The organism is Ectopseudomonas oleovorans (genome assembly GCF_003052605.1).
GTDB lineage: Bacteria > Pseudomonadota > Gammaproteobacteria > Pseudomonadales > Pseudomonadaceae > Aquipseudomonas > Aquipseudomonas oleovorans_A.
This window is the reverse complement of record NZ_QASO01000039.1, coordinates 1-55,034: the sequence shown is the minus strand read 5'-3', so window position 1 is coordinate 55,034 and position 55,034 is coordinate 1. Positions and strand designations below refer to the sequence as shown.

Here is a 55,034-nt window from a genome sequence, read left to right as displayed (position 1 = left end):
CATGCACGTCGGTCTGCAGGCGCGCCTGATGAGCCAGGCGCTGCGTAAGATCACCGGTAACATCAAGAACGCCAACTGCCTAGTGATCTTCATCAACCAGATTCGCATGAAGATCGGTGTGATGTTCGGAAGCCCGGAAACCACCACCGGTGGTAACGCGTTGAAGTTCTATGCCTCGGTTCGATTGGACATCCGTCGTACCGGCGCGGTTAAGGAAGGTGAAGAGGTCGTGGGTAGCGAAACCCGCGTGAAGATCGTCAAGAACAAGGTCGCGCCACCGTTTCGTCAGGCCGAGTTCCAGATTCTCTATGGCAAGGGCATCTACCGTAATGGCGAGATCATCGATCTCGGCGTGCAACAGGGTCTGGTCGAGAAGTCGGGTGCCTGGTACAGCTACAAGGGCAACAAGATCGGTCAAGGCAAGGCCAATGCGGCCAAGTACCTGGAAGACAACCAGGAAGTGGCGCGCGAGATCGAAGGTCTGATTCGCGAGAAGTTGCTGGCCAGCAGTGCTCCGGCCAAGGCTCCGGCTGCCGATCTGGCTGATGCTGAAGTCGACTTCTAAGTCGTCAGAGCATGACCGTCGTACTGGATAACCCGCTCGCCGTCAGGCGGGCGGCCATGGATCTGCTGGCGCGACGTGAGCATGGGCGTGTCGAGCTTACGCGCAAGTTGCGCAAGCGTGGCGCCCCCGAGGACATGATCGACACGGCCTTGCAGCAGCTGTCAGAGGAGGGCTTGCTATCCGAGGCCCGCTATCTGGAAAGCTTCGTCGCTTATCGTGCGCGTGCTGGTTACGGTCCGCTGCGTATTCGTGAGGAGCTCGGCCAGCGTGGGCTCGCGCGTGGTGATATCGATCAAGCTCTGCATGAAAGTGGTATCGACTGGTTCGAGCAGTTGCGTGAAACCTGGCAGCGCAAGTTTGCCGGTCGGCTTCCGGGTGATGCTCGTGAGCGTGCTCAACAAGGCCGGTTCCTGGCCTACCGTGGCTATTCGCTGGATATGATTGGGCGTCTGTTGCGCGGTTGCGACGAATAGCTCGTCAGTCTGCTCAGGCTGGCTGAACGGCCAACTGACGTAGATGGCTCGGCACGTCTTGTGCGCCGGCCAGGCGCAGTCCCTCGCCAAGCGCAGTGGCTTCCTGATGCTCTTTGGGCAGGAGGAGGAACTCTGGGGTGCCGGCTTTCTTCAGTAGTGACAGGCGCGCATAGGGTATGCCGTTGTCCAGTAGCAGTCCCATGAAGCTGGGGTCGCTCCAAGCCGCTTCTGGCATGGCCAGTACGTGATAGCGCTTTTGCAGGTTGTCCAGGCCCGCTTCATTCAAACGATAGCGAACCAGATTGGCTGGCAGCAGCACTTCCAGTTCGCGTCTGCGCGCATAGGCGATTGCTCCAGCGAAGGCTTCGCCTTGCACATCCCCTGACCAGAAGGTGCGTGAGCCGCGCCAGTTGGCCTGACGCAGCTCGATCGGTTCGCCAGCGAGAAAACGCGGCAACGCCAGGCCGATGGTTTTGACGAAATCCTTGTAGCTGATGATGCGCACCTGCTTGCAGTGTTCGCTTGCTGCGTAGTCTTCGAAGCTCACGTAGCCTGGCGCAGGGCAAGGGTAGGCGAAGCCGTCGATCAGGCGCAGATCGAAAGTCTGCAGTTGCTGCATTTGCGCTTCCACTACTTGAGTCAGCGCTGAATGTGCCTGTGCTTTGTCTTCCTGTACCGGGCCGGAGAGTGCGCCGCGAGGCAGGTTGAGCAGAAGCTGCAATTGCGGGCCGTCATGCCAACCAATACTTTCGACCGCTGCAGGCAACGGTTTGAATGGCAGGCGCAGGGCGCTGGCTCTGGCGAATATCTGTCGTGAGTTGCGGCCGAGCAGACCCATGCGCTGGGCCAGGGCTGCCAGGCGGCTACTGAGAGTTGAGGATTCGGACAGGCTCATGGCCGGCAGATCGCTCCTGAAGCGTCTGCTGCAGTGTGGCAGACGCGGATGGCTATTGCCCATATAGCGTAGCGCGGCGCGGGAGTGCCTGTCGCGTTGCGGGTCTGTGGCAAAATAGCCGCATTCATTTGCGAGGGTGCCTCCATGCCCAGCTTGGTGCTGGATATTGCGTTATCGGCCGAACGATTGCAGGCCATCTATCGTGGCCAGGCCAACCGGATTATGGCGCAAAGCCGGGATGGGCGCCGCGTCAGTTTGCCGGCCCACCATCTGCGGCCGTATCTGACTCACGCCGGTATCTTTGGTTCCTTCGTACTGGAATTCAGTAACTCCGGCGAGCTGCTGAGTTTACGCCCTTTGGACTGATCTGGCGCGCCTGCCTCGCGCCGACGACGCCTGCGCGGCTATAATCGCCGGCTGCCAACCCCCTACCTGTCGAGCTGAGCCTGATCATGTACTCCCTGGCCCGCGAGCTGCTGTTCAAACTGTCCCCGGAAACCTCTCATGAGCTGTCCATCGATCTGATCGGTGCAGGTGGCCGGCTGGGGCTCAATGGCTTGCTGACCAAGGCGCCGACCAGCCTGCCAGTAAACGTGATGGGTTTGCAGTTCGCCAATCCGGTCGGTCTGGCGGCAGGGCTGGACAAGAACGGCGATGCTATCGATGGTTTCGCCCAGCTCGGCTTCGGTTTCGTCGAGATCGGCACCGTTACCCCGCGTCCGCAGCCGGGCAACCCCAAGCCGCGACTGTTTCGTCTGCCGGAGGCCGAGGCGGTGATCAACCGCATGGGTTTCAACAACCATGGTGTCGATCGCCTGCTCGAGCGGGTCAAGGCAGCTAAGTTCAAGGGTGTGCTGGGTATCAATATCGGCAAGAACTTCGATACGCCAGTCGAGCGGGCGGTGGACGATTACCTGGTCTGCCTGGACAAGGTGTATGCCCATGCCAGCTACGTTACGGTCAACGTCAGCTCACCTAATACGCCGGGGCTGCGCAGTCTGCAGTTCGGCGATTCGCTGAAGGAGTTGCTCGAGGCGCTGCGTCGTCGTCAGGAGGATCTGGCTCAGGAGCACGGTAAGCGCGTACCGCTGGCGATCAAGATCGCCCCGGACATGAGTGACGAAGAAACCGCGCTGGTGGCATCAGCGCTGCTGGGCGCAGATATGGATGCGGTGATCGCCACCAATACCACGCTCAGTCGCGAAGGTGTCGAAGGTCTGGCCCATGGGGATGAGGCCGGCGGCTTGTCGGGCGCGCCGGTACGCGACAAGAGTACGCATATCGTCAAGGTGCTGGCGGGTGAACTGTCAGGTCGTTTGCCGATCATCGCGGTCGGCGGTATTACCGAGGGCAAGCATGCAGCAGAGAAGATCGCGGCCGGGGCGAGCCTGGTGCAGATTTATTCGGGATTCATCTACAAGGGGCCGGCGCTGATTCGCGAGGCGGTTGATGCGATTGCCGCGCTACGTAAATAAGCCGCTTAAATGAATAGGGCTCCCGAAGGAGCCCCTGGGCTTGCGCCCGCCGCCCGGAGGGGGTCGGCATGGTGAAGTCGGGTGTGATCCTGATCAGCCGACAGCGTGAAGTTCGTTGAGTCGATGAATACCGGCCGTACCGGTCAGCCCATCCCAGTTGTCACCACGGCCCTCACGCCAGCCATTGAGCCAGGCCTGACGAACCGAAGGTAGGGTAAAGGGGCAGAGTTCGCGGGATTTACCATTGATGCCGTACTGATAACCGCGCAAAAAAGCTCTTTCTAACGGATCACGCTTAAGTCTTCTCATAGGGTGTTGCCCTCACTGTTGACTGTTATGTCCCGTTGGCCTTGTGGCAAGGCCGGGCAGACGTTCTATCTGCCAACGAAAGTCCACTGCCGGCGTGGCGAACTTTCTGCGCCTTCGCCGTTGCAGCGAAAGCTCTAGGTAGTGTTCTAACGAATGCACCGAGGCCTGTGAATGATCGATTTGTCATAAGGGCGTAACCTAAATGCAGGTGAGGCCATAAGGGCGCTGGAGATACGTCCAGCACCTTTCAGCCAGACGCCGTCGTATCTGGCTATGCGAGCCGATACCGTCATTTTGATACTGCAAATGAGAGTGCTTACATATTCCGACGAAGGGTCGCGCTGTGACTTTTTGTCACTTATTTTGAGTCGAGGTGCATCGCTGTACCTCCCTGATTGCCATAGGCAGTGGAACATCCATGTCTGAACGTTACGAAATCGTACTGACCTGCCCCAAAGGGCTTGAAGGCCTGTTGCTGGAAGAGGCCAAGGCGCTGGGCCTGGAGGAGGTGCGCGAGCAGACTGCTGCAGTACGTGGCCATGCCGAGATCGAAGTGGCCTATCGCCTGTGCCTGTGGTCGCGCCTGGCCAACCGCGTGCTGCTGGTGCTGTCGCGCTTTGCCATGAACAACGCCGACGAGCTTTATGACGGCGTGCAGGCAGTAGACTGGCGCGACCATCTGGAGTCGTCCGGCAGCCTGGCGGTGGAGTTCAGTGGCAATGGTTCGGGCATCGACAACACCCACTTCGGCGCGCTCAAGGTCAAGGACGCGATTGTCGACCGGTTGCGTACCGCGGGCGGCGAGCGGCCCAGCATCGACAAGCTCAACCCGAACCTGCGCGTGCATCTGCGCCTGGACCGCGGTGAGGCGGTGCTTTCTCTGGACCTTTCCGGTCATAGCCTGCATCAGCGCGGTTATCGCCTGCAGCAGGGTGCTGCGCCGCTGAAGGAGAACCTGGCTGCGGCGGTGTTGATCCGTGCCGGTTGGCCGCGCATTGCCGCTGAGGGTGGCGCCCTGGCTGACCCGATGTGCGGTGTGGGCACCTTCCTGGTGGAGGCGGCGTTGATGGCAGCCGATATCGCCCCCAATCTCAAACGTGAGCGCTGGGGCTTCTCCAACTGGCTCGGCCACGTGCCGGCAATCTGGAAGAAGCTGCACGCCGAAGCCGAGCAGCGCGCGGCAGCGGGTCTGGCCAAGCCGCCGTTGTGGATTCGTGGTTACGAAGCCGATCCGCGGCTTATCCAGCCTGGGCGCAACAACGTCGAGCGCGCCGGATTGTCCGACTGGGTGAAGATCTATCAGGGCGAACTGGGCAGTTTCGAGCCGCGCCCGGATCAGAATCAGAAAGGTCTGGTGATCAGCAATCCGCCCTACGGCGAGCGCCTGGGCGACGAAGCCAGCTTGCTGTACCTCTACCAGAACCTCGGCGAGCGCCTGCGTCAGGCCTGCTTGGGTTGGGAGGCAGCGGTATTCACCGGCGCGCCCGAATTGGGCAAGCGCATGGGCCTGCGCAGTCACAAGCAATATGCCTTCTGGAACGGCGCACTGCCGTGCAAGTTGTTGCTGATCAAGGTGCAGACCGAGCAGTTCGTCACCGCCGAACGGCGTGCGCGCGAGGACGATCAGCCGTCAGCGAACGAGGCGCCGCAACAGGCGCGCCTGTCCGAAGGCGGGCAGATGTTCGCCAACCGCCTGCAGAAGAACCTCAAGCAACTGGGCAAATGGGCGCGTCGTGAGGGGGTCGAATGCTACCGCCTGTACGATGCCGATATGCCCGAGTATGCCGTGGCGGTCGATCTGTACCGCGACTGGGTGCACGTACAGGAATATGCCGCGCCACGTTCGGTCGACCCGGACAAGGCCCAGGCGCGGCTGCTCGATGCCTTGGCCGCAATCCCACAGGCGCTGGGCGTGGCGCAGAGTCGCGTGGTGATCAAGCGCCGTGAGCGCCAGACCGGTACCAAGCAGTATCAGCGTCAGGCCGCGCAGGGCGAGTTCATGGAGGTGAATGAAGGCGGGGTCAAGCTGCTGGTCAACCTCACCGACTATCTGGATACCGGGCTGTTCCTCGATCACCGTCCGTTGCGCCTGCGTCTACAGCGCGAGGCCGCTGGCAAGCGCTTCCTCAACCTGTTCTGTTACACCGCGACGGCTACCGTGCATGCGGCCAAGGGTGGTGCGCGCAGCACCACCAGCGTGGATCTGTCGAAAACTTACCTGGACTGGGCGCGGCGTAATCTCGCGCTCAACGGTTTTTCCGACAAGCACCGTCTGGAGCAGGGCGACGTGATGACCTGGCTGGCAGAGGATCGCGGTGAGTACGAGCTGATCTTCATCGACCCGCCGACTTTCTCCAACTCCAAGCGCATGGAAGGCGTGTTCGATGTGCAGCGTGACCACGTCGAGTTGCTCGACCTGGCCATGGCGCGCCTGGCCCGTGGCGGTGTGCTGTATTTCTCCAACAACTTCCGCAAGTTCCAGTTGGATGAAAGCCTGCTGGCGCGCTACCAGGTCGAAGAGATCAGTGCGCAGACGCTGGACCCGGACTTCGCCCGCAACCCGAAGATCCACCGCGCCTGGCGTTTCACCGCCCGCTGATTACATCGCTAGGATACAATCCGGGGTCTGGTTCATGAAAACCCCCGGATTGTGTCCGGGCTACAAAAATCGTCAGCGCTTGGGCTGCTTGTAGGTTTCCAGCAGCACCTGATCGAGGATCGAGGTGGCGCCCCAGGGTTTTGGGTCGTTGAGGATGGCCACCACAGCCCAGTCCTGGCCGTTGCTGTCGCGGCTGTAGCCGGCAATGGCGCGCACGTTGTTCAGGGTGCCGGTCTTGATGTGCGCCTCACCCACCAGCGGCGTGCGCTGCAGGCGCCGGCGCATGGTGCCGTCCATTGCCACCAGTGGCATCGAGCTGCGGAACTCGGCAGCGTAAGGGCTGCGCCAGGCCGCCTGAAGGATCAGCGCCATTTCCCGTGCGCTGATGCGTTCGGCGCGCGACAGGCCGGAGCCATTCTCCATCACCAGATGCGGCGCCGTGATGCCCTTGCGGGCCAGCCAACTGCGAATGACACGCTGCGCGGCCATAGCGTCATCCTTGTCGGCTTCCGTACGGAACTGTGCGCCGATGCTGAGAAACAGCTGCCGAGCCATGGTGTTGTTGCTGTACTTGTTGATGTCGCGGACGATCTCCACTACGTCCGGGGAGAAGGCGCGCACCAGCATGCGGGCTTTTTCCGGAACAGGGCCCAGACGGTCCTTGCCAAGAATCTTGCCGCCCAGCTCCTGCCAGATACCGCGTACCGCGCCGGCGGCGTAGCTGGGATGGTCGAGCAGCGACAGGTAGGTCTGCGCACTGCAGCCTTCAGCCAGTTGGCCGCTGACGATCAGGGTCGTGCCGTCGTACTGCTCCACCGCGTTGTAGCGAATGTCAGGCCATGCCGGGCAGGTTGCAGCCTTGAGCACGCGAACCTGATTGTCGATACGGACTGTGGCGATTGGCGGGTCCATGGCGATATGCACCTTGCCGCCTTCGGCGCGGGTGATGAAACGCTGCGCCTTGAGGTTGACCAGCAGGGAGTCGGGTTTGACCAGGAAGGGTTTGTTGGCATCGCCACCGTCATCATTGAACGCCGGCAACTGCGGGGCCACGAAGAAGCTGCGATCGAGTACCAGGTCGCCCTGAACCTGGCGCACCCCGTTGATGCGCAGGTCGCGCAGCAGCAGCCAGAGTTTCTCCATGTTCAGTTTCGGGTCGCCGCCACCCTTGAGGTAGAGGTTGCCATGCAGCACACCATCCTTCAGCGGGCCATCGGCATAGAACTCGGTCTTCCATTGATGGTTGGGCCCCAGCAATTCCAGGGCGGCGTAGGTGGTCACCAGCTTCATGGTGGAGGCCGGGTTGACCGAGATATCGGCATTGAACTGCAGGCCGCCAGCCTGCCCGCCCAGAGGCACGGTCATCACCGACAGCGAGTTGTTGGAAATCTTGTTGGCCTTCAGCGCCTGCTCGACCTTGGCAGGGAGTGCGGCGCTGGCAGCGTGGCAGGACAGGGCGAGGGGGAGAAGCAGGGCGCTCAGCGCCAGTTGACGAAACCGCTGAATCATCGACAGGAACCTTCCGCAGTCAGGCGGGAGTGACGTGGGAGACAGACAAACGACAGTCCGACTCGGGGAAAAGTTGCCGGCATTATGCCGCAAGATTCTGCTCGCAGTCGGCCCCGCCGGGTTAAAAACAGTCACTGCAAACAGCTGGCGTTCAACATGTTCGAGGGGCTGCTGGGCGACACAAAGCAGGCGCTATGCCTGCGAAACTGCTAGAGTGCCGCGCGTTATTACCTTTGAGGATTGTTTCATGGCGACCAACCGTTCCCGCCGTCTGCGCAAGAAGCTCTGTGTCGATGAATTCCAGGAGCTGGGCTTCGAGCTGACCCTGAACTTCAAGGCCGACTTGAGCGACCAGACCCTCGACGATTTCGTCGATCAGTTCCTCGATCAGGCCATCGCCGGCAATGGTCTGGATTACGTCGGTGGCGAAGACTTCGGTCTGGTCTGCCTGGCCAAGCGTGGCTCGGTCAACGAGGAGCAGCGTGCTGCCGTCGAGGCCTGGCTGAAAGGCCGTGACGAACTGGAGAAGTTCGAACTCAGCCCGTTGCAGGACGTCTGGTACCCGGAAAACCCGATCAACCAGGCTTGATCGCTACTCGGCGCCGGGTTCCCAGGCGCCGCCTCAGCTTTTGGCTGATCCAGGCCATGGCCTGATACCTGACTGCAGGAGCGGCTCTGCTCTCGAGTCGAAGCGTTGATCAACGTTTCGCGAGCAGAGCTCGCTCCTACAGCACTCCTGCCTTTTCCAAGACCATCTGTTCGTCCACCTGATCGATCTGTTCGGCCTGCATGAAACGCTCGGCGTAGCGCCGGTAGATGCCTGCGCGAATGAACAGAGCGAACAGCTGCGGGTCGATGTGCGCACCCTTGCACATGCCGGCCATGATGTTCAGTGCCTCCGACAGCGTCTTGCCTTTCTTGTAGGGGCGATCCACCGCCGTCAGTGCTTCGAAGATATCGGCGACTGCCATCATGCGTGCCGGCAGGCTCATCTGTTCGCGCGTCAGGCGTTTGGGATAGCCCGTGCCGTCCATCTTCTCGTGGTGCCCGCCGGCGATCTCGGTGACATTCTGCAGATGCTTGGGGAAGGGCAGGCGGTCGAGCATCAGGATGGTCTGCACGATATGGTGGTTGATGATGTAGCGCTCTTCGGCCGTCAGCGTGCCGCGGGCGATGCTCAGGTTGTGCAGTTCGCCACGGTTGAATTTGTATTGCGGCACTTCCAGCTTGAAGCCCCAGCGATTGTCTGGCGCGATCACCTCCTGGTCGGCGCGCTCGATCAGATGGTCGAGGCGGTCAGCGAGCAGCGGCTCCTCCACCGGCAGGCTGCTGGGGGCCGAGTGTTCCAGGCGCCTGGCTTCCTCCCAGGAAACGCCCAGGCGATTGTCCAGTGTGCGTAGCCAGCGTCGCTCGGCGATCTGCTTGAGGCGAGTCTGGTCGTCATCGGCCATGGCCTCGCCACCCAGATTGATGCGCGCGATGAAGGCGAATTCGTCGTCCAGATCGCTCAGCAGCTGGTCGCGCAGAGCCGCCAGTGCGCTTTCTTCAGCACCTTCGGCACGACCACGCCAATAGGCGACCCAGGCATCGCGCTTGAGTACCTCGAAGCGCATGCGTATTTCGTGGATGCGGTCGTACAGGGTTTCCAGCTTGGTCGCCTTGTCCACCACGTACTCGGGGGTGGTGACCTTGCCGCAATCGTGCAGCCAGGCGGCGATATGCAGCGCCTCCCACTCCTCGTCGCTGGGGTTGTAGTCACGAAACTCAGGGGCGTCGCTCTCGGCCGCAGCACGGGCGAGCATCAGGGTGATTTCCGGTACGCGCTGACAGTGGCCGCCGGTATAGGGACTCTTGGCGTCGATGGCGCCGGCGATCAGTTGAATGAAAGCATCGAGCAACTGCTTCTGCCTGGCTAGCAGACGCTGGCTCTCGATGCACAGGGCTGCACTGCCTGAGACGGCGTCGACGAAGGCGACGCGATCCGGGCTGAGCATGCTTTCGTTATCTTCGCCGGTATCGCGTTGCAACAGTACCAGCACGCCAACAGTGTCGCCCTGGCGGTTATGCAGGCCGGCTGCAATCAGGTGCAGGCGTGGACTGTCCATGGCCGACAGCAGCCCTTGAAATTTACCCGCCTGATCGAAGCCGATGGAGGTGGCGACGCTGTCGCCGCCGCTGGCTGGACGTTGCAGCCAGCTGGGTAAGGTCGGATCGTCATGAGCCAGTCCGTGGATGCCCAGATCGGCGAGGCTGCGGATCTGGCCGTCGATGACCAACCCCTGTGGCTCCAGGCGGCCGCTGTCATTGTCCAGCAGATAAAGCAGGCCGCCCTGGGCCGCGCTGATGGAGACGGTAGCGTCCATCACGCGTTTGATCAGTGCTTCGAACTGGGTTTCCGCAGACAGGCTGGCGGCGATGTCGAGGAAGCTCGACAGAGTGTCCTTCATGCTGCTCATCGACACTGCTAGCTGGTCGACTTCGAGAATCGGCGAGCGCCCGCTGGCCGGGTAGGCGAAGTCGAAGCGGCGGATGGCCTGCGCCTCCTGCACCAGGCTACGCAGCGGTTTGACCACCAGACGTGAAGTCAGCCAGCCCAGCGGCAGGCACAGCAGCAGGGTGGTGAGAGTGATCAGCGCGCCCTGCCAGCGGATGCGATAAGCCTCTGCCAGCAGCTCTTGCTCGGGCACCAGCAGGGCCAGATGCAACCCCTGTGGGCCGCCCTCCTGAATGTGCCGGTGAGCCATGGCCCAACGCTGCTTGGCCAGTTCGACGATGCCCTCGTCTCGTTCGTTCAGTTGGCCGGACAGCAATTCGCCCAGGGCCGGATTGAGCTCGCGGACCTTGACCAGCGATACCTTGCCGTCGATCTCCTTGAGCAGGCGGTTGCTCTCGGGGTAGGCCACGGCATTGCCGTCGTTGTCGGCGAGTACTACCTGACTGTTGGGGGTGACGCGGTGGCTGGCCAAGGTGGCCGAGAGATCGTCGAGCGTCAGGTCGGCGCCGATCACGGTGGTCAGGCCGCTGCGCCTGGCCAATGTGGTGCCGATTTCCTGGGTGGAGAAGAACAGATAGGGCGCGGTGGTGATCTGTCCACCATCGCCGCGCGCGCGCTTGAACCAGTCGCGCTGCCTGGGATCGTAAGGCTCGCTGAGTTTCTGCCGGCGGCTGAGCGGGTTCAGTGAGCCGTCATAGAACAGGTAATCGCTGTCGGTCCCGGCGCTGCTGCGGTCGATGGCCCAGACCTGATAAGCCGCTTTGTTCGGCGCGTTGAGGCGCTGCTTGAGCATGTCGCTGCGCAACGGTCTGACCATGAAGAAGTCGCCATCCTCATAGCCAAGATAGATCGAGGCCAGTTTGGGGTTGTCGCGCAGGGCCTGAACGAACAGCGGCAGCATTTCCAGGCGTTCATCGAGCGTGTCGGCCTCGGTGGCCGGGTGCAGCGCCAGCAGGCTGAGCAGGTGGCGTATGGGGCGGTAGGTATTGTCCAGATCTCTCTGTACGTCGTGCTGGATGCGCTCGAAGAGTGTCGAACTGCTGGAGAAGATCAGCCGGCTGGTCTGCTGGTAATTGAACAACCCGAGCACGGCACCGGTGAACAGCAGCAGAAGCGTGAACAGGACACTGATATGAACGTGCAGGGGGAAACGGCGTTCTCTGGGAGCGGCGGTATTGAGCATCGCACTTCACTCCTTGCGGGCGCTGCAGGCTTGAACAGCATAGTGAAGAGTGGGCGAATCTGCCGAAAAGTTATAAAGGCTGCCGAGAATTGTCCGCGGCTTTGCTCGGCTTGTTCAGTCGCAGGCGCAAGCCATGAACCAGAAGCGCCACGGTCAGGCTCAAGGCCACGCCGATCAGCGCGTTGAGCAGGCGCACCTCCGCCAGGTGCCAGTCCTGAGCAAGGCTCTCGGCCAGGAGCACGAAGCACAGGCTGGTCTGCAGCACGAACAAGCCGTAGTGATTGGCCTGCAGCGCACGGCTGAGAATCACCAGCACCAGCAAGGTGATGACCATCGTCGGGGGGCTTTGCAGGCTGTGACCGAAGACGATCAGCAGGCCGGCGGCAGCGAGGCTGGCCAGGCTCGCTTGCAGCGCTCGAACCAGGCTGCCCTGGAATTCCAACTGTAGCGTGGTGATGACGGTCAGCGTCAGCCAGTAACCCCGCGACAGGCCGGCCAGGTTGACGATCAGCCCCGAGGCGGCGAAAGCCAGCATGCAGGCCAGGGCGTGCAGGCGCCACTGTTGGCGCGGTAGGCGCTGCGCGTGACGCTTGAGTACTTTGAGAATGGCGAGAAAGCGCGGCATGTACGGCCACATGCGCAGACCATGCAGGCCGCGCAGGCCGAAGGCCAGCAGCATGACCCAGAGCCCGCCGAGGATGAACAGCGTGGCCACTGCGTAGGGGTTGTGCAGATTGCCGATGCCGAACTGTCCCTGGCCAAGGCACAGGCAGATGCTCAGGCCGATACCCAGCTTGCCGGCTTCGCTACCGAAGCGTTGCAGCCAGGCCAGCAGCAGGCCGAAAGCAGCGAAAATGCCCAGGCTGAGCAGGGGGTGACTAGCCGCCCAGAAACCGAGGCCGGCGCTGCAGGCACCGAGGCCGGTGAGCAGCAGCATGCGCAGCATGCCGAAGCGGTGCAGCGGATTGGCCTGAGCGGCCTGAAAGGCGCCAGCCGAGGCCCAGAGAAAACCACTGTGAGCGGTGAACAGGCCGAGCACCAGCGGCAAGGCACAACCCAGCCCGGCGACCACGGCCGGCCCCCAGGCCGGCGGGCCGGCATGCCAGGTGAAACTGTTGCGAATCAGGTTCTTCATGCGCTGTTTTCGTCAGATCGGGCTCGAACGGCCCGTCATTTCCCTCGCCATTTCCGTAGCGTAGCTGTCCGTCATGCCGGCGATGAAATCGATCACCCGCATGAACGAGCGATACAGGGGCCAGCCGGGTTCAGGCGCGTAGTAGCTGAGCAGGTCGAGGATGCGCCGGTGCTTGAACGAGAGCGCACGCCCACTGTGCAGCTCCAGTGCTGCACCGCAGAAGGCGTTGAGAAGAATTTCCAGCGTGGTGTAGGCGCCGATTTCATGCAGCGTCTTGCGCTTGTCGTGGAAGATCTTCTCGCGTGCCAGTGACTTCGCGCTCTGCACGCAGTGCTTGGCCGCGCCGTGCATGTGCTCGACCAGATCGCCCTGCAGGCCACCACCCAGCAGGGCGTGCTGTTGCTCGACGGAGGCGCCGGCCGCGGCGTTGGTCAGGTGTTCGATGGCCTTGCCGCGCAGGATCGCCAGCTTGCGTCGGCGTGAGTCCTTGGGGCCGAGCTGGCGATAGGTTTCCGGCAGATCATCGCCCACCAGGTCGAGCAGCAATGCCTCCACTTCGGTGTAGTCGAGCAGTTCCATCTCCACGCCGTCTTCCAGGTCGATCAGGCCGTAGCAGATGTCGTCCGCCGCTTCCATCAGGTAGACCAGCGGGTGACGCGCCCAGCGCTGCGTTTCCAGTTGCGGCAGTTCAAGCTTGGCGGCGATCTGTTCGAGTAGCGGCAGCTCGCTCTGGTAGCAGCCGAACTTGTGTTTCTTGTAGCCCTGTGCGTCCGCATGGCGGGCCGTCCAGGGGTACTTGAGGTAGGTGCCGAGGGTGGCGTAGGTCAGCCGTGTACCGCCGTCGAACTGGTGGTACTCCAGCTGGGTGAGCACGCGAAAACCCTGGGCGTTACCTTCGAAATTGAGAAAATCGGCGCGTTCGGCATCGCTCATCGCATCCAGCCAGCCGCGTCCGGCGGCCTGCTGAAACCAGTGGCGAATGGCGTCTTCGCCGGAGTGGCCGAACGGCGGGTTGCCTATGTCGTGGGCCAGGCAGGCGGACTGCACCACCATGCCCAGGTCGCTTGGCGTGCACCAGTGGGGTAGGTCGTCACGCAACATTTCGCCGACGCGCATGGCCAGCGAACGGCCGACGCAGCTGACTTCCAGGGAGTGGGTCAGGCGGGTGTGGATGTGGTCGTTGCTCGACACCGGGTGCACCTGGGTCTTGCGTCCCAGGCGGCGGAAGGCACCGGAGAAGATGATGCGGTCATGGTCCTTGTGGAAAGGACTGCGTCCCAGTTCTGCAGAGCTGGGTGCAGGTTTACCGAGACGTTCGCGGGTGAGCAGGGTGTGCCAATCCAAGGCCTATCCTCGCCAAGTTGATCCAGGCCTCCTAGCTTCGGCGTTCGCGCAACGCAGCGCAACCCGAGGCAAGGATGATGATTAATGGGTAGTCAATAAATTGTCTTTTCTGCATATGCTTAACGATTATATTGGACTTGTTTGTAAGAAAGTGACATGTATTTGACTGTTTGCGATTGGCGAGTTTAAGTGACACCTGTGGTTGCTTGTTATTTGACGGAGTGTGGTGAAGGAGAGGGCTTCGCATACCGGCAGTAGAGGTTGCTGGGGTGAACGTCATGGACAGCTTGCCATTGTGCCGGACCATGCACCCCGTATCAGCGAGGCGCAGCTGCCACGCCTTCATTGTTCATCTACCTATTTCCCGTGCACCGACCTTGCTGGAGCCGAGTCGTCTCGCTCTGGCGTGCTGGCCCTATGGGCTGTCTGGTCGTTGGTAGTTGTCTCGGCCTGGAGGCCTCAGTCGAGTCGACCGTTTTTCAGACGACGTGCGTATATCGTCCGTGTGCGGGTTAACGCATGGGAGCTGTACAGCGTGGATGACGGCTAGGATCACCCCGTCCATATCCATTTCGAGGAGGGCTGTCTGCTGAGCAAGACCACCGATGGCAGGAATGTGGCGATTGCTGCGCATGAGAAGGGACGCAAGGACGTATTCAATATCACTGATCGTACTGTCCTTCGCGTGCTGATACGGTTTCGCGACTACAAGGGCAAGTACGTGATGCACTGCCACAACCTGATCCACGAAGACCACGCCATGATGCTGCGTTTTGACATCGTCTGAGCCAGCCGGTGGTTTGCCATGAATACGCGAAGAAAGGTACTGGCAGAGCTGGGCGTCGCTGTGTTCGGCTGGGCCGCCTGGCGCTCGGGCAGCAGCGTGCAGCAACCGGCTGCGCCGCTGGCCGGGGTGGGCGGTACACGCTTTCCCAATGTCCCGCTGCTGACCCACGAGGGGCGTGAAGTGCGCTTCTACGACGACCTGGTGCGTGGCAAGGTGGTGGCGATCAATATGATGTATGCCCAGTGGAGTAACAGTTGTCCGGCTACCACCGCCAACCTGCGTCTGGTGCAGGAGATGCTCGGCGAGCGCGCCGGGCGCGATGTGCACCTGTATTCGCTGACGCTGCAGCCGGAGCTGGACAGTCCCGAGCGTTTGCGCGAGTACGTCGAGCGTCATCATATCGGTCCCGGCTGGCAGTTTCTCACCGGCGCGCGCGCCGATATCGAACAACTGCGCCGCGCCCTGGGTTTCTATGACGTCGACCCGGTGGTGGCCCTCAACGATCTGAGTCATACCGGCATGCTGCGCATCGGCAACGACGCACTGGACCGCTGGACCATGGCGCCGTCGCTGACTGATGCCGCGCAGATACTGCCCACCATCAATCATGTCGACAGCAAGGTGGTGCACACCGCCTATCGCCCGAGTGACGCACCTGCCGAGCAGTTAGCGCAGGCGTAGACGTTCTACTTGCACACGGCCGCCGGCATCGAGGCGGCCGCGTACCTGCACGTAGGCGCCGGGGTGCGGCGCATCGTCCAGGCGCGTGCGCGCGTCGATCAGTAGCGCCAGACCGTCCAGCCTGCCGGCATCATCCAGGCGGCCATGCAGACGTACTCGGGCGTCCACCGGCACGGTTGCTGGCTGCCCGGCAGCGTGCGCCTTGTTCGATCCAGGCCACGATCAGATCGATTTCCGCATCGGTGAGATAGGGCAGGGCCGTCGTACGGCATGCGCGGTCGCGCCTGGCCGCGAATACGCCGCACCAGCTCGCTGGCTACAGGGTTGCCGGGCACCACGCGGGCGCGCTCGCCGCTGGCCAGCGGTCGCTGCGTAGGATGACAGTAGATAACCCTCGGGAACCGCGCCCATCAAGCCGCTGGCGGAATGGCAGGTAGCTCAGCGGCGCAGCAGGATAGCTTCGACGTGTCGGTAGTCGACCACCTCGTCGAGGCTTGGGACGGCGGCGGCAGGCCGGGTCATGCTTTCGTTGCCTGCTGGCAGGTCGGCGTTTATCCAGCGTTCGACCATGGCGATCTCGGCGGCTTCGAGAAATGGCGGGCCGCTCAGCGGCATGCGCGGTTGGCTGCTGCCCGTCAGGCGGCGCAGCAGCGCGCTGCCGGCAGCATCGCCAGCGTGGACCACCGGCCCGCGCTGGCTGCCGCGCAACAGATTTTCCAGGCTGTCCAGGCGCAGGCCCAGCGGGGCCTGCGCGCCGCTGTGGCAAACCAGGCAGCGGTTGGCCAGTAGCGGAGCGATGTCGTCGTGGTAGGTCGGGGATGCGGCGGCCAGCACACTGGCGCTGAGCAGCAGTAGGGTGAGCAGGCGCAGGGCTAGCCAGAGCATAAGCGCAGCCTCGAAGACTGGGGCAGATCATTCAGCCGTTCGGCGCGAGGCTTCTGTGGGCACGGATGTATCCGAGGTGCGTCTGGCTCGAGGCGCGCCTTGTTCGACTGTGCCGAGAGAAGTCCGATAGCCTGTTGCTAAGCCTAGCTGCGTACTCAGAAACCGGCGGCGTCGATGTCCACCAGCAGTAGGCGACGACCATTGTCGATGAACTGCCCGGCGGTCAGGCAGTACTGGTTGGTGGTGGCGTCGCGGTAGGTGGTGGAGAGCGTCAGGCGCCGCTCTTCCCAGCCTTCGGCCAGCAGTTGATAGAAGTAGGGACGCCATGACCAGTTATGCCCAAGGTAGCGTTCATCGGCCTGCCAGATGTTCTGGCGCCACTGCAGGTTGGGTGTGAGCTGGGTGCCGTGGCGGTCGCACTGATAGATGCGCAACAGCCAGGGATAGTTGTCCGGCGCCTCAAGGCTCGTTGCCGGGGCGCCGCTTTCGGCCCAGAAGCGGAGTTCGGACATCAATTCGGCCAGTTGCTGGCGCAGGCTGACCAGGCGCGCGCGCTCGGCGAGTTTCTGCTGTACATAGCTGTCACGCAGGCGCGCGAAACGGCCGACGAAGGCGTCGCTGGCGAACAGTTCCTCCTCCGGCCTGGCGAACAGGAACCCCTGGACGTAACGGGCGCCGCACTCCAGGGCGAAGTTCAACTCGGCTTCGGTTTCCACCCCTTCGGCGATGATCCAGCAACCGGTCTTTTCGGCCATCTGGGCCAGCGCCTTGACCACTTCGCCGCTAGGGCCGCCGCGAGCGGCTTCCTTGAACAGGCGCATGTCCAGCTTGAGGATGTCCGGTTGCAGTGCCAGCACGCGGTCGAGCTGCGAATAGCCAGCGCCGAAATCGTCGATAGCGATGCGCGCGCCAGCGTCGCGGTAGCGCGCCACCACGTCGGGTAAGCGCTGGCTGGCACCGCCCAGCTCGGTGATCTCGAAGACGATGCGCGCAGGGTCGATACCGCTGCGCTGCAGTTGAATCAGGCTGGGCAGTGGCTGTGCCGGGCGCAGGCGGCTGATCCAGCGTGGTGAAATGTTCAGGCTCAGGAACCAGTCCGCCGGAGCCTGGTGGACGCGCTGCAGGGCATCCTCGCGTACCTGGCGGTCGAGGCGGCGCAGGGCTGCTGGCGGTGTTTTCGGGTCGGCGAACAGCGGCCCGGCCGAGCGCACCTGGCCCTCGGCATCGCGTAGTCGCGCCAAGGCCTCGACGCCTGCGATTCGGCCGGTGGCGGTGTCGATAAAGGGTTGGAAGACGGCAAAAGGCAGTCCGTCGATCACCTGGGATTTCCTTAGCGCTCAGCGGTTGAGCCACCAGATGGTGGCAGAGTGGCTCAACCTAGCAAGATCGCGGCCAGCCCAGGTCTAGATCAATCAGCGTTTCAGTCGATGCCGCTTTGCCGACGCCGAAGTAGTGGCGCAATGATCAATGCCAGGCGCAACCAGCGACGCCAACCGCGTTTACCGCCGAGCAGTCCGGCCAGTGTCAATGCGCCGCCAGTGAGCAAAAAGGGTGCATTGCCCTGGCGCAGCCGCTGCCCGTACTCGCGTACCTGTTGCAGTGGATGAGTGATCTGCAGGATTTCATGCCGCAGTTCCTGGCGATGCATTTCCAGGCGCATGCGCAGCACGGCTTTACGAAGTTCACGGCGCGAGGCGCCTGGAGGCAGGGTCGGCGTCATGGCAGCAGTTGCTCGCGGTCACGTTGCAGTTCTTCAAGGCTGGCGCTGAACGGCGGCTCGGCGTTGCGCAGACTGGTCAGCAGCCAGGCGCCGCAGCCGAGCAGACCGAAGCCGTAGAACAGGCACAGGCCGGTGGCGACTGCCAGGCGGTGCGTATCCCAGTAGACGATCAGCAGCAGAGCGGACAGACCTATCAGCAGGAGCAGGGCGAAGGCCAGGCACAGACCGCCAAGGAGCAGCGCACGCAGTGCCTGGTCGCGTTGGTCTTCGAGTTCATGGGCCAGCAGCGCCACGTGGCCCTGGAGCAGGCCCAGCAGGGCTGCTCCCAGGCGCCGTGGCGAGGGGCCGTTGGACATGGGCGCTGTCAACGGCGGCTGATCAGCAGGCCGAGCACCAGGCCGATAGCGGCCGACAGGCCGAGCGCCTGCCACGGGTGTTTGTGCACGTAATCCTCGGTGGCGTCGACGGCGATCTTGCCCTGTTCGCGCAGGCCGGACTCGGCTTTGTGCAAGGTGTCACGGGCACGGTCAAGACTGCTGCGAATGTCATCGCGCAGCGCTTCGGCCTGTTCACCAGCCAGGCTGGCGGAATGTTGCAGGAGCTTCTCGGTGTCGCTGACCAGAGCCTGGAATTCATCCAGCAGGGCGTCCTTGGTGCTTGGAGTAGCGGCTTTGCGTGGCATGGTGAGGAGTCCTCTGCGTTGGGTATGTACTGTTTACGAGTGCTATGCAGCGTGAGGGTTCCGCAAGAATAGTCGTGAAGTGACCGGTTTGGTGTTTGGTATAGCGATTGCATTTTGCTGGTGCGCGAAGGTCGCGAAATGCCCTGTGATGGGGCCTTCTCGATGCGGCTCAGGATGGTCAATTTCGCGCATAGCCATTTGATTAACAAGAAATAAGCATCGATCAGTCGATCTTTGGTGGCGCCATTTTGGGGCCGCCAAACGGCACTTTTCGAGGGCGCGCTGCATGTGCTGGCTGCATTGTGTTCGTAGCCCGGGCTGTTCTGGCTTGCTCGCCTCTCCCGCTTGCGGGAGAGGGGCCGGGGGGGAGGGCGCTAAGGCTCAGCCGCGCAGCGTCTGCACCGCGATGCCGGGGAAGTCGGTGATGATGCTGTCGACACCGAAGTCGGCCAGGCGGCGCATCAGCGCCGGCTCGTTGACCGTCCATACCGACACGTGCAGTCCTTGCTTCTGCGCCTTGAGCAGGCGCTCCGGGGTGCACAGCGTCCAGTTCAGCGCCAGCAGGTGGCAGTCGTAATGCGCCGCTACTTTCAGTGGGTCGAGCCAGGCGTACTCGGCAACCAGACCGAGCTGCAACTGCGGGGTCAGTTCGCGCGCGGCCTTGAGTACCTCCCGCGAGCTGGAGGTGATGGTGATCTGCTCACGCAGGCCGAAGCGCTCGACCAGCTCCGAGATGGCCAGCACGGTGCGCGCGGCGCGCACTTTCGAGGCGCTTTTCACCTCCAGCTGCCAATGCTCGAACTTGCACTGCTGGAACAATTCTTCCAAGCGCGGAATGGGGCAGGGGCGCACCCAGCCTGGGCCGCCCTTGCGTGCATCGTATTTGATCAGCTCGGCGGCGTCGTGTTCGACCACCTTGCCGCGCAGACCGGTGGTGCGCTTGAGCGTCGGGTCGTGGATCACCATCAGTTCGCCGTCGCGCGACAGATGCAGATCCAGCTCGCAGCGGTCGACGCCGTGTTCCAGGCAGCGCTGGAAACTGGCCAGGGTATTTTCCGGGGCTTCGCCCTTGGCGCCGCGATGGCCGTAGATGAGAGTCACTGTTACTCCTTGGCGGTGTCGAGGTGACGTGGCTGGTGATGGCGCACGCTGTTGATCACGTGATCGTATTCGAAATAGACGCTGAAATCGCGGTAGTCCCAGCGTGTGATCGGCGGCTGGCCGACGGGCTTGTGCTCTTCATCGGGCAGGCCGAAACGCTCCAGTACCGCACGCTTGGACTGGCCTCTATGCGGCAGGTTGCTGGCGTCGAGATCGGCACCCTGGCTGCCCAGGGGAATGGTCAGGGTGTCGGCCAACAGAGCAGTAGGGGCGAGTAGGGTGAGGAGCAGTGCGAGACGATACATGGCGGTTCCTTGGCGAGTGTCATTCGCGGGCTTGGCGACGCTCCAGAGCCTGCTTCTGCAGGATATGCCGAGCCAGTAACTGGCGCTGTGCGTCGGTCAACGCTTCGAACTCGGTGCCGATCTCGAATTGGCCGTCCGCGCGTTGGCTGCAGTGCACCACCTGACCACGCAGCAGGAGGCCGAGTGCTTGTGGCATAAGCACCATCTTGATCGCCAGATGGCTGCCCGGCGCCACGGGCTGGGCGTTATTGAAGCTGATACCGCCTTCGGACAGCGATACCTGGCGCGGTGCACCGATGTCCCGTAGCAGGCTTTGCGCCACAGCCTGGCCGAGCAGGTCGATGCGTTTGTTGATCACCTTCAGGTAGTTGGCCAGGGTACGGTCGCGCTCAGTGATATGGCGCAGCAGATGCTGGGATTCGAAGTCCATCAGGTGCAGGTCGCTGAGCAGGTTGAACAGCGGCGATGGATCGTGGAGCGCGTCGCTGGCATGGGCCTCGGCCCCCGACAGCAGGCTGAATTCCAGTGCGATCGTATCGTCGATACGATAGTATTCGCGGCGATCATCTACATCGTTAGTCGACATGGCGAACCCATGAAAGCGGTGGTGGTCGAAGACCCTGTTGAAAGTCTCGCGAACTGGATGCGTGCCAGGCAAGTGTCGTCGAACAAGCCTCGGTTACGAATGGTAAACGAGCATTGCTCGCTTCGCTCGCCCCTTCGGGGCCACACTGAAGCGCGCTGGTCATAAGCGACTTTCCAAGTGTCTTTAACGCAGCATGCCCGATACGCAGCAGGCTTTGAGTTGCTTCTGAGTGTAAGGCTGCTGACCTGGCCCTGCCACAAGGACGTTTTTTCTTTTCCCGAATCTCTCCGACATGTTCAGACCTCTGTTCGTATTCATCGGTACGCGCTACACGCGGGCCAAGCGTCGCAACCACTTCGTCTCCTTCATTTCCCTGACGTCCATGCTCGGCCTCACCCTCGGGGTGATGGTAATGATCCTGGTGCTGTCGGTGATGAATGGTTTCGACCATGAAATGCGCACTCGGGTGCTGGGGATGATTCCTCACGCCACGGTCGAATCGCCGACCCCGGTCAGCGACTGGCCGGCATTGGCGCGACAGGTCGAGCGCCATCCGCGCGTCGAGGCGCTGGCACCCTTCACTCAGATGCAGGGCCTGCTGACACACGACGGCAAGGTGCAGAAGGTGCTGATCAATGCCATCGATCCTGAGCAGGAACGCAAGGTGTCGATCATCGACGGTTTCTTCCAGCAGGGCAGTCTCGACAGCCTGCAGCCAGGTGATTTCGCCATGGTCATCGGCGACAAGGCGGCGGCCAAGCTGGGCCTGAAGCTGGGTGACAAGGTCACCTTTGTCGCGCCCGAGGTCACCGTGACCCCCGCCGGCATGTTCCCGCGTCTGAAGCGCTTTACCGTGACCGGCATCTTCCACGTCGGTGCTGGCGAGATCGATGGTGCACTGGCTCTGGCCAACATCAGTGACCTGGCGCGCCTGCAGCGCTGGAAGCCGGATCAGGTGCAGGGCCTGCGCCTGAAGTTCGATGACCTGTTCCAGGCGCCGCGCAGCGCCTGGGAGATCGCCCAGACCCTCGACGGCGATTTCTATGCCCGCGACTGGACCCGTACCCACGGCAACCTTTACCAGGCCATTCGCATGGAGAAGACCATGATCGGTCTGCTCCTGCTGCTGATCGTCGCGGTGGCCGCGTTCAATATCATTTCCACCCTGGTGATGGTGGTGACCGACAAGAAGGGCGACATCGCCATCCTGCGCACCCTCGGCGCCACGCCGCGGCAGATCATGGCCATCTTCATGGTACAGGGCACGGTGATCGGTGTGGTCGGCACCTTGATCGGCGCCGTGCTGGGGATTCTCGCAGCGCTCAACGTCAGCAGCCTGATCGCCGGCATCGAGCGTCTGCTGGGCATCAAGTTTCTCAATGCCGATGTCTACTTCATCGATTACCTGCCCTCGCAACTGCAGAGCGCCGACGTGGTGATGGTCTGTACCGCGGCGTTGCTGCTGAGCTTCTTCGCCACCCTGTATCCAGCCTGGCGTGCTGCGCGTACCCAGCCGGCCGAGGCCCTGCGCTATGAGTGAGTCCATGAACCAGAACGCCATGAAACAGCACAATGCCGTGCTCAGTTGTCGCAACCTGAGCAAGCGTTACGACGAGGGTCCCGAGTCGGTGGTGGTGCTCGATGGCCTCGAGCTGGAACTCTTCCCCGGTGAACGTGTGGCCATCGTCGGCAGCTCCGGTTCCGGCAAGAGCACCCTGTTGAACATGCTTGGTGGCCTGGATACGCCCAGCGAAGGCAGCGTGTGGCTGGCCGGCGAGCAACTCTCGGCGCTGAGCGAGACCGCACGAGGTCTGCTGCGCAACCGCGCGCTGGGCTTCGTCTACCAGTTTCACCACCTGCTGGCCGAATTTACCGCGCTGGAAAATGCCTGCATGCCGCTGCTGATCGGCAAGACGTCGATCAGCGAAGCGCGTGACCGTGCCACCAAGCTGCTCGAGCGAGTCGGGCTTGGGCATCGTCTCAATCACAAACCGTCCGAACTGTCCGGTGGTGAGCGTCAGCGCGTGGCCATTGCCCGTGCCCTGGTCAACCGCCCAGGGCTGGTGCTGCTCGATGAGCCCACCGGTAACCTCGACCAGCACACCGCTGAAGGCATTCAGGAGCTGATGCGCGAACTCAGCCGCGACTCCAACACCGCGTTCCTGGTGGTGACCCACGACATGCAGCTGGCCCGCCAGATGGATCGCGTGCTCAGCCTGCAGGACGGCAAGCTGGTGACCCTCTGATGTTTCGTCCGCTGAGTATCTTTATCGGCGCTCGCTACACACGGGCCAAGCGCCGCAACCATTTCATCTCCTTTATTTCGCTGACTTCGATGATCGGCCTGGCGCTTGGTGTGCTGGCGATGATCGTGGTGCTGTCGGTAATGAACGGCTTCCAGAAGGAAATGAGCTCGCGCATTCTCGGCATGGTGCCGCACGCCATGCTCTACGGCGCCGAGCCGGTCGCCGACTGGCGCGCCCTGGCGGACAAGGCCATGGCCAATCCGCAGGTACAGGCCGCGGCGCCTTATGCCGAGCTGGAGGGCATGCTCTCGCATCGCGGGCTGATGCAGCCGATCCAGATCCACGGCATCGACCCAGTGGAGGAGGGCAAGGTATCGATCCTGCCCGAGCACATCCGTCAGGGCAGTCTGAACAATCTGCAGCCGGGTGAGTTCGGCGTGGTGATCGGTGACATCACCGCGCGTCGTTTTGGCCTGCAGGTAGGCGATAAGCTGACGCTGATCATTCCCGAGCTGAGCAATGCGCCCGGCGGCGTCACCCCGCGCATGCAGCGGCTGAATGTGGCAGCGGTATTCAAGGTCGGTGCCGAGCTGGACAGCTCACTGGCGCTGATCAACGTCGCCGATGCGGCAGCGATGCAGCGCCTGCCGGAGGGCACCGTGCCGGGCATCCGCCTGGCGCTGAAGGACCTGTATCAGGCGCCGCAGGTGTCCAAGGCGCTGCTGGCACAGCTGGGCGCCGATTACCGTGCCGACGACTGGACCCACACCCAGGGCAGCCTGTTCAGTGCGATGAAGATGGAAAAGACCATGATCGGGCTGCTGCTGCTGCTGATCGTTGCCGTCGCGGCATTCAACATCATCGCCACCCTGATCATGGTGGTCGCCGACAAGGGCGGCGATATCGCCATCCTGCGTACGCTGGGCGCAACGCCACGGCAGATCATGGCGATTTTCATGGTGCAGGGCTCGGTGATCGGTCTGGTCGGCACGCTGATCGGTACTGTACTCGGCGTCCTGGCGGCGCTCAATGTCAGTGCGCTGGTAGCCTGGCTGGAGTCGTTCGCCGGGCAGCAGGTGATGAGTGCCGATGTGTACTTCATCAGCAGCCTGCCGTCTGACCTGCAATGGCTGGATGTGGTGCTGATCTGTTCGGCGGCATTGATCCTGAGCTTCCTCGCCACGCTCTACCCATCCTGGCGGGCGGCGCAAGTACAGCCAGCCGAAGCGCTACGTTACGAGTAAGCATAAAAAAGCCGTCGATTTCGACGGCTTTTTTTCAGTGACGTTGTTGGTGACGCTTTTCCTGGCGCTTGCGCCAGCTGCGCTGGACCCACCAGCGCCAGTAGAGCATGGTCAGGACGTAGCCCAGTGTCGCTAGGATGATTCCCGCGACGAAGGAGCCCAGGTACAGTGGTTTCCACAGCACTGCCGCCTCGGCCGTGATCCATTCCAGACTCAGGGTTTGCGGCATGCGCACCGGCGGCGTCTGCATGATCCACGCGCCCAGTTTGTAGGTGCAATAGAAAACAGGCGGCATGGTGATGGGGTTGGTCAGCCAGACCAGACCGATGGAGATCGGCAGGTTGGCGCGCAGCGGAATGGCCACGGCGGCGGCGGCCAGCATCTGCATCGGCATTGGGATCATCGCCCAGAACAGTCCGATGGCCATGCCGCGCGCTACCGAGTGGCGATTGAGATGCCACAGGTTGGGATCGTGAATCAGCTTGCCGAGAAAACGCAGGGACTTGTTAGTCTTGATGCTGTCGGGGTCGGGCATGTAGCGTTTGAATAAGCGACGCGGCATGAAGAGTCTCTGAGCAGGCAAAAGCGCCGGTATTATGCATGCTTTGCGCATGAGCGGCGTTTCCATATTGTGACCGGAGGTGAGCGTCGGACGCGCCCGCCGTAGCTCGATGAGCAGGGAGGATGGATGCGAACAGGGATGTTGGCGCTGGCCCTGGGCTTGCTCACGCTGCGTTTTTTGCCGGCTTTGCCGCCAGGCTGGCTGTTATTGATTGCAGCCTGTGCCGGTCTGGCACTGTTGCTATCGCGCCTTTATCCGCTGGGCTTCTTTCTGCTCGGTCTGGCCTGGGCGTGCAGTTCGGCGCAATCGGCACTGGATGACCGCCTCGATCCGCAACTCGATGGTCGTACCCTATGGCTGGAGGGCCGCGTGGTCGGTCTGCCGGAGGTGTCCGATGGCGTGGTGCGCTTCCAGTTCGAAGACGCGCACTCCCGACGTGCCGAGCTGCCGCAAAGGTTACGCCTGGCCTGGTATGGCGGGCCGCCGGTGCAGGGCGGCGAGCGCTGGCGGGTGGCGGTCAACCTGAAGCGCCCACACGGATCGGTCAATCCGCAGCGTTTCGACTACGAGGCCTGGCTGTTGGCGCAGCGTATCGGCGCTACGGGTACGATCAAGTCAGGTGAGCGCCTGTCATTCGCGACAGGGTTGGGCAGTTGGCGTGACAGCCTGCGTCAGCAACTGCTGGTCGTGCCGGCCTTTCAGCGGCAGGGCGCCATTGCGGCGCTGGTTCTGGGTGATGGTTCGGGTCTGAGCACGACAGACTGGCGACTGCTTCAGCACACCGGAACGGTGCATCTGATGGTTATCTCGGGGCAGCACATCGCGCTGCTGGCCGGTTTTCTCTATGGCCTGGTGGCGTTGCTGGCGAAGCTCGGTGCCTGGCCCAGGCGCCTGCCCTGGTTGCCCTGTGCTTGTGCCCTGGCCCTGAGCGGGGCCTTGCTCTACGGTTTTCTGGCCGGCTTCGAGGTGCCGGTGCGCCGAGCCTGCGTGATGGTCGCGCTGGTACTGCTATGGCGTATGCGTTTCCGTCATCTGGGCGCCTGGTGGCCGCTGCTGCTGGCCTTGATCGTGGTTCTGCTGCTGGAACCACTGGCGTCCTTGCAACCGGGGTTCTGGTTGTCGTTTTCGGCAGTGGCGATTCTGGTGCTGATATTCGGTGGTCGTCTCGGTCTCTGGGGGTGGTGGCGTGGTCTGACGCGCGCGCAGTGGACCATGGCCATCGGCCTGTTGCCGATGATGTTGATCCTCGGTCTGCCGGTGAGCAGTAGCGGGCCGCTGGCCAACCTGATTGCTGTGCCCTGGGTGGGCATGGTGGTCGTGCCTCTGGCGTTGTTGGGCACTTTGCTGCTGCCTGTTCCGCTGTTGGGTGAAGGGGTGTTGTGGCTGGCCGGTGGTGCATTGCACCTGTTGTTCGAACTGCTCGGCGCCATGGCAGCCTGGCTACCGGCCTGGCTGCCCAGCAACCTGCCGCTGTGGGCCTGGCTATTGGCTGCGGCTGGCGCGTTGCTGCTTCTGCTGCCGGCTGGTGTGCCCTTGCGCTGGCCCGGCATCGCGCTGCTATTGCCGGCATTGTTTCTGCCGGCGCCGCAGTTGGACGACGGGCGTGCCGACATCTGGGTGCTGGATGTCGGGCAGGGGCTGGCCGTGCTGGTGCGCACCCGGGAGCACGCATTGCTTTACGATGCCGGGCCGCGTTTTGGCGATTTCGATACCGGTGAGCGTATTGTCCTGCCTTCGTTGCGCGCGCTGAACGTGCGACGTCTCGATCTGCTGCTGCTCAGCCATGCCGATAACGATCATGCCGGTGGTGCGGCCGCGATCAAGGCCGGGATGCCGGTATCGAGGGTTGTCAGCGGTGAGCCGCAAAGGCTGGCCGATGCCCTCGGCGCCGAAGCGTGCGCGTCAGGGCAGAGCTGGCAATGGAACGAGGTGACCTTCAGGCTGTGGCAGTGGCAACGGGCCGGCTCCGGTAACCAGTTGTCTTGTGTGCTACAGATAGAGGCGGCGGGCGAACGCCTGCTGTTGACCGGCGATATCGACGTACAGGCCGAGCGGGCGCTGATGCAGGCTGACTTGCCCCTGGCCTCGCAGTGGCTACTGGCTCCCCACCACGGCAGCCGCACGTCATCCAGCCAGGCGTTCATCGATGCCGTCGCAGCGCAGCATGTGCTGATCACCCGCAGTCGCCACAACGCCTTCGGCCATCCTCACCCGCAGGTGCTTGCACGCTATCGCGCTGCGGGTGTCGAGGTGCATGACACGGCGTTGCACGGTGCCCTGCATATTCGCCTGGGGCAACATGGTACGGCGCGAGGGTTGCGAAGCGAGCCACGTTTCTGGCGGGAAAAATGAGAACGGCGGCGCCCTATGCTAGAGTGGCGCCACTTTTTCGAGGGGGATTCTCTACCGTGTGGGAACTGGTCAAAGCTGGCGGCTGGATGATGCTGCCGATCATTCTCTGTTCCATCGCTGCTGCCGGTATCGTTGCCGAGCGCCTGTGGACCCTGCGGCCCGCCCGCGTCACCCCGGCCAATTTGCTGGCTCAGGTGTGGCGCTGGATCAAGGACAAGAAACTCAACAACCAGAAGCTCAAGGAGCTGCGCGAGCATTCGCCGCTGGGGCAGATACTCGCTGCCGGCCTGGCCAACTCCAAGCATGGTCGCGAAATCATGAAGGAGTGCATCGAGGAGGCTGCCGCGCGCGTCATCCACGAGCTGGAGCGTTATCTCAATGCGCTCGGCACCATTGCCGGCATCGCGCCGCTGCTGGGCCTGCTTGGCACCGTGCTGGGCATGATCGAAATCTTCAGCTCCTTCATGGGCTCGGGCATGGCTAACGCTTCCATGCTCGCCAGCGGTATCGCCAAGGCGCTGATCACCACGGCAGCCGGCCTGATGGTGGCGATCCCGGCACTGTTCTTCCACCGCTATCTGCAGCGTCGTGTCGACGAACTGGTAGTCGGCATGGAGCAGGAAGCGATCAAGCTGGTGGAAATGGTGCAGGGTGATCGCGACGTCGACCTGGGTGAGGGCAAGGCGTGAAATTCCGGCGCAAACCGCGGGAGAACGTCGAGATCAACCTGGCCTCGTTGATCGACGTGGTATTTATCCTGCTGCTGTTCTTCGTGGTCACCACCACCTTCACCCGCGAGACCCAGCTCAAGGTCGACCTACCGGAGGCCGCCAGCGGCACGCCGCCCGAGCAGACCGAGCTGAAACAGTTGGAAGTGTTGATCGCTGCCGACGGCGCGTTTTCGCTCAATGGCAAGGCACTGCTGGAAAGCAACCTGAGCAGTCTCATGGCTGCCTTGCAGAAGGAGTCCGACGGCGACAACAGCCTGCCGCTAATCATCAGCGCCGACGGCAAGACCCCGCACCAGGCGGTGATCACCGCCATGGACGCTGCCGGCAAGCTGGGCTTCTCGCACCTGCGCATCACCACGGTGAAAGCACAGGAAGCCCCCTGAAGTGAGCGCTGCTGATCGCTTGCTCGCGGCCTGGTACCGCGGTCACCCGGCGCTGACGCTGCTGCGGCCGCTGGAGTGGCTGTACCGTCGCGTGGTGCAGAGCAAGCGCACGCGTTTCCTGGCCGGTGAGGGTGATATCTATCGCGCCCCAGTGCCGGTGCTGGTGGTGGGCAACATCACCGTAGGCGGTACCGGCAAGACGCCGCTGATCCTCTTTCTCATCGAACATTGCCGCGCCCGTGGCCTCAAGGTCGGTGTGGTCAGCCGTGGCTATGGCGCCACGCCGCCGAGTCTGCCCTGGCGCGTGCGCGGCGAGCAGGCGGCGACGCAGGCCGGTGACGAGCCGCTGCTGATCGTCCAGCGTACAGGCGTGCCCTTGATGATCGACCCGGATCGCAGCCGCGCCGTACGCGCGCTGCTGGCCGAAGAATCGGTTGACCTGATCCTCTGCGACGATGGCCTGCAGCACTACCGGTTGGCGCGTGATCTGGAGCTGGTACTGATCGACGCCGCCCGTGGTCTGGGCAATGGGCGTTGCCTGCCCGCCGGGCCATTGCGCGAGCCAGTCGAGCGTCTGGCCGAGGTGGATGCCGTGTTGTTCAACGGCGCCGAAGCCGATAGTGCCGAGGGCTACGCCTTTCGCCTGCAGCCAACCGCGCTGGTCAACGTTGCCAGCGGTGAGCGTGTCGGCCTCGAGCACTTCCCGCCCGGTCAGGCGGTGCATGCGGTGGCCGGTATCGGTAATCCGCAACGTTTCTTCAATACCCTCGAAGCGCTAAACTGGCAGCCGGTTCCGCATCCCTTCGCCGACCATGCCCAGTACGATGCCACGCTGCTCAGCTTCGAGCCGTCGCTGCCGCTGCTGATGACGGAGAAGGATGCGGTGAAATGCCGGGCCTTCGCCGCCGCCGACTGGTGGTACCTGGCCGTCGATGCCGCGCCCACGCCGGCGTTCGTCGACTGGCTGGATGGAGAGCTGGCCCGCCTCATACCGGGGTCCTGATGACCCCAGCAAGGATTCCGCCATGGACCTTAAACTGCTCGACATTCTCGCCTGCCCGATCTGCAAGGGGCCGCTGCAGCTTTCCAAAGACAAGACTGAACTGATCAGCAAGGGCGCTGGCGTGGCCTACCCGATCCGCGACGGCATTCCGGTGATGCTGGAAAGCGAAGCGCGCACCCTGACCCCCGATGAGCGTCTGGACAAGTAAATGAGCGCAGCCTTCACCGTCGTCATTCCTGCTCGTTACGCCTCCACCCGCCTGCCCGGCAAGCCGCTGCAGGACATCGCCGGCAAGCCCATGGTGCAGCATGTCTGGGAGCAGGCGAAGAAGAGTTCGGCCCAGCGCGTGGTCATCGCCACCGACGATGCGCGTATCGTCGAAGCCTGCCAGGCCTTTGGCGCCGAGGTGCTGCTGACCCGCGAGGATCACAACTCCGGTACCGACCGCCTGGCCGAAGTCGCCACCCAGCTCGGTTTGCCGGCCGACGCCATTGTGGTCAACGTGCAGGGCGACGAGCCGCTGATTCCGCCTGTGATCATTGATCAGGTGGCAGCCAACCTGGCGGCCAATCCGCAGGCCGGTATCGCCACCCTGGCCGAGCCCATCGAGGACGTCACCTCCCTATTCAACCCCAATGTGGTCAAGGTGGTGGCCGACAAGAGTGGCCTGGCGCTGACCTTCAGCCGTGCACCGCTGGCCTGGGCGCGCGATGCCTTTGCCAAGTGCCGCGATGTGCTGCCGCAAGGTGTGCCATACCGTCGCCACATTGGTATCTATGCCTACCGCGCGGGTTTTCTGCATGATTTCGTTGCCTGGGGCCCGTGCTGGCTGGAAGACACCGAGTGCCTGGAGCAGTTGCGCGCGTTGTATAACGGCGTGCGCATCCATGTCGCCGATGCGCTCGAAGCGCCGGCTGCTGGCGTGGATACCGCCGAAGACCTGGAGCGGGTGCGCCACCTGCTGGGGGCCTGATGAAGGTTCTGTTCGTTTGCCTGGGCAATATCTGCCGCTCGCCCACGGCTGAAGGCGTGCTGCGCCACAAGCTGCGTGCGGCAGGGCTGGACGGTCGTGTGCAGGTGGATTCCGCCGGCACTGGTGACTGGCACGTCGGCAAGGCGCCGGACAGTCGCACCCGTCAGGCGGCCCTACGCCGTGGTTATGATCTGTCCGCGCAGCGTGCGCGCCAGGTCGAGGCTGCCGACTTTCAGCGCTTCGACCTGATCCTGGCCATGGATCAGAGCAATCTGCGTAATCTCAAGGCGCTGCGCCCGACTGATGCCCGCGCGGACCTCGACCTTTATCTGCGTCGCTATGAACTGGCGTTGGATGAGGTGCCTGATCCCTACTACGGCGGCGACGATGGCTTCGAGCAGGTGCTGGATCTGATCGAGCAAGCCAGTGATGCGTTGCTGGTGGAAATCAAGGGGCGCCTGTGAGCCTGAATCTGCAGAGTGATGTGTCGCTCAAGGCCTTCAATAGCTTTGGTGTCGAGGTGCGTGCCCGGCATTTCGCCGCAGCCCACAACGATGACGAAGTGCGCGAGGCGCTACGCCTGGCCGGGCAGCAGGGCTTGCCGCTGCTGGTGATCGGCGGTGGCAGCAACCTGCTGCTGACCCGCGATGTCGAGGCGCTGGTACTGCGCATGGCCAGCCGTGGCATTCGTATCCTCGAGGACGACGGCGAGCAGGTGCTGGTGGAGGCCGAAGCCGGCGAGCCCTGGCATCCGTTCGTGCAATGGAGCCTGGCGCAGGGCCTCAATGGCCTGGAAAACCTCAGCCTGATTCCCGGTACCGTGGGCGCTGCGCCGATGCAGAACATTGGCGCCTATGGTGTGGAGATCAAGGATCTGTTTGCCGGCCTGACCGCTCTGGATCGGCACAGCGGCGAGCTGCGCGACTTCGCGCTGGAAGACTGTGCCTTCGCCTACCGCGACAGTCTGTTCAAGCGCGAAGCCGGGCGCTGGTTGATCCTGCGCGTACGTTTCCGCTTGAGCCGTCTGGCTGCACTGCGCCTTGACTACGGCCCGGTGCGCCAGCGCCTTGCGGAGATGGGCGTCGAAGTGCCGACCGCCACCGATGTCAGTCGAGCGATCTGCGCCATCCGCAGCGAAAAGCTGCCAGATCCCACCGAGCTGGGTAATGCCGGCAGCTTCTTCAAGAATCCGCTGGTTTCGTTCGAGCTGGCCGAGCGCATTCGCGCCGAGCGTGCCGATCTGGTCAGCTATCCGGCTGGTGATGGCCTGGTCAAACTGGCGGCTGGCTGGTTGATCGAGCGGGCAGGGTGGAAAGGCTTTCGCGAGGGCGATGCCGGCGTGCATCGTTTGCAGGCGCTGGTGCTGGTCAATTACGGCAAGGCCACGGGCGCGCAACTGCTGCAGCTGGCGCAGCGTATCCAGAGCGATGTATTCGAGCGCTTCGGTGTTGAGCTGGAGATCGAGCCCAACGTGCTCTGATCTGTAGGCAGGGCGTGATCCGCTGCCTGCCGCTCCCGGATTGCATTCGGGCTACGCTTCTGCAGCGCCAGACACGGAAATGAAAAAGGGGATGCCTAGGCATCCCCTTTTTACTTACCGCAGGAGGATCAAGCCTGAGGCTTGACCTCCTCCTTGTCGGCTGGCGTTTCTTCTTCCGGCTGCGCTTGCTCTACCGCATCGCTCACGCGTTGTTCGCTTACGACAGAGGTGGCTTCGGCTTCAGCGACCGGCTCGACTACAGGAGCTGTTTCGACTACAGCGGCTTCGGCTTCTGCCGGGGCGCTTGCTTCAGCGACCGGAGCGGCGTCGACTACTGGGGCAGCTTCTACAGCCGGGGCTGCAGCGGCGGCCTGTGCAGCTTCGCGCGCCAGGCGCTCAGCTTCACGCTGACGACGACGCACTTCACGCGGGTCGTTCGGTGCGCGGCCAGTGGCATTGGTCGGAACCGCTGCGGCAGCAGGTGCTTGCTCGAGCGGTGCCGGAACAGGCTCCTGGGCGACTTCGACAGTCGGCTCAGCTTGAGCGACCGGTTCGGCAACTGGCGCTTCAGCGGCAGCAGGGGGTTCGACTGCGGCCGGTTCTGCCTCAACCGCTTTCTCTGCGACCGGAGCAGCTTCAGCCACTTCACTCACAGCAGCCTCGGCTTGCGCCTCGACCGGTTGAGCAGCAGGGGCTTCTTCAACCTGAACAGACGGGGCTTCGACGGCCGGGGCTTCGCTGACCGGAGCCTCGCTGGCAACGGCTTCGCTGCTGTCGACGCTTTCTGCAACCACGGCAGCGGCAGTAGCCACGGCGACCGGGGTGACGGTCTGAGCGTCGTTACCGGCAGCTTCGCTGTTCTCGGCGCTCTCGATCAGGTTGCCATCGGCATCACGCTGACGTTCGCGACGATTGCTGCGCCGACGCTGACCGCGGGAACGGCGACGTGGGCGCTCGCCATCGTTGCTGTCCTGCTCGTCGTCCTGCAGTTGCTCTTCGTTCGGCAGTGCTTCGTCCTGCAGGGCCTCGGTTTGCTCGGCACGCGGCTGACGCTCTTCACGCGGTTGACGCTGACGCTCCTGACGTTCACCACGCGGCTGGCGCTCGGCACGCTCTTCGCGTTGCTCGTTACCAGCATCGGCATCGGTATCGGCTGCGATAGGTTCACGCAGTTCACGCACGCGCTCTTCACGCGGGGCGCGTTCTTCGCGCGGCTTGCGCTCACGGCGGTTTTCCTGACCTTCGCGCGGCTCACGTGGGGCGCGCTCTTCACGCGGTTGACGCTCTTCGCGAGGTTGGCGTTCTTCACGCGGTTCACGGGCCTGACGTTCTTCACGCGGGGCGCGCTCTTCACGAGGTTTGCGCTCGTCATCGCGGCGACCGCCACGGTTACGGCTCTGCTGACGACCGTTGCGGCGCTCTTCGCGCGGCGGACGCTCGTTGCTCTTCTTCTCGACTGCTGCGGGCTGGGCTTCTTCTTCCTTGCCGGCGAACAGGCTGACCAGAGACTTCACCAGGCCCTTGAACAGGCTCGGTTCAGGCGCCTTGGTCGGAGCCAGTGGTGCTTGAGGCTCGGCAGCGACCGGGGCGCTGCTGCGCGGTGCGGCCTTGATCGCAGCTTCCTGGCGAACCAGAGTGCGCGTGGCGGCGGCCGGCTGGGCGGCGGTTTCTTCGGTTTCCGCAGTGGCGGCGATTTCGTAGCTGGTCTGGCCGCTCAGGGCTTCCGGGCTGTCGTCACGCAGGCGTTGCACTTCGAAATGCGGGGTTTCCAGGTGATCGTTCGGCAGGATCACGATACGCGCACGGGTGCGCAGTTCGATCTTGGTGATCGAGTTGCGCTTCTCGTTGAGCAGGAACGCGGCGACCGGGATCGGTACCTGAGCGCGGACTTCGGCGGTGCGATCCTTCAGCGCTTCTTCTTCGATCAGGCGCAGGATGGCCAGCGACAGGGATTCGACGTCGCGGATGATGCCTTGACCGTTGCAACGCGGGCAGACGATGCCGCTGGTCTCGCCGAGGGATGGACGCAGGCGCTGACGGGACATTTCCAGCAGTCCGAAGCGCGAGATGCGGCCGACCTGTACACGGGCGCGGTCGGCTTCCAGGGCTTCACGCATCTTCTCTTCGACGGCGCGCTGGTTCTTGGCCGGGGTCATGTCGATGAAGTCGATGACGATCAGGCCGCCAATGTCGCGCAGGCGCAGCTGGCGGGCGATTTCCTCGGCCGCTTCCAGGTTGGTCTGCAGCGCGGTTTCCTCGATGTCGCTGCCCTTGGTAGCGCGCGCCGAGTTGATGTCGATGGAAACCAGGGCTTCGGTCGGGTCGATGACGATGGATCCACCGGAGGGTAGTTTCACTTCACGCTGGAAGGCGGTTTCTATCTGGCTTTCGATCTGGAAGCGGTTGAACAGCGGCACGCTGTCTTCGTACAGCTTGATCTTACTGGCATACTGCGGCATCACCTGCTGGATGAAGCTCAGCGCTTCTTCCTGGGCTTCGACGCTGTCGACCAGCACTTCGCCGATGTCCTGGCGCAGGTAGTCGCGGATGGCGCGGATGATAACGTTGGATTCCTGGTAGATCAGGAACGGGGCAGGGCGGCTGGTGGAGGCTTCCTTGATGGCGCTCCACAGTTGCAGCAGGTAGTCGAGGTCCCACTGCATTTCTTCGCTGGAGCGGCCGAGGCCGGCGGTACGCACGATCAGGCCCATGTCGGCCGGCGCGTTGAGGCCGTTCAGTGCTTCGCGTAGTTCGTTGCGCTCTTCGCCTTCGATGCGGCGGGAGATGCCACCGGCACGCGGGTTGTTCGGCATCAGTACCAGGTAGCGACCTGCGAGGCTGATGAAGGTGGTCAGGGCTGCGCCCTTGTTGCCGCGCTCTTCTTTCTCGACCTGGACGATGACTTCCTGGCCTTCCTTGAGCACGTCCTTGATGTTGACGCGGCCGCCTTCAGGAGACTTGGAGAAATATTCGCGGGAGATTTCTTTGAGGGGGAGGAAGCCGTGGCGTTCGGAGCCGAAGTCGACGAAAGCGGCTTCGAGGCTGGGTTCAACGCGGGTGATGCGGCCTTTGTAGATGTTGGCTTTTTTTTGTTCACGGGCGCCGGACTCGATGTCCAGGTCGTAGAGTTTTTGGCCATCTACCAGGGCAACACGCAACTCTTCAGGCTGAGTCGCGTTAATTAGCATTCTTTTCATGTGGTACCAATGGGTTCCGGGGCTAGCGGAAGCCACGTTAGGCACACACGACTCTCAGGGTCGGTGTCAGGCGCGTCAGAAACGGTCGTAAATCGTTCCACTGTCTAGCGACGGTCAGCCATTATCGGGCCGCGGTCGCGACGGACGTCTCCTGCTTGCTGTGGTGACAGAAAGCACTCAGTCAGGAAGAGGAATCAACTGGCGGTAGCGGACGAGATGAGGCGTCTTTGATCAAGCGATATGCTACGCAGTCCGACAGTTGTACATCTCCACCCTACACGTATCGCTGAAAATCGGGTGCCGCGCGCGGATTCCGCAGCGGTTGTCAGTTACCGCGACCGCCCGGTGGGCGAATCGCGCATCATACTCAAGGCTTTATTTCCGAAGTCTTCGTGGCCTTTTGCGGCCTTTCTAACCTGAAGAATCCGTCGGACGGCCTCACGTCCAAATACGTTTGCGCGGGCAGGGGATGGCAAGTTTGGCATTCATCCGCAAGCCAGGCCGCTTTTGGCGGCGTTCGCGACTATAGCAGCAATGATTAAGTGCTTCAATTCCATAAAAAATTGTTATGATTGCGCAATGACTACTCCCGCCTCTCCAGCCTCCGGCGTTCAGCTGATCGAGGTTGCACCGGATCTCGCCGGCCAACGCATCGACAACTTCCTCAGGACACAGCTCAAGGGCGTGCCCAAGACCCTGATTTACCGCATTCTGCGCAAGGGCGAAGTGCGGGTTAACAAGGGGCGGATCAAGCCCGAATACAAACTCCAGGCTGGTGACGTGGTGCGCGTGCCGCCGCTGCGCCTGGCTGAGCGCGATGAGCCCGAGCCGCTGGCGCAGGGGCTGCTGCAGCGCCTCGAAGCCGCCATCGTTTATGAGGACAAGGCGCTGATCGTGCTGAACAAGCCGGCCGGTATCGCCGTGCATGGTGGCAGCGGCTTGAATTACGGTGTGATCGAGGCGTTTCGCCAGTTGCGGCCCGATGCCAAGGATCTGGAGCTGGTGCACCGTCTCGATCGCGATACCTCCGGTCTACTGATGATCGCCAAGAAGCGCAGCATGCTGCGCCACCTGCACGAAGCGCTGCGCGGCGATGGCGTGGACAAGCGCTATATGGCGTTGGTGCGTGGCCACTGGGCGACTGCCAAGAAGCAGATCGCCGCGCCGCTGCTGAAAAGCAACCTGCGCTCCGGCGAGCGTATGGTCGAGGTGAATCCCGAGGGCAAGGAGGCGCTCACGGTATTTCGCGTGCTGCGCCGTTTCGGTGAGTTCGCCACGCTGGTCGAAGCCAGGCCGATCACTGGTCGTACCCATCAGATTCGTGTGCATGCCCAATATGCGGGTCATGGTATCGCCGGCGACAGCAAATACGGCGACGACGACTTCTCCCGCGAGATTCGCGAGCTGGGCGGTAAACGCCTGTTCCTGCATGCCTATGAGTTGCACGTGCCGCTGCCCGATGGTGGTGTGCTGAAGCTCGAGGCTCCGGTGGATGAGATGTGGGCGAAGACCCTGGAGCGTCTGAGTGCCTGATTATCAGCTACTGATTTTCGATTGGGACGGCACGCTGGTGGATTCCATCGGCCGTATCGTCGAGGCCATGCACCGTGCTGCTGATGTGGCGTGCGTGCCGCGCTGCACGGATGTTGCGGTGCGCGGGATCATTGGTCTGGAGCTGGGTGTGGCGATTCGCACGCTTTACCCGGAACTCGATGAGCCGCTGCGAATCGAAACCATCCGGCGTGCCTACAGCGAGCAGTATCTGGCGCTGGAAACCGAGCCGTCGCCACTGTTCGAGGGTGTGCGCGAGTCGCTCGAGGTCTTTCGAGATCAGGGTTATCGTCTTGCCGTGGCCACTGGCAAGGGGCGCAAGGGGTTGCATCGGGTGCTGGCTGACAAGGGTTGGCTGGATTACTTCGATATCACCCGTTGCGCCGACGAGACGGCAAGCAAGCCCGATCCGCTGATGCTGCATGAGATTCTTGCGCATTGCCGGGTGCAGCCCGAGCGCGCGCTGATGGTGGGGGATTCGACCTTCGACCTGCTGATGGCGCGCAATGCCGGGATGGATGCCGTGGCGGTAGGTTTCGGTGCGCAGCCGTTGTCGGTGCTGCGTGAGTGCTCGCCGCGTTTGGTGATCAATGAATTCAATGAGCTGCGTACATGGCTGGAAGGTCATCGTGCGGTGCGTTCTGCAGAGGTGAGTGAGCATGTCGGATGAGTGGAAGTCATCGTCTTCGTCGACCGAGGATGCCAAGAGCTGGAAGCTGCTGGAAAAAGCCCTGCTGTCCAGTGTTCAGGAGCAGCGCCGCTCGCGTCGCTGGGGCATTTTTTTCAAGCTGCTGACCTTTATCTATCTGTTCGGTGCGCTGGCGCTGGTATTGCCGGCTCTCGATCTGAAATCAGCCTCGACTACCACTGCGCATACGGCGCTGATCGAGATTCGCGGCATGATCGCCGACCGTGAGGAGGCCAGTGCCGACAAGGTCGTGGGCAGTCTGCGCGCCGCCTTCGAGGACACCAATACCAAAGGTGTGATCCTGCGCATCAATAGCCCGGGCGGCAGCCCGGTGCAGTCCGGCTACATCTATGACGAGATCCGTCGTTTGCGCGGCGAATATCCGCAGACCAAGGTCTATGCGGTAATCAGTGATCTGGGTGCCTCCGGTGCCTACTACATTGCCAGTGCGGCTGATGAGATCTATGCCGACAAGGCCAGCCTGGTTGGCTCCATTGGTGTGACGGCGGCCAGCTTTGGTTTTGTCGAGGCGATGGAAAAGCTCGGTGTCGAGCGTCGCGTGTACACCTCGGGTGAGCACAAGGCCTTCCTCGATCCGTTCCAGCCGCAGAAGGAAGAAGAAACTCGTTTCTGGAAATCCGTGCTCGATACCACCCATCGCCAGTTCATCGATAGCGTGAAAAAGGGGCGCGGTGATCGTCTCAAAGCGGATGAGCATCCCGAGTTGTTCTCCGGGCTGGTCTGGTCGGGCGAGCAGGCGCTGCAGTTGGGTTTGGTCGATGCGTTGGGTAGTGCCAGCTATGTGGCCCGTGAGGTGATTGGCGAGAAGGAAATGGTCGACTTCACTCAGCGTGATACGCCATTCGATCGCTTCGCCAAGCGCCTGGGTACCAGTGTGGCGGATCGAATCGCGTTGTGGATGGGCTTTCAGGGGCCGACGCTGCGCTGACAGGTAAAAGGAAGGCCCGCTGAGCGGGCCTTCTTCGTTGAGGGCTCAAGGGACTTCGATTCCCTCGTTCAGCAGCATGTCCACCAGGCGAATCAGTGGCAGGCCGATCAGGCTGCTGGTGTCTTCGCCTTCGGTGCTGCGGAACAGGCTGATGCCCAGGCCTTCTGACTTGAAACTGCCGGCGCAATCGAATGGCTGCTCGCGTTGCAGGTAACGCAGAATCTGCGCGTCGCTGAGTGAGCGGAAATGTACGGTGAACGGCACGCAGTCGACCTGGCATTGGCCGGTGCTCGAATTGAGCAGTGCCAGTCCGGTGAGGAAGGTGACGCTGCTGCCGCTGGCTGCGTGCAGTTGTTGCTGGGCTCTCGCCAGATCGTGGGGTTTGCCGAGTATTTGCCCATTGCTGAGTACGGCGACCTGATCCGAGCCGATGATCAGGTGATCGGGGTGGCTGTCGGCGAGGGCACGGGCTTTTTCTTCGGCCAGGCGCTTGACCAGATCGATGGCAGATTCGTCCTCGTGTCGGCTTTCATCGATGCTCGGCGATTGCCAGGAGAAGGGCAGTTGCAGGCGACCGAGCAGCTCGCGGCGGTAGGGTGAGCTCGAGGCGAGCAGCAGCGCGGGCATGTTCTCTTCCTTTATATAGGTGGGCGAGAAATTCTACTGATCGCCGCTACTTGTGGGCGCCTCTAAGAACGTAGGCGACGACTGCAAGGATGCAGGAGGTAGAGTGAAGCAGGAAGCCCGAGCCGAGGCAGTCAGCGCAATACCGATGGCGGCCCCATAAAAGCAGGCGAAAAATGACCGGGGTCGCGCCCGACTTTACGCGCTGTAAATGAGCGCTTGATTCGCTTCGCTCACCCCTTCGGGGTCGCGCTAAAGCGCGTTCAGCCTTCGGCTGTGAGCCTGTTTTTAACGCCGCGATGGCAACGCTGGTAGTTTTTAGAGGTGCCCCTGAAGACAGGCTGAATTTCCTTTGACATGGGCAGGGTGCATCCCTAGAATGCTGCGCCTATGTTGAATGGGCCGATTCCACCTCACGTTGATCCGCGCAAGCTCGCCGACCGCGAAGCTGCCCTCGAAGGGCAGCTCGAACTGGCCAGCCTGCAGCGTCTCTGCGACCCGCTTGCCGAAACGGCTGGCACGGTGCAGGCGAAATTTCATTTCGCGCGTGACGAGCAGAAAACTGTGGTTATCCGCAGTGAGCTTGAGGTTGAGGTCAAAATGGTCTGCCAGCGTTGTCTGGAGCTGGTCGCGCTACCCATCCGCAGCGAATGTGAATACGCCGTGGTTCGGGTTGGAGCGAACACTCAGTCCTTGCCGAAGGGCTACGACGTGCTGGAAGTGGGTGAGGAGCCGCTGGAGCTGCTTGGTCTGGTCGAGGATGAATTACTCCTCGCCCTACCGATCGTTCCTGCTCATGCCCTAGGTGATTGCCAGCAGCCGGACGGTCTCGATGAGCCCGTGCCAGGCGAGGACGAGGTATCGCGGTCCAACCCGTTCAGTGTATTGGCGCAGTTAAAGCGTGACCCAAACGTTTAGGAGTTAATCAATTATGGCTGTTCAGCAGAACAAAAAATCCCGTTCCGCCCGCGACATGCGTCGTTCGCACGACGCCCTCGAGGCCAGCACCCTGTCCGTAGAGAAGAGCACCGGTGAAGTTCACCTGCGCCACCACGTTTCTCCGGAAGGCGTGTACCGCGGTCGCAAAGTGATCGACAAGGGCGCTGACGAGTAATCCTTGTCCGCCTCGATCATCGCGATTGATGCAATGGGTGGGGACTTCGGTCCCCACTGCATTGTTCCGGCCTGCATTTCTGCGCTGGCCGAATTCCCCTCGCTGCACCTGGCCCTCGTCGGCCAAGCTCCCCTTATCGAAGAACAGCTCGCTCGCCAGCCCGGCGTCGATCGCTCGCGTCTGCAGGTTCATCACGCCAGTGAAGTCATCGCCATGGACGAACGTCCGGCGCAGGCCCTGCGTGGCAAGCCGGATGCCTCGATGCGCGTGGCGCTGGAGCTGGTGCGTCAGCGTCAGGCGCATGCCTGCGTCAGTGCCGGCAATACCGGTGCGCTGATGGCGCTGTCGCGTTACGTGCTGAAGACGCTACCGGGGATCGATCGGCCGGCCATGGTCAGCCCGATTCCCACCGAGCGCGGTCACTGCTACCTGCTGGATCTGGGCGCCAACGTCGATTGCAGTGCCGAGCACCTCTATCAGTTCGCGATCATGGGCGCCGTGGCGGCCGAGACGCTGGGCGTTTCTCGGCCGCGAGTCGCCTTGCTCAATGTCGGTACCGAAGACATCAAGGGCAATCAGCAGGTCAAGCTGGCGGCCAATATGCTGCAGCAGGCGCATGGGCTGAACTTCATCGGCTACATAGAGGGCGACGGCATGTATCGCGGCGAAGCCGATGTCGTGGTGTGCGACGGTTTCGTTGGCAATATCCTGCTCAAATCCAGCGAAGGCCTGGCCAAGATGATCACCGGGCGGGTCGAGACGCTGTTCAGCGATGGGTTGTTCGCCCAGGCGATAGGTGCCCTGGCGATGCCGTTGTTGCGTCGCCTCAAGGCCGACCTTGCGCCCGCCAAGCACAATGGTGCGAGTTTCCTCGGGCTGCAGGGCATCGTGGTCAAGAGTCATGGTGCGGCTGGCCAGGAAAGCTTTCAGAGTGCCATTCGCTGTGCGCTGCGCGAGGTGCAGGAGAATTTGCCGCAGCGACTGCATGGTCGCCTCGAGGACTTGTTACTGTAAACTCGTCACGTTTTCAGGGCAGCTCTAAAAACTACCTGCGTTGCCATCGCGGCGTTAAAAACAGGCTCAAAATGCTCATTTACAGCGCGTAAACTGCGCTTTTTCGCCTGTTTTTGCCTTGCGCTGGCTGCCTCGCCTACGTTTTTAGAGGCGCCCTTCAGGGCGTGGCGTGCGGCGGAATGTGACCGCTGCGCGCAGCCTGTCATCCAACTGTCAGTTTGCTGCGCCAGGCTCGCCTGGCGTTGGTTTTTCGACTCAAGGGACTTATTCATGTCTGCATCCCTCGCATTCGTCTTCCCCGGTCAAGGCTCGCAAGCCCTGACCATGCTTGCCGACCACGGTGCCCGGCAGCAGCTGGTGCTCGATACTTTCGGCGAAGCTTCCGAAGCGCTCGGCTACGACCTCTGGGCACTGACCCAGCAAGGGCCGGAAGAGCAACTGAACCAGACCGACAAGACCCAGCCGGCCATTCTCACTGCTTCCATCGCCCTGTGGCGTCTGTGGCAGGCCGAGGGTGGTGCCAAGCCCGCTTTCGTTGCTGGTCACAGCCTGGGTGAATACTCCGCGCTGGTCGCAGCTGGCAGCATCGCCTTTGTCGATGCCGTGAAGCTGGTGGAGCGTCGTGGTCAATTGATGCAGCAGGCCGTTCCGGCCGGGCAGGGCGGTATGGCCGCCATCCTCGGTCTGGAAGATGCCGACGTGCTGGCCGCCTGCGCCGAAGCGGCGCAGGGTGATGTGGTCAGCGCAGTGAACTTCAACGCACCTGGCCAGGTGGTGATCGCCGGTAGCGCCGCTGCCGTCGAGCGCGCCATCGAAGCGTGCAAGGCCCGTGGCGCCAAGCGCGCCATGGCGCTGCCGGTCAGCGTGCCGTCGCATTGTGCGCTGATGAAGCCGGCAGCCGAGCGTTTCGCCGAGTCGGTCGAGGCGCTGAGCTGGCAGGCACCACAAATCCCGCTGGTGCAGAACGTCAGTGCCGCCGTGGTATCCGATCTGGGCACCCTCAAGGCTGATCTGCTGGCGCAGCTATACAGCCCGGTACGCTGGGTCGAGTCGATGGTGCGTCTGTCCGAACAGGGCGTGACCGATCTGATCGAATGCGGCCCTGGCAAGGTGCTGAGCGGCCTGAACAAGCGCTGCGTCAAAGGCATCAATACTCACAACCTGGATACCCCGGATGCTTTTGCTGCCGCTCGCGCAGCCCTGGCTTGAGCAAGGAGAACGAACATGAGTCTGCAAGGTAAAGTCGCACTGGTCACCGGCGCCAGCCGTGGTATCGGTCAGGCAATCGCTCTGGAACTGGGTCGTCAGGGCGCCATCGTCATCGGCACCGCGACCAGTGCCTCGGGTGCTGAGCGTATCGCCGAAACCCTCAAGGCCAATGGCGTCGAAGGCGCCGGTCTGGTGCTCGACGTGAGCAACGACGAATCGGTTGCCACCACCCTCGAACACATCCAGCAACATCTTGGTCAGCCGTTGATCCTGGTCAATAACGCCGGTATCACCCGTGACAATCTAATGCTGCGCATGAAGGACGACGAGTGGCATGACGTCATCAACACCAACTTGAACAGTCTCTACCGTCTGTCCAAGGCCGTGCTGCGTGGCATGACCAAGGCACGTTTCGGGCGCATCATCAACATCGGCTCCGTGGTCGGTGCGATGGGCAATGCCGGTCAGGTCAACTACGCTGCAGCCAAGGCTGGTCTGGAAGGTTTCAGCCGCGCGCTGGCGCGTGAAGTCGGTTCGCGCGGTATCACGGTCAACTCGGTGGCCCCAGGTTTCATCGACACCGATATGACCCGTGAGCTGCCGGAAGGCCAGCGCGACGCGCTGCTGACGCAGATTCCGCTGGGCCGTTTGGGGCAGGCCGAAGAGATCGCCAAGGTAGTCGGTTTCCTGGCTTCCGATGGCGCAGGCTACGTCACTGGGGCTACTATTCCGGTGAACGGCGGTATGTACATGAGTTAAAAAGGGCGCCTCCGAATGCCCGGAGGCTCTCGAATGTGACGCGAGCCATCAGAAAACTGTCATAGTGGCTGTCTAAAATCCGTTATAAAGCTGCAACAGGTTTATAGACAGATCGTTGAAGTGTTCCTGGGGGCTCCCCGGCATTCAGCTTGAAATGCTAAAAACCCTTTCTATACACTTGGCCGCTACCAGCTGCCTGGATTTGTCCAATAGGAGTGAAAACAAGGTATGAGCACCATCGAAGAACGCGTCAAGAAAATCGTTGCTGAGCAACTTGGCGTCAAGGAAGAGGAAGTAACCAACAGCGCTTCCTTCGTTGAAGACCTGGGTGCCGACTCTCTTGACACCGTTGAGCTGGTGATGGCTCTCGAGGAAGAATTCGAGACCGAGATCCCGGACGAGCAAGCTGAGAAAATCACCACCGTTCAAGAAGCTATCGACTACGTGACTGCCCACGCGCAATAAGTCACCGTCAGCTTTCTGATCGAGAAAAGCCGCACTGCCCTAATCAGGCGTGCGGTTTTTCTTTACGTGCAGGGCGCATGTGGCGCCTGAGTAGAACAAGAGGAGATTGCTGTGTCGCGTAGACGCGTCGTGGTTACCGGTATGGGCATGCTGTCGCCACTGGGTAACGATGTGCCGAGCAGCTGGCAGGGCATTTTGGCCGGGCGCAGTGGCATCGGTCTGATCGAGCATATGGACCTGTCGGCCTACTCCACCCGTTTTGGCGGGTCGCTCAAGGGCTTCAATGTCGAGGAATATCTCTCCGCCAAGGAGGCGCGCAAGCTCGACCTGTTCATCCAGTACGGTCTCGCTGCCTGCTTCCAGGCCGTGCGTGATTCCGGGCTGGACATCACTGACGCCAATCGTGAGCGTATCGGTGTGGCCATGGGCTCCGGCATCGGCGGCCTGACCAATATCGAGAACAACTGCAAATCGCTGCACGAGCAAGGGCCGCGGCGCATTTCGCCGTTCTTCGTGCCGGGCTCGATCATCAACATGATTTCCGGCTTCCTGTCGATCCACCTGGGTCTGCAGGGGCCGAACTACGCCATCGCCACGGCGTGCACCACCGGCACGCACTGCATTGGTATGGCCGCGCGCAACATCGCCTATGGCGAAGCCGATGTGATGGTCGCCGGCGGCGCCGAGATGGCAGCCTGCGGCCTGGGCATGGGCGGCTTCGGTGCCGCGCGTGCGCTGTCGACGCGTAACGACGAGCCGACCAAGGCCAGTCGTCCGTGGGACAAGGGCCGTGACGGTTTCGTGCTGTCCGACGGTTCCGGCGCCCTGGTGCTGGAGGAGTTGGAACACGCCAAGGCGCGTGGTGCCACCATCTATGCCGAGCTGATCGGCTTCGGTATGAGCGGCGATGCATTCCACATGACCTCGCCGCCCGAGGACGGTGCCGGCGCGGCGCGCTGCATGGCCGCCGCCCTGCGCGATGCCGGTGTCAATGCCGACCAGGTGCAGTACATCAACGCCCACGGCACTTCGACCCCGGCTGGCGATATCGCCGAAGCTGCGGCAGTCAAGAGCGTGTTCGGTGATCACGCCTACCAGTTGTCGGTCAGCTCGACCAAATCCATGACCGGCCACCTGCTCGGTGCGGCAGGTGCGGTGGAGGCGATCTTCAGCGTGCTGGCGATCCGTGATCAGGTGGCGCCGCCGACCATCAACCTCGACGAGCCGGACGAAGGCTGCGACCTGGACTTCGTGCCGCATCAGGCCAAGGCCATGCCGATCGAAATCGCCCTGTCGAACTCCTTCGGCTTCGGCGGCACCAACGGCTCACTGCTGTTCCGTCGGTACCACGGCTGATGCTGAGCTGGGTCAACGGTGCGCCCGGCGAGCAGTTGTCGGTTCGCGACCGTGGCCTGGCTTATGGCGATGGTCTGTTCGAGACCATCGCCGTGCGCGGCGGGCGCATCCCGCTGCTGGCGCGGCATATGGCGCGCCTGGCCGATGGTTGTCGGCGCCTGTCCATTCCCCTCGATCTGGTTCTCATTGAGCACGAGCTACAGGCGTTCGCCGGGCTGCTGGGTGAGGGCGTCGCCAAACTCATCGTCAGCCGCGGTGAGGGCCAGCGTGGCTACGCGCCGCCGCAACCCTGTCAGCCGCTGCGCATCCTGCAGGCGGCGCCGCTGCCGCAGTATCCCGCTGCGCATGCCGAGCAGGGCGTGCGTCTGTTTCCCTGTGAGACGCGTCTGGCTGAGCAACCGCTGCTGGCCGGGCTCAAGCACCTCAATCGCCTGGAACAGGTACTGGCGCGAGCCGAATGGCAGGACCCCGAGTGTGCCGAGGGCCTGATGCGCGACAGCAGTGGCCGAGTCATCGAGGGCGTGTACAGCAACCTGTTCCTCGTCGTCGGCGGCGGGCTGGTGACGGCTGATTTGTCGCGCTGTGGTGTAGCCGGCGTGATGCGTGCGGAGATCCTGCAGCAGGCGCAGTTGCTCGGGCTGTCTGTCGAGTTACGCGATGTTTCTTACGACGAACTGCTGGATGCCGATGAAGTCTTTCTCTGCAACAGCCTTTACGGCATCTGGCCTGTTCGGGCGCTGCAAGAGCGACACTGGTCGGTCGGGCCGCTCACCCGTAAACTGCAGGCCATCGTCTGCGACCTACTGAGTAACTAACTGGTGCTACGCAAGATCCTGGTGCTGCTTGAATGCGGCGTGTTGTTGGCTGCTCTACTGGTAGTTGGTGCTGCCTGGCAGCAGCAAAGAGCGCTGGAGCAGCCTCTGCATCTGGCTGAAGAAATGCTTCTGGAGGTGCCGTCCGGCGCTACGCCGAGCGGCCTGCTCAATCGTCTGGAAGCAGAAGGTGTCATCGACAATGCCTTCTGGCTGCGCCTTTACTGGCGCTTCAATCTGAATGCGCCTGCCATGCACAGCGGCGAATACCGCCTGCTACCGGAACTCAGCGCCCGCGACATGCTTGGCCTGTGGCAGCGCGGTGAGGTGGTGCAGTACAGCCTGACCCTGGTCGAGGGCTGGAACTTCCGCCAGGTGCGCGCCGCTCTGGCCCGCCAGGAGCGTCTGGAGCAGCGCCTGGCCGATCTCAGCGATGCCCAGCTGATGGAGCGCCTGGGTATGGCCGGGCAGAACCCGGAAGGGCGTTTCTTCCCCGATACCTATCGTTACGTGCGCGGCATGAGCGACGAAGACCTGCTCAAGCAGGCCAACGCCCGTCTGGAGCGTGTTCTGGCTGAAGAGTGGCAGCAGCGCGCCGAGGGTTTGCCCTATCGCGAGCCGTACGACGCGTTGATCATGGCCTCGATGATCGAGAAGGAAACCGGTGTACCCGAAGAGCGCGGCGAGATTGCTGGCGTGTTCGTGCGTCGCCTGCGCATGGGCATGCGCCTGCAGACCGATCCCACCGTCATCTACGGCATGGGCAAGCGCTATAACGGCCGCATCACCCGCGCCGACCTGCGCACGCCAACGCCCTACAACACCTATACCATCGACGGGATGCCGCCAACGCCGATTGCCATGGTCGGCCGTGAGGCGATTCATGCCGCGCTCAACCCGCGCGATGGCACCACCCTGTATTTTGTCGCGCGAGGCGACGGCAGCCATGTGTTCTCCAACACCCTGGCCGAGCACAACCGCGCGGTGCGCGAATACCAGCTCAAGCGTCGCGCCGACTACCGCTCCAGCCCCGCGCCCCGTGCGGCGGCCGAAACCGAATAAGGGCAATCCGTGACCGGTCTGTTTATTACCCTGGAAGGCCCGGAAGGCGCCGGCAAAAGCACCAACCGCGAATACCTGGCTGAGCGCCTGCGCGAGCAGGGCATCGATGTGCTGCTGACCCGCGAGCCCGGCGGTACGCCCCTGGCCGAGCGCATCCGCGAGCTGCTGCTCGACCCGAGCGATGAGCCGATGGCGGCCGATACCGAGTTGCTGCTGGTGTTCGCCGCCCGTGCCCAGCACCTGCAACAGGTGATTCGTCCGGCTCTGGCCAAGGGCAGCGTGGTGCTGTGCGACCGTTTCACTGATGCCACCTACGCCTACCAGGGTGGTGGTCGGGGTCTTTCCATCGAACGCATCGCGCAGCTTGAGCAGTTCGTTCAGGGCGAGCTGCGCCCTGATCTGACGCTGATTTTTGATCTGCCGGTGGAGATCGGTCTGGCTCGCGCCGCGGCTCGCGGTCGCCTGGATCGTTTCGAGCAGGAAGGCCGTGGCTTCTTCGAAGCGGTACGCCAGGCCTATCTGCAGCGCGCCGAGCAGGCGCCACAACGATATCGCGTGCTGGATGCCGGGCAGACCCTGGCTCAGGTGCAGGCCGATATCGATGCCTTGCTGCCGAGCCTGCTGGAGGCTTGCCGTGGCTGATGTCTATCCCTGGCAACAAGCGCTCTGGCAGCAACTCGCCGGGCGTAGCCAGCACGCCCATGCCTACCTGCTGCATGGTCCGGCCGGCATCGGCAAGCGTGCGCTGGCCGAGCGCCTGATGGCGCGCCTGCTATGCCAGAACCCGAATGGGCTGGATGCCTGTGGCAACTGTAAATCCTGTCATCTGTTGGCTGCCGGTACGCACCCGGACAACTACGTGCTGGAGCCCGAAGAGGCGGACAAGCCGATCAAGGTCGATCAGGTGCGTGAGCTGGTCGACTTCGTGGTGCAGACCGCGCAGCTGGGTGGGCGCAAGGTGGTGCTGCTGGAGCCGGCCGAGGCGATGAACCTCAACGCCGCCAACGCGCTGCTCAAGAGCCTGGAAGAACCCTCCGGCAATACCGTGCTGCTGCTTATCAGCCACCAGCCCAGCCGCTTGTTGCCGACCATCAAGAGTCGCTGCGTGCAGCAGGCCTGCCCATTGCCGAGCGAGGCGATGAGCCTGGCCTGGCTGGCCCAGGCACTGCCCGAACTGGGTGACGATGAGCGTGCCGACCTGCTCACGCTCGCGGCGGGTTCGCCGCTGGCGGCCGTGCGCCTGCAGGCTCAGGGCGTACGCGAGCAACGAGCTCAGGCCGTGGAGGGAGTGAAAAAACTGCTCAAGCAGCAGATCTCCCCGAGCCAACTGGCGGAAAGCTGGAGCTCATTGCCGCTGAATCTGCTGTTCGACTGGTTCTGCGACTGGGCGCAACTGATGTTGCGCTACCAACTGACCAAGGACGAGGAAGGCCTGGGCCAGGTCGATATGCGCAAGGTGGTGCAGTACCTGGCGGACAAGAGCGCGCAGGCCAAGGTATTGGCGATTCAGGAATGGCTGCTCGCGCAAAGGCAGAAGGTGATGGGTAAAGCCAACCTCAATCGTGTGCTGCTACTGGAAGCCTTGCTGGTGCAGTGGGCCGCCTTGCCAGGACAGGATCGCGGCTGACTGGCGCGAGAGCCGGATTCGGCAGGGCGTCACATTCTGCTGGCTGCCTGCCGCCCGGTTGTTTGCGCATGAGCATGAACAAGCCCTAGAATCGGCCATTAAGCAATAAATGCCAGGAATGTGCTGATGAGCCTGCCACCCAATCTGGGTCCCCGTAACGGAATTCTGTCCCTGACCATCAAGGACAAGTCCGTGCTGTACGCGGCCTACATGCCTTTCATCAAGAATGGCGGTCTCTTCATTCCCACCAACAAGAGCTACAAGCTCGGTGACGAAGTGTTCATGCTGCTCAACCTGATGGATGAGCCGGAGAAGATTCCGGTGGCCGGCAAGGTGGTGTGGATCACCCCGAAAGGCGCGCAGGGCAACCGTGCTGCCGGTGTCGGTGTTCAGTTCAACGACAGTGATAACACCGCTCGCAACAAGATCGAAACCTACCTCGCTGGCGCGCTGAAGTCCGACCGCCCGACTCACACCATGTAACCCGCTGGCCGCGCGCGTACTGTCCTCGCGGTCGAAGTATCTCCTCCAGAGCGTCCAGGCGCCTGCCACTTTCGATTACAATTCGGGCTTTCCCTTTGCTCGAGTTCTCCCGCTGTGCTGATTGACTCCCATTGCCACCTTGATCGTCTCGACCTCGCTGCTCACGGTGGCTCGCTGGATGCCGCCCTGGATGCGGCGCGCGCCGCCGGCGTCGGGCATTTCCTGTGTATTGGCGTCAGCGCCGACAACGCCGCCACGGTCAAGGGCCTGGCCGAGCGCTATGCCGATGTCGATTGTTCGGTGGGCGTGCATCCGCTGGATCTCGAGCCGGGCGCCGAGCCTGCGCTGGACTGGCTACTGGGCGAGCTGGCACATCCAAAAGTGGTCGCCATTGGTGAGACCGGTCTGGATTACCACTACGAGCCTGAATCCGCTGCGCTGCAGCAGGCCTCCTTCCGTCTGCATCTGGAGGCGGCGCGCATCACTGGCAAGCCGGTAATCGTGCACACCCGCGAGGCCCGCGCCGACACCCTGGCGTTGTTGCGCGAAGCGGCGCTGCCACAGGCTGGCGTGCTGCATTGCTTCACCGAAGACTGGGAGATGGCCAGGGCCGCGCTGGACATCGGTTTTTATATTTCCCTGTCCGGCATCGTCACCTTCCGCAATGCCGAGGCGCTGCGCGATGTGGCGCGCCATGTGCCGGCTGACCGTCTGCTGGTGGAAACCGACTCGCCTTACCTGGCGCCCGTGCCGCATCGCGGCAAGCCCAACCTGCCGCAATACGTACGTGAAGTGGCCGAGTACCTGGCGGTGCTGCGTGGGGTTAGCTACGAGGTGCTGGCTGAGCAGACCTCGAGCAACTTCAAGCGTCTGTTCCCGTTGGCTGGTGTGGCTGACGCATAACAGCCCGTAGGTGGCGCGGCGCGCACCAGGCGACGTGAGGCGTTGCAGCTATGGTGGGTTACGCGGCACCCAGATCCAGCTCAGCAGTCAGATCGTGACAGGCGGCTAACCCACCCTACGGGAACGGCGATCCGCTGAGCAAAAAAAAACCCGGACTCTGGGGGATGAATCCGGGTCAAGACCATTAGGAGTAAATCAAGGTACGCGGTCCACGGTACCTTGGCTGGCGGGGCACTTGGGGGGAGATGCCGCACACCAGTACGTTCCAGTATTGGCCATGATTCGCGAGCGTCCAGACCAAAGCCTGAGTTTTTTAAACGGATTTGGAATACCACGGGCGCTGGTGAGTTCTCACCCTTTTGCCAGCTGGGTTAGCAGGCTCAGCGTTTCCTCGATCACCTGCTCGCTGGTGTAGAAATGCGGCGATAAACGCACTCCTGGGCCGCGTTGCACGCAGATCACCTGCTCCTCGCGCAAGCGCTGATATAGCGCCGGATTGTCCCAGCCCGCCAGGCTGAAACTGAGAATACCGGCACGACGCGCAGGGTCGAGCGGGCTATGGATCACTGCACCAGGCAATTCGCGAATACCATCGTTCAGGCGCTGAACCCGTTTTCCCACCAGCGCGCCGACCCGCTCCATGCCCACTTCCTCGAGCAACGACAGGCTCGCCTCCAGGGCGAAGGCGCCGAGCATGTTCGGGCTGCCGCATTCGAAGCGCCGTGCACTGCGGGCTGGCTGCCAGTCCTGGCGGGTGTAGTCGCCGGCATGTTCGAGCATGTGCCAGCCATACTCGTGCAGTTTCAGCTGATCGCGTACCGCACTGCGGCAATAGAACACCCCCAGGCCCTCCGGGCCGAGCATCCACTTGTGGCCGTCGGCCATGGCGAAGTCGCAGTCGTAGGCTTGAACGTCGAAGGGCAGGGCACCCAGTTGCTGGATGGCATCAATGCAGAACAGCACGCCATGCTGGCGGCAGCCGCGGCCTAGGCGCGGCAGATCGAGACGCAGGCCGCTGGCGAACTGCACGGCGCTGATCGACAACAGGCGTGTACGCGGGGTGAAGGCGGCGAGCAAGGCCGCTTCTGGATCAACACCCTTGAGATTGACCTCGACTACCTCGACGCCCTGAGCCGCCAGGGCCAGCCAGACGATGCGGTTGGAAGGGAATTCCTCGTCGCTGATGATCACCTGGTCGCCAGCTCGCCAGTCCAGGCCGAAGGCCACGAACGAGAGTGCCTCGGAGGTATTCTTGACCAGTGCAATATCACCGGTGCTTGGTGCGTTCATCAGGCGCACAAGGCGTTCGCGTAGGCTACGCTCAAGTTTCAGCCAGTCGGGATAGTCACGCGCACCGCTGCTGACGTTCGCTTCCGAGAACCGTCGAACCGCTTCAGCACTGCGTTTCGGCCAGGGGGCGACAGCCGCATGGTTCAGATAGCGCAGTCCATTTTCCAGAGGGAACTCATCATGAAACACGTACATGGTCGGATGATCCATGCAATTTGGCCGCATTTGGGCATAATAAGTGGCTTCGATTTTTGACCCCGTAGTCCCTTTATGCAGAAAGAACCCCGTAAGGTCCGCGAATTCCGTCGCCGCGAGCAAGAAATTCTCGATACCGCGCTGAAACTCTTCCTCGAACAAGGAGAAGACAGCGTTACCGTCGAGATGATCGCTGATGCGGTCGGTATCGGCAAAGGCACTATCTACAAGCACTTCAAGTCCAAGGCGGAGATCTACCTGCGCCTGATGCTCGACTACGAGCGCGATCTCAACGAACTGCTGCATTCGGCCGATGTGGATCGTGACAAGGAAGCGCTGTCGCGTGCGTACTTCGAATTCCGCATGCGCGATCCGCAACGCTATCGCCTGTTCGATCGCCTCGAAGAGAAGGTGGTCAAGGGCAATCAAGTGCCGGAAATGGTCGAGCAGTTGCACAAGATCCGTGCTTCCAACTTCGAGCGTCTGACCCAGCTGATCAAGGGCCGCATCGCCGAAGGCAAGTTGGAAGACGTACCGCCGTACTTCCACTATTGCGCAGCCTGGGCCCTGGTGCACGGCGCCGTGGCGCTGTATCACTCGCCGTTCTGGAGCAACGTGCTCGAGGATCAGGAAGGCTTCTTCCAGTTCCTCATGGACATCGGCGTGCGCATGGGTAACAAGCGCAAGCGCGACGCCTGATGCCTGGCATGTCGGCCACGGTACTGTGCCGTGGCTAACATAGCGATATACTCCGGTTCTTAACGAACTGGAGCTCCCAATGATCGTCGACCGCCAGGGCAGACGCTTTCGCAACCTCCGCGTCAGCCTGACCGCCGCCTGCAACTACGCCTGCACCTACTGTGTGCCGAACGGCAAGCGTCTGGTCGCCGCTCAGGACGAACTCTCCGCCGACGCCATGGCGCGTGGTGTGGCTTACCTGATCGAAGCAGCCGGCATCGAGCGCCTGCGCATCACCGGTGGTGAGCCGCTGGTCAGCACGCGCCTGGAGCCTTTCCTGCGCCAGGTCAGCCAACTCGGCCTCGACGATATCAGCCTCACCACCAACGGCCAGTTGCTCGAGCGCAAGTTGCCGCTGCTGGTCGAATGCGGTATCCGCCGTCTCAATGTTTCCCTCGATACCCTCGACGCCGACGCCTTCCGCAGCATCGCCCGCGGCGGCGACCTGGCCACCGTGCTGGCTGGCATGGAAGCGGCGCGCGAAGCCGGGATGAAGATCAAGGTCAACATGGTGCCGTTGCGCGGGCAGAACCTCGACCAGGTGCTGCCGCTGCTCGAGTACTGCCTGGAACGCGGTTTCGAGCTGCGCTTCATAGAACTGATGCGCATGGGCCACCTGGCGCGCGACCCCAATGCCTTCAACCAGCAATTCGTCGGCCTGCCGGAGCTGCTCGAGCTGATCGGCAGCCGTCACCAGTACGTTCAGGCCAGCGCTCCGGTGGATGCCACGGCGATGCGTTACGCCATTCCCGGTGCCGGTCATTTCGGCGTGATTGCCAACGAAAGCGTGCCGTTCTGCCGTACCTGCTCGCGTCTGCGCCTGTCGTCTACCGGCTGGTTGCACGGCTGCCTGTCGTCGAGCAACCGCCACTTCGTTGGCGACCTGCTGGACAAACCCCGTCACCAGGCCTTGCCGGCGCTGCAGCGTCTGCTGGTCAAGGCCCTCGGCGACAAGCAGGACCTGGCCTTCTCCGGCGGTGTCACCGTGATGAAGATCATCGGCGGCTGAGCTTCGCGGCTTTGCTGGGAGATTTGGCCAGGTCTAGCATCGCTGGTGGGCTGGAGCTGAGCTCCGCCCGGCCCCGAAGAGTAGTGCTGTAGGGTGGGCTTTAGCCCACGTCCATCATCGTCGATGGGTTGAAACAGAGCGCCGTGCCATCCGGCCTCAGCGCAAACTGAGAGGTGTGCAGAAGCTTTGGCCAAGGCCTAAGTGGCTCGGCAGTCACGCCAGGCCCGGATAAACTGCCGGGGCGCCAACCAACCGAGTGACTGCCTGCATGTCCGCCACCTTTCCCATCGCCTACATCGAACCAGTGTTTCGTCCGCCGAGCGAGGCGCAGTCGCTGATTCTGCCGGTTACCAACGGCTGCTCCTGGAACCAGTGCACCTTCTGCGATTAGTTACCCCGATACGTGGTCCAAAACCTCAACTCAAAAGCCCACATCCAGCATAGATATCCGTGATATTTATTTGGTGAGGGCTTGGTGGTACGAGTTTAAGAGCTAGATTTACCCCAAACGAGTACATAAACCTAAGAAATATCGTAGGGCCGCTCATGCCAACTGTCCTCGAATCGTCTCATCGTGAGTTCAGAACCTTTGTGGCTGATTCGACAGGCATTCAGATTATCCTGCCGGTTATCGTCACCGAGCATGGCGTTCTGGATCAGTTCGCTCGATACATGCACCTGAACCGGATCAAGAGCCGTTCCTGGCAGGAGTCTGCGACTTTCGCGTTGCAGTTGCTGTTGGAATACATGGAGGCCAACCAGGGCTTCTATGACACTCCGAGAGCGCTGTTCACGGCGTTCTCAGACGCGCTTTACACCGGCACGGTGTCCAATAGCTGCGACCCTTCAGGCCTGTGGTGGCAACCAAGGCAACCGGACGATGCCGGTAAGCTGATCGGCCATGTCACGCGATTTAGCGATTGGCTGGCTGTCGTCAACGAAGACGCCAAGCTGCAACTCAATCACTGGCGGCATGCGACTAGGCACGAGGAACGGCTGAATTGGGCTGCCTATTCGCACCGCAGAGATAACGCCTTTCTTACCCACCTCTGGCGTTCCACGTCGCAGACGAAGCAGTCCAGAGCCGTGCGCTCAAGGACGATGCCTGTTGAACGGCAAACGCCCACCAAGGCATTTCCAGAGGAACACTTCGAGCTGCTGGTATGCGAGGGTTTCCGCAGGCGGTCACGAGATTCACGAGGGCCTATAGACCTTCGAAATGTCCTGATTACCTACCTCATGCACTACGGCGGATTGAGGCTGTCCGAAGCGCTCTCGCTTTGGAGTGATGACGTTAGCTTAGAGGCCGGGGAGGTCATCGTACGTATTTATCACCCTGAATACGGGCTGGCACCTGGCGGTAAGGCCAACCGCGCTGTTTACCTTCAAAGCCAATACGGCCTGCAACCCCGCAACCGGCTGGTCAAAGCGATCGACCCGCTGTTCCTCGGGTGGAAGAACGGCCTGATAACCGACCCGCACCGACGCTGTTTCGAGGTCTTCTTCTTCCCCCATGAAGCCGGGCAGATTTTTGCCGAGTTGTGGCGTGACTATCACCTGAAACAGCGGTTAAAGCCGAAGGCCAGCGAAGGTCATCCCTATGCCTTTACCAACCGCGACGGTCAGCCTTACTCACACCGAATGTTCCGCAAGGCTCACAAGTTGGGTATTGAGAGAATCGGGTTAGCGTACGAGAAGATCGAGGGCACAACCCCGCACGGCCACCGTCATGCCTATGGCCAGCGCCTGGCTCGGGGTGGCGCCGCCCCGCTGTTGATCAAAAACGCCATGCACCATGCGTCGATCACATCGAGTCAGACCTACACGCAGCCCACGACAGCGCAAATGCGCCAGAGTCTCCGAGACCTGGAGGAGCGGCTGCGCTTGCAGTATGCAGATGATTCCCACGACCTTTGACCAAGGACTGATGCCGATGCCAACCAAGAAGAATTTTTATACCTACGCCGAGGCACAGGTGGCAGCCCAGGCGTTGGGCATCAAGAAGCATTCCGACTACAAAAAACGCTACCGCGAAGACCTGCGACTGCCGTCCAACCCCAGTCAGTTCTATGTCGACGCCGGCTGGATTGACTGGTACGACTTCCTCGGCAATGAACGGCCCGACTTCTACACGACCTACGCGGAGGCCCAGGCGGCAGCCCGGGCGCTGGGCGTCAAGAGGCAGCCCGAGTACACCAAGCGCTACCGTGAAGACCCGCGACTGCCGTCCAGCCCCGATGAGTTCTATGCCGATGCCGGCTGGATTGACTGGTACGACTTCCTCGGC

The 55,034-nt window shown here is 62.3% G+C and carries 59 protein-coding genes and 1 pseudogene (1 of these 60 running past the window's edge); 40 read left to right on the top strand and 20 right to left on the bottom strand.

The window, feature by feature from the left end:
• Both recA and recX read left to right on the top strand, forming a co-directional pair.
• Window positions 1-565, top strand: partial view of a recombinase RecA gene (gene recA, locus DBO86_RS07560; RefSeq protein WP_074855925.1) — the 3' portion only. The gene continues 479 nt to the left of window position 1, outside the view; 565 of the gene's 1,044 nt are visible here — the last part of the coding sequence; the start codon falls outside the window, past its left edge; the stop codon is at window positions 563-565.
• Window positions 566-576: 11 nt separating this feature from the next.
• Complete coding sequence (recX, locus tag DBO86_RS07555) at window positions 577-1,038, top strand: recombination regulator RecX (protein WP_074855928.1); 462 nt, start codon at window positions 577-579, stop codon at window positions 1,036-1,038.
• Between the two features lie 13 nt (window positions 1,039-1,051).
• Here recX and DBO86_RS07550 read toward each other — a convergent pair whose 3' ends face one another.
• The gene (locus DBO86_RS07550; protein WP_074855930.1) at window positions 1,052-1,933 is read right to left on the bottom strand and encodes a DUF6685 family protein; all 882 of its coding nucleotides are present in this window, start codon (window positions 1,931-1,933) and stop codon (window positions 1,052-1,054) included.
• Window positions 1,934-2,077: 144 nt separating this feature from the next.
• Here DBO86_RS07550 and DBO86_RS07545 point away from each other — a divergent pair, with 144 nt between their 5' ends.
• On the top strand, window positions 2,078-2,299 hold the full coding sequence (locus DBO86_RS07545; protein WP_003462010.1) for a DUF2835 domain-containing protein: 222 nt from the start codon (window positions 2,078-2,080) through the stop codon (window positions 2,297-2,299).
• 86 nt (window positions 2,300-2,385) lie between these two features.
• Window positions 2,386-3,408, top strand: coding sequence for a quinone-dependent dihydroorotate dehydrogenase (locus DBO86_RS07540; RefSeq protein ID WP_074855931.1), 1,023 nt, complete (start codon window positions 2,386-2,388; stop codon window positions 3,406-3,408).
• Between the two features lie 93 nt (window positions 3,409-3,501).
• Here the strand turns inward: DBO86_RS07540 and rmf are convergent, their stop codons facing one another.
• Window positions 3,502-3,717, bottom strand: a complete 216-nt coding sequence (rmf, locus tag DBO86_RS07535; RefSeq protein ID WP_003244273.1) for a ribosome modulation factor — start codon at window positions 3,715-3,717, stop codon at window positions 3,502-3,504.
• Window positions 3,718-4,135: 418 nt separating this feature from the next.
• Between rmf and rlmKL the strand changes: the two genes are divergently transcribed.
• Entirely contained in the window at window positions 4,136-6,316 is a 2,181-nt protein-coding gene (gene rlmKL / locus DBO86_RS07530) for a bifunctional 23S rRNA (guanine(2069)-N(7))-methyltransferase RlmK/23S rRNA (guanine(2445)-N(2))-methyltransferase RlmL (RefSeq protein ID WP_108233376.1), read from the top strand.
• Between the two features lie 72 nt (window positions 6,317-6,388).
• On the opposite strand, the gene dacB is transcribed toward rlmKL, so the two are convergent.
• Window positions 6,389-7,825, bottom strand: a complete 1,437-nt coding sequence (gene dacB, locus DBO86_RS07525; RefSeq protein WP_108233375.1) for a D-alanyl-D-alanine carboxypeptidase/D-alanyl-D-alanine endopeptidase — start codon at window positions 7,823-7,825, stop codon at window positions 6,389-6,391.
• A gap of 247 nt (window positions 7,826-8,072) precedes the next feature.
• Between dacB and DBO86_RS07520 the strand changes: the two genes are divergently transcribed.
• The gene (locus DBO86_RS07520; RefSeq protein WP_045735171.1) at window positions 8,073-8,414 is read left to right on the top strand and encodes a YggL family protein; all 342 of its coding nucleotides are present in this window, start codon (window positions 8,073-8,075) and stop codon (window positions 8,412-8,414) included.
• Between the two features lie 136 nt (window positions 8,415-8,550).
• On the opposite strand, the gene DBO86_RS07515 is transcribed toward DBO86_RS07520, so the two are convergent.
• The 3 genes from DBO86_RS07515 to DBO86_RS07505 form a co-directional block, all read right to left on the bottom strand.
• Entirely contained in the window at window positions 8,551-11,502 is a 2,952-nt protein-coding gene (locus tag DBO86_RS07515) for an HD domain-containing phosphohydrolase (protein ID WP_108233374.1), read from the bottom strand.
• A gap of 70 nt (window positions 11,503-11,572) precedes the next feature.
• The gene (locus DBO86_RS07510) at window positions 11,573-12,637 is read right to left on the bottom strand and encodes an FUSC family protein (protein WP_108233373.1); all 1,065 of its coding nucleotides are present in this window, start codon (window positions 12,635-12,637) and stop codon (window positions 11,573-11,575) included.
• A gap of 12 nt (window positions 12,638-12,649) precedes the next feature.
• A complete protein-coding gene (locus DBO86_RS07505) occupies window positions 12,650-13,981 on the bottom strand; it encodes a deoxyguanosinetriphosphate triphosphohydrolase (protein ID WP_108233372.1) in 1,332 nt (443 codons plus the stop codon).
• Between the two features lie 565 nt (window positions 13,982-14,546).
• Here DBO86_RS07505 and DBO86_RS07500 point away from each other — a divergent pair.
• Window positions 14,547-14,768 (top strand): multicopper oxidase domain-containing protein, encoded by a 222-nt coding sequence (locus DBO86_RS07500; RefSeq protein WP_255312120.1) that lies wholly within the window; start codon window positions 14,547-14,549, stop codon window positions 14,766-14,768.
• A gap of 18 nt (window positions 14,769-14,786) precedes the next feature.
• Window positions 14,787-15,449 (top strand): SCO family protein, encoded by a 663-nt coding sequence (locus DBO86_RS07495; RefSeq protein WP_108233371.1) that lies wholly within the window; start codon window positions 14,787-14,789, stop codon window positions 15,447-15,449.
• Here DBO86_RS07495 and DBO86_RS26515 read toward each other — a convergent pair.
• The 9 genes from DBO86_RS26515 to DBO86_RS07455 form a co-directional block, all read right to left on the bottom strand.
• On the bottom strand, window positions 15,435-15,617 hold the full coding sequence (locus tag DBO86_RS26515) for a hypothetical protein (RefSeq protein ID WP_241198158.1): 183 nt from the start codon (window positions 15,615-15,617) through the stop codon (window positions 15,435-15,437). The genes DBO86_RS07495 and DBO86_RS26515 overlap by 15 nt on opposite strands.
• Before the next feature lie 270 nt (window positions 15,618-15,887).
• Entirely contained in the window at window positions 15,888-16,334 is a 447-nt protein-coding gene (locus DBO86_RS26510) for a c-type cytochrome domain-containing protein (RefSeq protein ID WP_244185523.1), read from the bottom strand.
• 155 nt (window positions 16,335-16,489) lie between these two features.
• Entirely contained in the window at window positions 16,490-17,653 is a 1,164-nt protein-coding gene (locus DBO86_RS07485) for an EAL domain-containing protein (RefSeq protein WP_104730267.1), read from the bottom strand.
• A gap of 101 nt (window positions 17,654-17,754) precedes the next feature.
• Window positions 17,755-18,054 carry a hypothetical protein gene (locus DBO86_RS07480; protein ID WP_074855940.1) on the bottom strand — a complete coding sequence of 100 codons (300 nt, stop codon included), beginning with the start codon at window positions 18,052-18,054 and terminating at the stop codon, window positions 17,755-17,757.
• Window positions 18,051-18,410: a phage holin family protein gene (locus tag DBO86_RS07475; RefSeq protein WP_021489776.1), complete on the bottom strand. Its 360-nt coding sequence runs from the start codon at window positions 18,408-18,410 to the stop codon at window positions 18,051-18,053. The genes DBO86_RS07480 and DBO86_RS07475 overlap by 4 nt, the downstream gene beginning before the upstream one ends.
• 8 nt (window positions 18,411-18,418) lie before the next feature.
• Complete coding sequence (locus DBO86_RS07470; RefSeq protein WP_003461988.1) at window positions 18,419-18,736, bottom strand: ElaB/YgaM/YqjD family protein; 318 nt, start codon at window positions 18,734-18,736, stop codon at window positions 18,419-18,421.
• A 381-nt stretch (window positions 18,737-19,117) separates the two neighbouring features.
• Window positions 19,118-19,837, bottom strand: a complete 720-nt coding sequence (locus DBO86_RS07465; protein WP_003461985.1) for a glycerophosphodiester phosphodiesterase — start codon at window positions 19,835-19,837, stop codon at window positions 19,118-19,120.
• 2 nt (window positions 19,838-19,839) lie between these two features.
• Window positions 19,840-20,142, bottom strand: coding sequence for a phosphodiesterase (locus DBO86_RS07460; RefSeq protein ID WP_074855942.1), 303 nt, complete (start codon window positions 20,140-20,142; stop codon window positions 19,840-19,842).
• Window positions 20,143-20,161: 19 nt separating this feature from the next.
• Window positions 20,162-20,728: a PilZ domain-containing protein gene (locus tag DBO86_RS07455; protein WP_003461983.1), complete on the bottom strand. Its 567-nt coding sequence runs from the start codon at window positions 20,726-20,728 to the stop codon at window positions 20,162-20,164.
• Between the two features lie 292 nt (window positions 20,729-21,020).
• Here DBO86_RS07455 and DBO86_RS07450 point away from each other — a divergent pair, with 292 nt between their 5' ends.
• From DBO86_RS07450 to DBO86_RS07440, 3 genes are read left to right on the top strand one after another with little or no spacing between them, the layout of a single operon-like run.
• Complete coding sequence (locus tag DBO86_RS07450) at window positions 21,021-22,268, top strand: lipoprotein-releasing ABC transporter permease subunit (protein WP_003461982.1); 1,248 nt, start codon at window positions 21,021-21,023, stop codon at window positions 22,266-22,268.
• Between the two features lie 4 nt (window positions 22,269-22,272).
• A complete protein-coding gene (gene lolD / locus DBO86_RS07445) occupies window positions 22,273-22,974 on the top strand; it encodes a lipoprotein-releasing ABC transporter ATP-binding protein LolD (RefSeq protein WP_039964823.1) in 702 nt (233 codons plus the stop codon).
• The gene (locus DBO86_RS07440; protein WP_003461980.1) at window positions 22,974-24,218 is read left to right on the top strand and encodes a lipoprotein-releasing ABC transporter permease subunit; all 1,245 of its coding nucleotides are present in this window, start codon (window positions 22,974-22,976) and stop codon (window positions 24,216-24,218) included. The genes lolD and DBO86_RS07440 overlap by 1 nt, the downstream gene beginning before the upstream one ends.
• Before the next feature lie 34 nt (window positions 24,219-24,252).
• Here the strand turns inward: DBO86_RS07440 and DBO86_RS07435 are convergent, their stop codons facing one another.
• A complete protein-coding gene (locus tag DBO86_RS07435; RefSeq protein WP_108233370.1) occupies window positions 24,253-24,780 on the bottom strand; it encodes a DUF2062 domain-containing protein in 528 nt (175 codons plus the stop codon).
• Window positions 24,781-24,918: 138 nt separating this feature from the next.
• On the opposite strand from DBO86_RS07435, the gene DBO86_RS07430 reads away from it, so the two are divergent.
• Genes DBO86_RS07430 through murB form a run of 8 tightly spaced genes read left to right on the top strand, consistent with a single transcriptional unit; the run spans window position 24,919 to window position 31,702 of the window.
• The gene (locus DBO86_RS07430) at window positions 24,919-27,132 is read left to right on the top strand and encodes a DNA internalization-related competence protein ComEC/Rec2 (RefSeq protein ID WP_108233369.1); all 2,214 of its coding nucleotides are present in this window, start codon (window positions 24,919-24,921) and stop codon (window positions 27,130-27,132) included.
• Window positions 27,133-27,188: 56 nt separating this feature from the next.
• Window positions 27,189-27,821, top strand: a complete 633-nt coding sequence (locus DBO86_RS07425) for a MotA/TolQ/ExbB proton channel family protein (RefSeq protein WP_039964821.1) — start codon at window positions 27,189-27,191, stop codon at window positions 27,819-27,821.
• Window positions 27,818-28,246: an ExbD/TolR family protein gene (locus DBO86_RS07420; protein WP_108233368.1), complete on the top strand. Its 429-nt coding sequence runs from the start codon at window positions 27,818-27,820 to the stop codon at window positions 28,244-28,246. Before DBO86_RS07425 ends, DBO86_RS07420 begins: the two co-directional genes overlap by 4 nt.
• A gap of 1 nt (window position 28,247) precedes the next feature.
• Complete coding sequence (gene lpxK / locus DBO86_RS07415) at window positions 28,248-29,249, top strand: tetraacyldisaccharide 4'-kinase (protein ID WP_108233367.1); 1,002 nt, start codon at window positions 28,248-28,250, stop codon at window positions 29,247-29,249.
• Window positions 29,250-29,271: 22 nt separating this feature from the next.
• Entirely contained in the window at window positions 29,272-29,457 is a 186-nt protein-coding gene (locus DBO86_RS07410) for a Trm112 family protein (RefSeq protein WP_003461970.1), read from the top strand.
• The gene (gene kdsB, locus DBO86_RS07405) at window positions 29,458-30,222 is read left to right on the top strand and encodes a 3-deoxy-manno-octulosonate cytidylyltransferase (RefSeq protein WP_003461969.1); all 765 of its coding nucleotides are present in this window, start codon (window positions 29,458-29,460) and stop codon (window positions 30,220-30,222) included.
• Window positions 30,222-30,686 carry a low molecular weight protein-tyrosine-phosphatase gene (locus DBO86_RS07400; protein ID WP_108233366.1) on the top strand — a complete coding sequence of 155 codons (465 nt, stop codon included), beginning with the start codon at window positions 30,222-30,224 and terminating at the stop codon, window positions 30,684-30,686. The genes kdsB and DBO86_RS07400 overlap by 1 nt, the downstream gene beginning before the upstream one ends.
• On the top strand, window positions 30,683-31,702 hold the full coding sequence (gene murB, locus DBO86_RS07395; RefSeq protein WP_003461965.1) for a UDP-N-acetylmuramate dehydrogenase: 1,020 nt from the start codon (window positions 30,683-30,685) through the stop codon (window positions 31,700-31,702). Before DBO86_RS07400 ends, murB begins: the two co-directional genes overlap by 4 nt.
• A gap of 128 nt (window positions 31,703-31,830) precedes the next feature.
• Here murB and rne read toward each other — a convergent pair whose 3' ends face one another.
• Window positions 31,831-34,899: a ribonuclease E gene (gene rne / locus DBO86_RS07390; RefSeq protein ID WP_108233365.1), complete on the bottom strand. Its 3,069-nt coding sequence runs from the start codon at window positions 34,897-34,899 to the stop codon at window positions 31,831-31,833.
• A 579-nt stretch (window positions 34,900-35,478) separates the two neighbouring features.
• Here rne and rluC point away from each other — a divergent pair.
• From rluC to sppA, 3 genes are read left to right on the top strand one after another with little or no spacing between them, the layout of a single operon-like run.
• The gene (gene rluC / locus DBO86_RS07385; RefSeq protein ID WP_108233364.1) at window positions 35,479-36,432 is read left to right on the top strand and encodes a 23S rRNA pseudouridine(955/2504/2580) synthase RluC; all 954 of its coding nucleotides are present in this window, start codon (window positions 35,479-35,481) and stop codon (window positions 36,430-36,432) included.
• Entirely contained in the window at window positions 36,425-37,120 is a 696-nt protein-coding gene (locus DBO86_RS07380; RefSeq protein ID WP_108233363.1) for an HAD-IA family hydrolase, read from the top strand. Before rluC ends, DBO86_RS07380 begins: the two co-directional genes overlap by 8 nt.
• Window positions 37,110-38,087, top strand: coding sequence for a signal peptide peptidase SppA (gene sppA, locus DBO86_RS07375; protein ID WP_108233362.1), 978 nt, complete (start codon window positions 37,110-37,112; stop codon window positions 38,085-38,087). Before DBO86_RS07380 ends, sppA begins: the two co-directional genes overlap by 11 nt.
• A 45-nt stretch (window positions 38,088-38,132) precedes the next feature.
• Here sppA and DBO86_RS07370 read toward each other — a convergent pair whose 3' ends face one another.
• The gene (locus DBO86_RS07370; protein ID WP_108233361.1) at window positions 38,133-38,714 is read right to left on the bottom strand and encodes a Maf family protein; all 582 of its coding nucleotides are present in this window, start codon (window positions 38,712-38,714) and stop codon (window positions 38,133-38,135) included.
• A 387-nt stretch (window positions 38,715-39,101) separates the two neighbouring features.
• On the opposite strand from DBO86_RS07370, the gene DBO86_RS07365 reads away from it, so the two are divergent.
• The 3 genes from DBO86_RS07365 to plsX are packed head-to-tail and all read left to right on the top strand — an operon-like array spanning window position 39,102 to window position 40,839.
• Window positions 39,102-39,629 carry a YceD family protein gene (locus DBO86_RS07365; protein ID WP_104730279.1) on the top strand — a complete coding sequence of 176 codons (528 nt, stop codon included), beginning with the start codon at window positions 39,102-39,104 and terminating at the stop codon, window positions 39,627-39,629.
• A gap of 13 nt (window positions 39,630-39,642) precedes the next feature.
• On the top strand, window positions 39,643-39,825 hold the full coding sequence (gene rpmF, locus DBO86_RS07360; protein ID WP_003245185.1) for a 50S ribosomal protein L32: 183 nt from the start codon (window positions 39,643-39,645) through the stop codon (window positions 39,823-39,825).
• Window positions 39,826-39,828: 3 nt separating this feature from the next.
• Window positions 39,829-40,839: a phosphate acyltransferase PlsX gene (gene plsX, locus DBO86_RS07355; RefSeq protein ID WP_108233360.1), complete on the top strand. Its 1,011-nt coding sequence runs from the start codon at window positions 39,829-39,831 to the stop codon at window positions 40,837-40,839.
• A gap of 5 nt (window positions 40,840-40,844) precedes the next feature.
• On the opposite strand, the gene DBO86_RS25985 is transcribed toward plsX, so the two are convergent.
• Window positions 40,845-41,111, bottom strand: coding sequence for a hypothetical protein (locus DBO86_RS25985; RefSeq protein WP_039964818.1), 267 nt, complete (start codon window positions 41,109-41,111; stop codon window positions 40,845-40,847).
• Here DBO86_RS25985 and fabD point away from each other — a divergent pair.
• From fabD to DBO86_RS07300, 10 genes are all read left to right on the top strand, one after another.
• Window positions 41,110-42,048, top strand: a complete 939-nt coding sequence (fabD, locus tag DBO86_RS07345) for an ACP S-malonyltransferase (RefSeq protein ID WP_108233359.1) — start codon at window positions 41,110-41,112, stop codon at window positions 42,046-42,048. The genes DBO86_RS25985 and fabD overlap by 2 nt on opposite strands.
• A 15-nt stretch (window positions 42,049-42,063) precedes the next feature.
• On the top strand, window positions 42,064-42,807 hold the full coding sequence (gene fabG, locus DBO86_RS07340) for a 3-oxoacyl-ACP reductase FabG (protein WP_003245179.1): 744 nt from the start codon (window positions 42,064-42,066) through the stop codon (window positions 42,805-42,807).
• Between the two features lie 228 nt (window positions 42,808-43,035).
• Window positions 43,036-43,272: an acyl carrier protein gene (gene acpP, locus DBO86_RS07335; protein ID WP_003245177.1), complete on the top strand. Its 237-nt coding sequence runs from the start codon at window positions 43,036-43,038 to the stop codon at window positions 43,270-43,272.
• Window positions 43,273-43,383: 111 nt separating this feature from the next.
• Window positions 43,384-44,628, top strand: a complete 1,245-nt coding sequence (gene fabF, locus DBO86_RS07330) for a beta-ketoacyl-ACP synthase II (protein WP_003461946.1) — start codon at window positions 43,384-43,386, stop codon at window positions 44,626-44,628.
• Window positions 44,628-45,443: an aminodeoxychorismate lyase gene (gene pabC / locus DBO86_RS07325; protein ID WP_108233358.1), complete on the top strand. Its 816-nt coding sequence runs from the start codon at window positions 44,628-44,630 to the stop codon at window positions 45,441-45,443. The genes fabF and pabC overlap by 1 nt, the downstream gene beginning before the upstream one ends.
• 3 nt (window positions 45,444-45,446) lie before the next feature.
• Complete coding sequence (gene mltG, locus DBO86_RS07320; RefSeq protein ID WP_104730283.1) at window positions 45,447-46,502, top strand: endolytic transglycosylase MltG; 1,056 nt, start codon at window positions 45,447-45,449, stop codon at window positions 46,500-46,502.
• A gap of 9 nt (window positions 46,503-46,511) precedes the next feature.
• On the top strand, window positions 46,512-47,144 hold the full coding sequence (gene tmk / locus DBO86_RS07315; protein WP_104730284.1) for a dTMP kinase: 633 nt from the start codon (window positions 46,512-46,514) through the stop codon (window positions 47,142-47,144).
• Window positions 47,137-48,129 (top strand): DNA polymerase III subunit delta', encoded by a 993-nt coding sequence (locus DBO86_RS07310; protein WP_108233357.1) that lies wholly within the window; start codon window positions 47,137-47,139, stop codon window positions 48,127-48,129. The genes tmk and DBO86_RS07310 overlap by 8 nt, the downstream gene beginning before the upstream one ends.
• A 126-nt stretch (window positions 48,130-48,255) precedes the next feature.
• Window positions 48,256-48,612: a PilZ domain-containing protein gene (locus tag DBO86_RS07305; protein WP_104730286.1), complete on the top strand. Its 357-nt coding sequence runs from the start codon at window positions 48,256-48,258 to the stop codon at window positions 48,610-48,612.
• A 114-nt stretch (window positions 48,613-48,726) separates the two neighbouring features.
• Complete coding sequence (locus tag DBO86_RS07300) at window positions 48,727-49,515, top strand: TatD family hydrolase (RefSeq protein WP_108233356.1); 789 nt, start codon at window positions 48,727-48,729, stop codon at window positions 49,513-49,515.
• A 351-nt stretch (window positions 49,516-49,866) separates the two neighbouring features.
• Here DBO86_RS07300 and DBO86_RS07295 read toward each other — a convergent pair whose 3' ends face one another.
• Window positions 49,867-51,000 carry an aminotransferase class V-fold PLP-dependent enzyme gene (locus DBO86_RS07295; protein WP_108233355.1) on the bottom strand — a complete coding sequence of 378 codons (1,134 nt, stop codon included), beginning with the start codon at window positions 50,998-51,000 and terminating at the stop codon, window positions 49,867-49,869.
• Window positions 51,001-51,075: 75 nt separating this feature from the next.
• Here DBO86_RS07295 and DBO86_RS07290 point away from each other — a divergent pair, with 75 nt between their 5' ends.
• From DBO86_RS07290 to DBO86_RS07270, 5 genes and pseudogenes are all read left to right on the top strand, one after another.
• Window positions 51,076-51,699, top strand: coding sequence for a TetR/AcrR family transcriptional regulator (locus DBO86_RS07290; protein WP_003461933.1), 624 nt, complete (start codon window positions 51,076-51,078; stop codon window positions 51,697-51,699).
• A 79-nt stretch (window positions 51,700-51,778) separates the two neighbouring features.
• The gene (locus tag DBO86_RS07285; protein ID WP_017677598.1) at window positions 51,779-52,747 is read left to right on the top strand and encodes a GTP 3',8-cyclase MoaA; all 969 of its coding nucleotides are present in this window, start codon (window positions 51,779-51,781) and stop codon (window positions 52,745-52,747) included.
• 268 nt (window positions 52,748-53,015) lie between these two features.
• A pseudogene (locus DBO86_RS07280) lies at window positions 53,016-53,135 on the top strand (radical SAM protein); the annotation flags it as partial.
• Between the two features lie 158 nt (window positions 53,136-53,293).
• A complete protein-coding gene (gene gmtY / locus DBO86_RS07275) occupies window positions 53,294-54,664 on the top strand; it encodes a gamma-mobile-trio recombinase GmtY (protein ID WP_074855971.1) in 1,371 nt (456 codons plus the stop codon).
• A 16-nt stretch (window positions 54,665-54,680) separates the two neighbouring features.
• Window positions 54,681-55,034, top strand: a 354-nt coding sequence (locus DBO86_RS07270) for an integrase repeat-containing protein (RefSeq protein WP_208630390.1), incomplete at its 3' end; no start/stop codon positions are given.

What these genes read in the sequence shown, in the direction of transcription:
- recX (WP_074855928.1), top strand. Translation starts at nt 577, where the DNA reads ATGACCGTCGTACTGGATAACCCGCTCGCCGTCAGGCGGGCGGCCATG.
- DBO86_RS07550 (WP_074855930.1), bottom strand. Translation starts at nt 1,933, where the DNA reads ATGAGCCTGTCCGAATCCTCAACTCTCAGTAGCCGCCTGGCAGCCCTG.
- DBO86_RS07545 (WP_003462010.1), top strand. Translation starts at nt 2,078, where the DNA reads ATGCCCAGCTTGGTGCTGGATATTGCGTTATCGGCCGAACGATTGCAG.
- DBO86_RS07540 (WP_074855931.1), top strand. Translation starts at nt 2,386, where the DNA reads ATGTACTCCCTGGCCCGCGAGCTGCTGTTCAAACTGTCCCCGGAAACC.
- rmf (WP_003244273.1), bottom strand. Translation starts at nt 3,717, where the DNA reads ATGAGAAGACTTAAGCGTGATCCGTTAGAAAGAGCTTTTTTGCGCGGT.
- rlmKL (WP_108233376.1), top strand. Translation starts at nt 4,136, where the DNA reads ATGTCTGAACGTTACGAAATCGTACTGACCTGCCCCAAAGGGCTTGAA.
- dacB (WP_108233375.1), bottom strand. Translation starts at nt 7,825, where the DNA reads ATGATTCAGCGGTTTCGTCAACTGGCGCTGAGCGCCCTGCTTCTCCCC.
- DBO86_RS07520 (WP_045735171.1), top strand. Translation starts at nt 8,073, where the DNA reads ATGGCGACCAACCGTTCCCGCCGTCTGCGCAAGAAGCTCTGTGTCGAT.
- DBO86_RS07515 (WP_108233374.1), bottom strand. Translation starts at nt 11,502, where the DNA reads ATGCTCAATACCGCCGCTCCCAGAGAACGCCGTTTCCCCCTGCACGTT.
- DBO86_RS07510 (WP_108233373.1), bottom strand. Translation starts at nt 12,637, where the DNA reads ATGAAGAACCTGATTCGCAACAGTTTCACCTGGCATGCCGGCCCGCCG.
- DBO86_RS07495 (WP_108233371.1), top strand. Translation starts at nt 14,787, where the DNA reads ATGAATACGCGAAGAAAGGTACTGGCAGAGCTGGGCGTCGCTGTGTTC.
- DBO86_RS26510 (WP_244185523.1), bottom strand. Translation starts at nt 16,334, where the DNA reads ATGCTCTGGCTAGCCCTGCGCCTGCTCACCCTACTGCTGCTCAGCGCC.
- DBO86_RS07480 (WP_074855940.1), bottom strand. Translation starts at nt 18,054, where the DNA reads ATGACGCCGACCCTGCCTCCAGGCGCCTCGCGCCGTGAACTTCGTAAA.
- DBO86_RS07475 (WP_021489776.1), bottom strand. Translation starts at nt 18,410, where the DNA reads ATGTCCAACGGCCCCTCGCCACGGCGCCTGGGAGCAGCCCTGCTGGGC.
- DBO86_RS07470 (WP_003461988.1), bottom strand. Translation starts at nt 18,736, where the DNA reads ATGCCACGCAAAGCCGCTACTCCAAGCACCAAGGACGCCCTGCTGGAT.
- DBO86_RS07460 (WP_074855942.1), bottom strand. Translation starts at nt 20,142, where the DNA reads ATGTATCGTCTCGCACTGCTCCTCACCCTACTCGCCCCTACTGCTCTG.
- DBO86_RS07455 (WP_003461983.1), bottom strand. Translation starts at nt 20,728, where the DNA reads ATGTCGACTAACGATGTAGATGATCGCCGCGAATACTATCGTATCGAC.
- DBO86_RS07450 (WP_003461982.1), top strand. Translation starts at nt 21,021, where the DNA reads ATGTTCAGACCTCTGTTCGTATTCATCGGTACGCGCTACACGCGGGCC.
- lolD (WP_039964823.1), top strand. Translation starts at nt 22,273, where the DNA reads ATGAACCAGAACGCCATGAAACAGCACAATGCCGTGCTCAGTTGTCGC.
- DBO86_RS07440 (WP_003461980.1), top strand. Translation starts at nt 22,974, where the DNA reads ATGTTTCGTCCGCTGAGTATCTTTATCGGCGCTCGCTACACACGGGCC.
- DBO86_RS07435 (WP_108233370.1), bottom strand. Translation starts at nt 24,780, where the DNA reads ATGCCGCGTCGCTTATTCAAACGCTACATGCCCGACCCCGACAGCATC.
- DBO86_RS07430 (WP_108233369.1), top strand. Translation starts at nt 24,919, where the DNA reads ATGTTGGCGCTGGCCCTGGGCTTGCTCACGCTGCGTTTTTTGCCGGCT.
- DBO86_RS07410 (WP_003461970.1), top strand. Translation starts at nt 29,272, where the DNA reads ATGGACCTTAAACTGCTCGACATTCTCGCCTGCCCGATCTGCAAGGGG.
- kdsB (WP_003461969.1), top strand. Translation starts at nt 29,458, where the DNA reads ATGAGCGCAGCCTTCACCGTCGTCATTCCTGCTCGTTACGCCTCCACC.
- DBO86_RS07400 (WP_108233366.1), top strand. Translation starts at nt 30,222, where the DNA reads ATGAAGGTTCTGTTCGTTTGCCTGGGCAATATCTGCCGCTCGCCCACG.
- rne (WP_108233365.1), bottom strand. Translation starts at nt 34,899, where the DNA reads ATGAAAAGAATGCTAATTAACGCGACTCAGCCTGAAGAGTTGCGTGTT.
- rluC (WP_108233364.1), top strand. Translation starts at nt 35,479, where the DNA reads ATGACTACTCCCGCCTCTCCAGCCTCCGGCGTTCAGCTGATCGAGGTT.
- sppA (WP_108233362.1), top strand. Translation starts at nt 37,110, where the DNA reads ATGTCGGATGAGTGGAAGTCATCGTCTTCGTCGACCGAGGATGCCAAG.
- DBO86_RS07370 (WP_108233361.1), bottom strand. Translation starts at nt 38,714, where the DNA reads ATGCCCGCGCTGCTGCTCGCCTCGAGCTCACCCTACCGCCGCGAGCTG.
- DBO86_RS07365 (WP_104730279.1), top strand. Translation starts at nt 39,102, where the DNA reads ATGTTGAATGGGCCGATTCCACCTCACGTTGATCCGCGCAAGCTCGCC.
- rpmF (WP_003245185.1), top strand. Translation starts at nt 39,643, where the DNA reads ATGGCTGTTCAGCAGAACAAAAAATCCCGTTCCGCCCGCGACATGCGT.
- fabD (WP_108233359.1), top strand. Translation starts at nt 41,110, where the DNA reads ATGTCTGCATCCCTCGCATTCGTCTTCCCCGGTCAAGGCTCGCAAGCC.
- DBO86_RS25985 (WP_039964818.1), bottom strand. Translation starts at nt 41,111, where the DNA reads ATGAATAAGTCCCTTGAGTCGAAAAACCAACGCCAGGCGAGCCTGGCG.
- fabG (WP_003245179.1), top strand. Translation starts at nt 42,064, where the DNA reads ATGAGTCTGCAAGGTAAAGTCGCACTGGTCACCGGCGCCAGCCGTGGT.
- acpP (WP_003245177.1), top strand. Translation starts at nt 43,036, where the DNA reads ATGAGCACCATCGAAGAACGCGTCAAGAAAATCGTTGCTGAGCAACTT.
- pabC (WP_108233358.1), top strand. Translation starts at nt 44,628, where the DNA reads ATGCTGAGCTGGGTCAACGGTGCGCCCGGCGAGCAGTTGTCGGTTCGC.
- DBO86_RS07305 (WP_104730286.1), top strand. Translation starts at nt 48,256, where the DNA reads ATGAGCCTGCCACCCAATCTGGGTCCCCGTAACGGAATTCTGTCCCTG.
- DBO86_RS07295 (WP_108233355.1), bottom strand. Translation starts at nt 51,000, where the DNA reads ATGTACGTGTTTCATGATGAGTTCCCTCTGGAAAATGGACTGCGCTAT.
- DBO86_RS07290 (WP_003461933.1), top strand. Translation starts at nt 51,076, where the DNA reads ATGCAGAAAGAACCCCGTAAGGTCCGCGAATTCCGTCGCCGCGAGCAA.
- DBO86_RS07285 (WP_017677598.1), top strand. Translation starts at nt 51,779, where the DNA reads ATGATCGTCGACCGCCAGGGCAGACGCTTTCGCAACCTCCGCGTCAGC.
- gmtY (WP_074855971.1), top strand. Translation starts at nt 53,294, where the DNA reads ATGCCAACTGTCCTCGAATCGTCTCATCGTGAGTTCAGAACCTTTGTG.